The 57,671-nt window shown below is 39.6% G+C and carries 47 protein-coding genes and 1 pseudogene (1 of these 48 running past the window's edge); 12 read left to right on the top strand and 36 right to left on the bottom strand.

The window, feature by feature from the left end; translation table 11 throughout:
* The 3 genes in view from T501_RS06645 to T501_RS06635 are tightly spaced (at most 22 nt apart) and all read right to left on the bottom strand, a layout consistent with a single transcriptional unit that may run on beyond the window.
* Positions 1–568, bottom strand: the 5' portion of a protein-coding gene (locus T501_RS06645) for a carbohydrate ABC transporter permease (RefSeq protein ID WP_044913930.1). It extends 320 nt beyond the left edge of the window; the window shows 568 of its 888 coding nt (coding positions 1–568); it begins with the start codon at positions 566–568; its stop codon lies beyond the left edge, outside the window.
* Positions 569–582: 14 nt separating this feature from the next.
* Positions 583–1,494 carry an ABC transporter permease gene (locus T501_RS06640; RefSeq protein ID WP_081675348.1) on the bottom strand — a complete coding sequence of 304 codons (912 nt, stop codon included), beginning with the start codon at positions 1,492–1,494 and terminating at the stop codon, positions 583–585.
* Positions 1,495–1,516: 22 nt separating this feature from the next.
* Positions 1,517–3,268 carry an extracellular solute-binding protein gene (locus T501_RS06635; RefSeq protein WP_044913929.1) on the bottom strand — a complete coding sequence of 584 codons (1,752 nt, stop codon included), beginning with the start codon at positions 3,266–3,268 and terminating at the stop codon, positions 1,517–1,519.
* Between the two features lie 206 nt (positions 3,269–3,474).
* On the opposite strand from T501_RS06635, the gene T501_RS06630 reads away from it, so the two are divergent.
* Together T501_RS06630 and T501_RS06625 are read left to right on the top strand one after the other, a co-directional pair.
* Positions 3,475–4,227: a response regulator transcription factor gene (locus T501_RS06630; protein WP_044913928.1), complete on the top strand. Its 753-nt coding sequence runs from the start codon at positions 3,475–3,477 to the stop codon at positions 4,225–4,227.
* A complete protein-coding gene (locus T501_RS06625) occupies positions 4,214–5,929 on the top strand; it encodes a sensor histidine kinase (RefSeq protein WP_155994800.1) in 1,716 nt (571 codons plus the stop codon). Before T501_RS06630 ends, T501_RS06625 begins: the two co-directional genes overlap by 14 nt.
* Before the next feature lie 45 nt (positions 5,930–5,974).
* Here T501_RS06625 and T501_RS06620 read toward each other — a convergent pair whose 3' ends face one another.
* Both T501_RS06620 and T501_RS06615 read right to left on the bottom strand, forming a co-directional pair.
* Positions 5,975–7,324: an MATE family efflux transporter gene (locus T501_RS06620; RefSeq protein ID WP_044913926.1), complete on the bottom strand. Its 1,350-nt coding sequence runs from the start codon at positions 7,322–7,324 to the stop codon at positions 5,975–5,977.
* 115 nt (positions 7,325–7,439) lie between these two features.
* Positions 7,440–7,712, bottom strand: a complete 273-nt coding sequence (locus T501_RS06615) for a hypothetical protein (protein ID WP_044913925.1) — start codon at positions 7,710–7,712, stop codon at positions 7,440–7,442.
* 881 nt (positions 7,713–8,593) lie between these two features.
* On the opposite strand from T501_RS06615, the gene T501_RS06610 reads away from it, so the two are divergent.
* Genes T501_RS06610 through mobA form a run of 3 tightly spaced genes read left to right on the top strand, consistent with a single transcriptional unit; the run spans position 8,594 to position 10,238 of the window.
* Positions 8,594–9,148 (top strand): hypothetical protein, encoded by a 555-nt coding sequence (locus T501_RS06610; RefSeq protein WP_044913924.1) that lies wholly within the window; start codon positions 8,594–8,596, stop codon positions 9,146–9,148.
* Positions 9,145–9,612 carry a hypothetical protein gene (locus tag T501_RS06605; protein WP_044913923.1) on the top strand — a complete coding sequence of 156 codons (468 nt, stop codon included), beginning with the start codon at positions 9,145–9,147 and terminating at the stop codon, positions 9,610–9,612. Before T501_RS06610 ends, T501_RS06605 begins: the two co-directional genes overlap by 4 nt.
* Positions 9,609–10,238 carry a molybdenum cofactor guanylyltransferase gene (gene mobA, locus T501_RS06600; protein ID WP_044913922.1) on the top strand — a complete coding sequence of 210 codons (630 nt, stop codon included), beginning with the start codon at positions 9,609–9,611 and terminating at the stop codon, positions 10,236–10,238. Before T501_RS06605 ends, mobA begins: the two co-directional genes overlap by 4 nt.
* 36 nt (positions 10,239–10,274) lie before the next feature.
* Here mobA and fdhF read toward each other — a convergent pair whose 3' ends face one another.
* The 9 genes from fdhF to T501_RS06555 all read right to left on the bottom strand — a co-directional run bounded on the left by fdhF (position 10,275) and on the right by T501_RS06555 (position 21,720).
* Positions 10,275–12,974, bottom strand: coding sequence for a formate dehydrogenase subunit alpha (gene fdhF, locus T501_RS06595; protein ID WP_044913921.1), 2,700 nt, complete (start codon positions 12,972–12,974; stop codon positions 10,275–10,277).
* Positions 12,971–14,803, bottom strand: coding sequence for an NAD(P)-binding protein (locus tag T501_RS06590; RefSeq protein WP_044913920.1), 1,833 nt, complete (start codon positions 14,801–14,803; stop codon positions 12,971–12,973). The genes fdhF and T501_RS06590 overlap by 4 nt, the downstream gene beginning before the upstream one ends.
* 138 nt (positions 14,804–14,941) lie before the next feature.
* Positions 14,942–16,309, bottom strand: coding sequence for a sodium-dependent transporter (locus T501_RS06585; RefSeq protein ID WP_044913919.1), 1,368 nt, complete (start codon positions 16,307–16,309; stop codon positions 14,942–14,944).
* A 178-nt stretch (positions 16,310–16,487) separates the two neighbouring features.
* On the bottom strand, positions 16,488–16,847 hold the full coding sequence (locus tag T501_RS06580; protein ID WP_026511363.1) for a hypothetical protein: 360 nt from the start codon (positions 16,845–16,847) through the stop codon (positions 16,488–16,490).
* 255 nt (positions 16,848–17,102) lie between these two features.
* The gene (locus T501_RS06575; protein WP_197027929.1) at positions 17,103–17,864 is read right to left on the bottom strand and encodes an acetolactate decarboxylase; all 762 of its coding nucleotides are present in this window, start codon (positions 17,862–17,864) and stop codon (positions 17,103–17,105) included.
* 155 nt (positions 17,865–18,019) lie between these two features.
* A complete protein-coding gene (locus tag T501_RS06570) occupies positions 18,020–18,493 on the bottom strand; it encodes a methylglyoxal synthase (RefSeq protein ID WP_026511361.1) in 474 nt (157 codons plus the stop codon).
* A 196-nt stretch (positions 18,494–18,689) separates the two neighbouring features.
* The gene (locus T501_RS06565) at positions 18,690–19,895 is read right to left on the bottom strand and encodes a CaiB/BaiF CoA transferase family protein (protein WP_044913918.1); all 1,206 of its coding nucleotides are present in this window, start codon (positions 19,893–19,895) and stop codon (positions 18,690–18,692) included.
* Between the two features lie 4 nt (positions 19,896–19,899).
* Positions 19,900–20,289 carry an AtuA-related protein gene (locus tag T501_RS06560; protein WP_026511359.1) on the bottom strand — a complete coding sequence of 130 codons (390 nt, stop codon included), beginning with the start codon at positions 20,287–20,289 and terminating at the stop codon, positions 19,900–19,902.
* A gap of 42 nt (positions 20,290–20,331) precedes the next feature.
* Positions 20,332–21,720: an acyclic terpene utilization AtuA family protein gene (locus tag T501_RS06555; protein ID WP_044913917.1), complete on the bottom strand. Its 1,389-nt coding sequence runs from the start codon at positions 21,718–21,720 to the stop codon at positions 20,332–20,334.
* A 202-nt stretch (positions 21,721–21,922) separates the two neighbouring features.
* Between T501_RS06555 and T501_RS06550 the strand changes: the two genes are divergently transcribed.
* Positions 21,923–22,930: a LacI family DNA-binding transcriptional regulator gene (locus T501_RS06550; protein WP_044913916.1), complete on the top strand. Its 1,008-nt coding sequence runs from the start codon at positions 21,923–21,925 to the stop codon at positions 22,928–22,930.
* A 55-nt stretch (positions 22,931–22,985) separates the two neighbouring features.
* On the opposite strand, the gene T501_RS06545 is transcribed toward T501_RS06550, so the two are convergent.
* The 11 genes from T501_RS06545 to T501_RS06495 all read right to left on the bottom strand — a co-directional run bounded on the left by T501_RS06545 (position 22,986) and on the right by T501_RS06495 (position 37,626).
* Positions 22,986–23,978, bottom strand: a complete 993-nt coding sequence (locus T501_RS06545) for a DMT family transporter (RefSeq protein WP_044913915.1) — start codon at positions 23,976–23,978, stop codon at positions 22,986–22,988.
* Positions 23,979–24,275: 297 nt separating this feature from the next.
* A complete protein-coding gene (locus T501_RS06540) occupies positions 24,276–25,736 on the bottom strand; it encodes a response regulator transcription factor (RefSeq protein WP_044913914.1) in 1,461 nt (486 codons plus the stop codon).
* Positions 25,736–27,385, bottom strand: coding sequence for a sensor histidine kinase (locus T501_RS06535; RefSeq protein WP_026511352.1), 1,650 nt, complete (start codon positions 27,383–27,385; stop codon positions 25,736–25,738). The genes T501_RS06540 and T501_RS06535 overlap by 1 nt, the downstream gene beginning before the upstream one ends.
* Positions 27,386–27,409: 24 nt before the next feature.
* A complete protein-coding gene (locus tag T501_RS06530; protein WP_044913913.1) occupies positions 27,410–28,987 on the bottom strand; it encodes an extracellular solute-binding protein in 1,578 nt (525 codons plus the stop codon).
* 224 nt (positions 28,988–29,211) lie between these two features.
* Positions 29,212–30,039 carry a carbohydrate ABC transporter permease gene (locus T501_RS06525; protein ID WP_026511350.1) on the bottom strand — a complete coding sequence of 276 codons (828 nt, stop codon included), beginning with the start codon at positions 30,037–30,039 and terminating at the stop codon, positions 29,212–29,214.
* Between the two features lies 1 nt (position 30,040).
* Positions 30,041–30,967 carry a carbohydrate ABC transporter permease gene (locus T501_RS06520; protein ID WP_049945890.1) on the bottom strand — a complete coding sequence of 309 codons (927 nt, stop codon included), beginning with the start codon at positions 30,965–30,967 and terminating at the stop codon, positions 30,041–30,043.
* A gap of 110 nt (positions 30,968–31,077) precedes the next feature.
* Positions 31,078–32,508, bottom strand: coding sequence for an extracellular solute-binding protein (locus T501_RS06515; RefSeq protein WP_044913911.1), 1,431 nt, complete (start codon positions 32,506–32,508; stop codon positions 31,078–31,080).
* A 165-nt stretch (positions 32,509–32,673) separates the two neighbouring features.
* Complete coding sequence (locus T501_RS06510) at positions 32,674–33,381, bottom strand: histidine phosphatase family protein (protein WP_044913910.1); 708 nt, start codon at positions 33,379–33,381, stop codon at positions 32,674–32,676.
* A gap of 68 nt (positions 33,382–33,449) precedes the next feature.
* Positions 33,450–35,633: an alpha-galactosidase gene (locus T501_RS06505; protein WP_044913909.1), complete on the bottom strand. Its 2,184-nt coding sequence runs from the start codon at positions 35,631–35,633 to the stop codon at positions 33,450–33,452.
* Between the two features lie 334 nt (positions 35,634–35,967).
* Positions 35,968–36,786 carry a nitroreductase family protein gene (locus T501_RS06500; protein WP_044913908.1) on the bottom strand — a complete coding sequence of 273 codons (819 nt, stop codon included), beginning with the start codon at positions 36,784–36,786 and terminating at the stop codon, positions 35,968–35,970.
* 153 nt (positions 36,787–36,939) lie between these two features.
* On the bottom strand, positions 36,940–37,626 hold the full coding sequence (locus tag T501_RS06495) for a hypothetical protein (protein WP_044913907.1): 687 nt from the start codon (positions 37,624–37,626) through the stop codon (positions 36,940–36,942).
* A gap of 478 nt (positions 37,627–38,104) precedes the next feature.
* On the opposite strand from T501_RS06495, the gene trxA reads away from it, so the two are divergent.
* On the top strand, positions 38,105–38,422 hold the full coding sequence (trxA, locus tag T501_RS06490) for a thioredoxin (RefSeq protein WP_026511343.1): 318 nt from the start codon (positions 38,105–38,107) through the stop codon (positions 38,420–38,422).
* A gap of 103 nt (positions 38,423–38,525) precedes the next feature.
* Here the strand turns inward: trxA and T501_RS06485 are convergent, their stop codons facing one another.
* The 6 genes from T501_RS06485 to T501_RS06465 all read right to left on the bottom strand — a co-directional run bounded on the left by T501_RS06485 (position 38,526) and on the right by T501_RS06465 (position 45,864).
* Positions 38,526–39,239: a response regulator transcription factor gene (locus T501_RS06485; protein ID WP_026511342.1), complete on the bottom strand. Its 714-nt coding sequence runs from the start codon at positions 39,237–39,239 to the stop codon at positions 38,526–38,528.
* Entirely contained in the window at positions 39,232–41,247 is a 2,016-nt protein-coding gene (locus T501_RS06480; RefSeq protein ID WP_081843061.1) for an ATP-binding protein, read from the bottom strand. Before T501_RS06480 ends, T501_RS06485 begins: the two co-directional genes overlap by 8 nt.
* Positions 41,195–41,350, bottom strand: coding sequence for a hypothetical protein (locus T501_RS21240; protein ID WP_155994799.1), 156 nt, complete (start codon positions 41,348–41,350; stop codon positions 41,195–41,197). Before T501_RS21240 ends, T501_RS06480 begins: the two co-directional genes overlap by 53 nt.
* 78 nt (positions 41,351–41,428) lie before the next feature.
* Positions 41,429–42,076: a potassium channel family protein gene (locus tag T501_RS06475; RefSeq protein WP_044913906.1), complete on the bottom strand. Its 648-nt coding sequence runs from the start codon at positions 42,074–42,076 to the stop codon at positions 41,429–41,431.
* A gap of 8 nt (positions 42,077–42,084) precedes the next feature.
* A complete protein-coding gene (locus T501_RS06470) occupies positions 42,085–43,422 on the bottom strand; it encodes a TrkH family potassium uptake protein (protein WP_044913905.1) in 1,338 nt (445 codons plus the stop codon).
* Between the two features lie 189 nt (positions 43,423–43,611).
* A complete protein-coding gene (locus T501_RS06465; RefSeq protein WP_044914019.1) occupies positions 43,612–45,864 on the bottom strand; it encodes a glycoside hydrolase family 31 protein in 2,253 nt (750 codons plus the stop codon).
* A 335-nt stretch (positions 45,865–46,199) separates the two neighbouring features.
* On the opposite strand from T501_RS06465, the gene T501_RS06460 reads away from it, so the two are divergent.
* From T501_RS06460 to T501_RS06450, 3 genes are all read left to right on the top strand, one after another.
* Positions 46,200–47,000: a PfkB family carbohydrate kinase gene (locus T501_RS06460; RefSeq protein WP_044913904.1), complete on the top strand. Its 801-nt coding sequence runs from the start codon at positions 46,200–46,202 to the stop codon at positions 46,998–47,000.
* Between the two features lie 5 nt (positions 47,001–47,005).
* On the top strand, positions 47,006–47,527 hold the full coding sequence (locus tag T501_RS06455) for a TIGR04002 family protein (RefSeq protein WP_044913903.1): 522 nt from the start codon (positions 47,006–47,008) through the stop codon (positions 47,525–47,527).
* A 92-nt stretch (positions 47,528–47,619) separates the two neighbouring features.
* Positions 47,620–48,216: a TIGR04100 family radical SAM protein gene (locus tag T501_RS06450; RefSeq protein WP_044913902.1), complete on the top strand. Its 597-nt coding sequence runs from the start codon at positions 47,620–47,622 to the stop codon at positions 48,214–48,216.
* A 107-nt stretch (positions 48,217–48,323) separates the two neighbouring features.
* On the opposite strand, the gene T501_RS06445 is transcribed toward T501_RS06450, so the two are convergent.
* The 4 genes from T501_RS06445 to T501_RS06430 form a co-directional block, all read right to left on the bottom strand.
* The gene (locus tag T501_RS06445) at positions 48,324–49,124 is read right to left on the bottom strand and encodes an FRG domain-containing protein (protein ID WP_044913901.1); all 801 of its coding nucleotides are present in this window, start codon (positions 49,122–49,124) and stop codon (positions 48,324–48,326) included.
* A 132-nt stretch (positions 49,125–49,256) separates the two neighbouring features.
* Positions 49,257–50,087 (bottom strand): HAD family hydrolase, encoded by an 831-nt coding sequence (locus T501_RS06440; protein WP_044913900.1) that lies wholly within the window; start codon positions 50,085–50,087, stop codon positions 49,257–49,259.
* A gap of 121 nt (positions 50,088–50,208) precedes the next feature.
* On the bottom strand, positions 50,209–51,933 hold the full coding sequence (locus T501_RS06435; RefSeq protein WP_044913899.1) for a glycoside hydrolase family 3 protein: 1,725 nt from the start codon (positions 51,931–51,933) through the stop codon (positions 50,209–50,211).
* Positions 51,934–51,938: 5 nt separating this feature from the next.
* Positions 51,939–53,444: an MFS transporter gene (locus T501_RS06430; RefSeq protein ID WP_044913898.1), complete on the bottom strand. Its 1,506-nt coding sequence runs from the start codon at positions 53,442–53,444 to the stop codon at positions 51,939–51,941.
* 268 nt (positions 53,445–53,712) lie between these two features.
* Here T501_RS06430 and T501_RS06425 point away from each other — a divergent pair, with 268 nt between their 5' ends.
* Together T501_RS06425 and T501_RS06420 are read left to right on the top strand one after the other, a co-directional pair.
* Entirely contained in the window at positions 53,713–54,933 is a 1,221-nt protein-coding gene (locus tag T501_RS06425) for a helix-turn-helix domain-containing protein (RefSeq protein ID WP_026511331.1), read from the top strand.
* 583 nt (positions 54,934–55,516) lie between these two features.
* Positions 55,517–57,193, top strand: coding sequence for a M3 family metallopeptidase (locus tag T501_RS06420; protein WP_044913897.1), 1,677 nt, complete (start codon positions 55,517–55,519; stop codon positions 57,191–57,193).
* 145 nt (positions 57,194–57,338) lie between these two features.
* Here T501_RS06420 and T501_RS06415 read toward each other — a convergent pair.
* A pseudogene (locus T501_RS06415) lies at positions 57,339–57,671 on the bottom strand (hypothetical protein); the annotation flags it as partial.

Genomic DNA, 57,671 nt, shown 5'->3' with positions numbered 1-57,671 from the left:
TATATACCCTGGTGAGAACCTGCAGCGGATTTGCACCGTCAAGGACTGCTGCTTCCTCCAGAGACTTTGGTATTCCGAGGAAGAAATTCATCAGCAGTATTACATTAAAAATCGGAACAGCTCCCGGAAGTACCAATGCCCATATAGTATTTAGCAGATGATACTTTTTTATCGCCAAAAATGTCGGAATCATTCCGCCATTAAAGAGCATGGCAAAAATAAGAATGTTCATATAAATATCTCTTCCGTGGAACTGTTTATTGTTCTTGGTAAGCGCGTAAGCCATGCTGACTGTCAGGGAAAGGTTAATGATGACCGCCAGAATTACGCGCAGAATAGATATTAAAAAGGATCTCCAATATTGAGCATCTGTAAGAATTTCCTCGTAGGCCACTGTATTAAATCCTATTGGTATCAGTGATACCATATTTCCTTCTACAGCAGAGGCTTTTGAAAATGATATTGCCACGATATACCACAACGGCAAAAGACAGCAAAGCCCCAGGAAAACTACAATTCCATAGATGCAGATAATACCGGTTTTTCCAGCTATTTTCTTTGTATTCATATGTATTTTCCTTCTCAGAATATTTTACTGTCTGTATATTTCTTAGCCAGATGATTAGCAAGCATCATAAGCACAAAGGCTATAACTGATTTCAAAAGTCCTATAGCCGTTGCAAAACTATATTGCATTGAAGTAAGACCTACCCTGTACACATAGGTGTCAATAATATCACCTGTCTCATAAACCGGCGCAGTATAAAGGTTATAAACCTGATCAAAGCCGGCATTTAGTATACTTCCAAGGCTCATGGCGCACATAAGTATTATGACAGAGCGCATTCCGGGCAGGGTTACGTGAATCACTCTGTCCCACCAGTTTGCACCATCGATTTTTGCAGCTTCATGGAGACCCGGATCTATTGCAGTAAGAGCCGCCAGATAGACTACGGAATTATAGCCAAATTCCTTCCAAACATCACTTCCTATCAGCAGAGGTTGGAAAAAGGAATTGCTGCCTAAAAAGTTGACTCCTGTTCCGAGTACTGCATTTACAAATCCATCAAGCCTGAAGAGATTTTTAATGGCTGTTGCAAGAATTACCCAGGACAGGAAGTGAGGTAGATAAACAACTGTCTGAACACCTTTTTTCAGCCATACATGTTTTATTTCGTTTAACAAAATTGAAAAAGCTATTGCCATAAGCGTTCCTATCACAATCTTGCCGACTGCGATAACCAGCGTATTTCTGAATATGTTAAATCCATCGGGAATTTGAAAAAGATAGATGTAATGCTTAAGACCGACGAACTTGGATCCCAGAAATCCCTTCGCGGGCTTAAAATCCTGAAATGCCATGATGATACCAAGCATAGGCACGAGGTTAAATAATATAACGAATACCATGCCCGGTAACATCATGCACTGATAGAACACTTCTGAGGCAATATTTTTAGTTTTAATCTTACTAGCAGTATTATTCTTTGCCATATTGCACTCACCCGTATTTTATTTATTTGTTAGCGTAGTACTCTTCCATTTCTGCAATGATATCAGCACCACCGTAATCCATCCAATCCTGCTTATACTGTTCGAAGTATTCGATAGGCTGCTCACCTGTTACAATCTGGATATATGCCTTAAGCTCAAGAGTATCCAGAGCAGCTTTTTTCTGCTCCATTGCTTCAAGTGTCGGTGGATAAAGGGGTGATACCCAGTTGGCATTACCATTTTTATTAAGTCCGTCGATGGCTGCACCAAGACCTACGATTCTTGAATTATAGAATGACCATCCTGTACGTGTTTCTTCTGTTACATTTTCAGGATCCTTCAAGTACTCAAGCATGATAGATGAGCTGTTCTTGTTCTCTGCTGTCGATGTATCCTCGGGCTTAAGCTCTCCCTTGAGAACAGCCTGATGCTCATTAAAGTAAACATCTTTGGTTGTAGAAGGCAGACATTCGATCTGTACAGGCTTTGTGAAGTTATCACCGCCGTTCTGGACAAATGACATTACTTCCGGTGCTGTATCAAGAGTTTCATGTACAAGCTCATCAAAAAGTACATTTTGGATCTTTACTGCAGCTTCAGGATGCTCGTAGTCTTTTCTTACAACAATGAAGTTATTGGTCGGATTTTCATGCGCAAGATTTACCTTGCCTGTTGAATCCTTAATTGTGTAAGCAATGTACTCAGCCTCCGGATTGGCATCCTTAACATGTGAAAATCTCCAGTCAGGCATATGCCATGCGCCAAATGCGATACCGCACTTATTATCAATCAAAAGAGCTGTAACATCCTCATAGGTTCTTGTACCAAACTGAGGATCAAGAATTCCCTCTTCAAACCACTGGTGTAAGATTTCCCAACTCTTCTTGTTTGCATCTGATAATGTAGACCATGAGATTGTTCCATCACCGTTATCAAGCCATTTTCCTACAAATCCGCCATTTGCATTGGCAATCCACTCAGCATCACCGATGCCATCACTCATAGCGATACCGATTGTTCCCTTACCAGAAACATCTTCCTTTACGAAAGCTCTTGCTACATCTGCAATTTCTTCATAGCTAACGCACAGATCCCCGTCCTCATCAGGGTTGATATTCAGCTTGTCAAGCCAGTCTTTTCTTATCCAGCAAAGTGTAGGAACACCATTATCAGCATTGGTTCCCGGAAGAGCCATCAGCTTACCGTCAAAGGTAACCATATCAAGACCTCTTCCCTCGAAGGAATCGTAGATCTTCTTTATATAATCACTGGCGTATTCATTGTATACATCTGTTAAATCGCAAAGCAGATCGCTTTCTACAAGATCAACCAGAGTGTCATAGCTTGTAACCGTAAACATCTCCGGGATATCTCCACTTGATGTTGCAAGCGCTATATTGTTCTTATAATCCTCATCTGCTGCTTCAATCTCATCTGTAAATGTAATGTTGAGATTATCTGTCACATATCTGGTATAAGGATTATCCTCAAGAGTATCTCCCGGAAGAAGTGTGGATACTGTGTGCTGTGAAGCCAGTCTTCCGATATGAATATTTAGCTCATCCTCATATGGCTCAAATCCTTTAAATGCTGCCTCATCCCCATTTGAAGAAGCATTTTCCTTATTGTCATTACTTTGTGTATTATCCTGAGCTACCTGTGTTTCCGAAGCAGAATTTGTGTCCCCACCTGTGTTTCCGCAAGCAGTCATTGTAAGTACTGCTGTTGAGAGTACGGCACAGGATATTATTCTTTTTGCCCTTCTCATTAACATAACATTCTCCCTTTTACTTGTTTTTTGTTCCCCATTAGCTAATGTATCGACACAGATATAGTAGCATTCGATTTTTATGGATTATATATAAAATTTTTTGGATTTGTATCATTTTTTTAGGACATTTTATTTTACAGATTGTGCTTCCTTTTTTTATTGATATAATGAATTTTGTAAAATCGTTTTAATTTCGGAGGAATGCACATATGTCCTATAATATGCTGATTGCTGAGGATGAAAAAAATGAATATGATCTTGTAATTTTCCTGCTGCAAAAGCTGGGACTTATGGAAACTTTTAATGTACTCCACGCATCAAATGGCAAGCAGGCTCTTGATATACTTGGCGGCACTCCGATTGATGTTCTTCTTACAGATATAGAAATGCCATTCGTAAGTGGTATTGACCTTGCTAAAAAGGCGCGTGAAGGCAATGACGAACTGCCGATACTTTTTTTTAGCTGCTACGATAATTTTTCATATGCAAAAGCTGCTCTGTCTGTTCATGCATGTAATTATATGTTAAAACCATTAGATCCAAAAGAGTTCGAGGCAACCATGGACAGCACCTTGAAACTCCTTGATAACGCAAGCCAAAAGAAAGAGCTGCCGGAAACAAAAATAAGCGGAACTGACGGCGGCAAGCATTCCGTTGAGCTTGTAAAAAAATATATTAAAGCCAATTACTATAAAGATATATCACTAAACAGCCTTGCTGAAATGGTCTACTTAAACACAAGCTATCTGAGCACAATATTTAAAGCAGAGACCGGCTGCGGAATCAACAAATATATCAAAAATGTCCGCATGGAAAAAGCCAGAGAGATGCTTCTGACCACCAATATGAAAATTGCTGATATTGGAATCAGTGTAGGCTTTAAAAATGACTCCTATTTTGTAAAAAGCTTCCGTGATCATTTTGGGAAAACACCTGAAAAAGTAAGAAGTGGAGAAAACTGAGATTATGATAAGCGGTATGTCCTGGTATCAAAACCTTAAATTCAGAAATAAAATTCAGATAATATGTTTTGTGGTTAGTCTGATTCCTGTAATACTATTAGGAGCCTTCTGTACTATACAGTCCAGAAGGCTTCTGGTTTCTCAGGAAAAGAATAATATCAATAATGTTCTGGATCAGGCATCATCTTCTTTAAGTCATTATCTGTCTCTTCAGGAAAGTATCATAACTACCCTTGCCTGGGATGAAGCCATTCAATCAGCTGTGGACAAAAAATATGGCAGTAACTATGAGATGTTCCTTGCAAATACTGAGGTTTTTGACTCTAAATTTCTTATGATACAGGCCATGCATCCTGAGATTGAGGGGATAACTCTTTATACAGAGACCAACCTGTATCCCCACGGGACCACACTTAAACAACTGTCAGACCTCCAGGAGTATAGCTGGTATTCTGATGCTCTCTCAGCCCAAAAACCCTTCTACATATTCGATAAAAACAGCAGCAAATTCTTATTGGTATATCTTGTTCCCTGCCGTTTTTATAATAATATCATGACTATCACGTTGTCCTACGACTATGCGTTTTCTTCCTATAAAACATTATTTGAGGATGATTATGCGATTGGCATATATGACAGTGTGGGACAGCTTATTTTTGACTATTCCACTTTTTCTAATGCTCCCTCCGAATTATTCTTTGAACAGAATTTGGAGCAGACACTTGGTAAAAATGCAGGTTCCGGATATTTTAGAGAAATCTCTACAGAAGATTCCCACGGCTGGAATATCATTGTTTTCAGACCGCAGAAATTTATAACAAGTACCGCCAATTCATTTATTCTTGTCATCATGGGAATGATTGCTTTATGTATAGTTTCCATGATCTACCTTGGTGTGGTTCTATCCAAGCATCTGGTAGAGCCTCTTGAAAAGCTCGCAAACAATATGGATCAGATTCAGGCTGATAACTTCACAGTAACCGTAAAAAGCAAAAACAATGATGAAATAGCCAAACTCATAAGCGCTTTTGATAACATGGCAAGACGTCTCGAAAACACCATTCACGAGCTATATATTAATAAACTTGCGAAGCAGGAATATAGGCTTCAAATGCTACAATCTCAGATAAATCCTCATTTTCTGTACAACTGTCTGTCCATGATAAACAGTAAAGCTATACAGGCGGATCAGTCTGAGATCAGCAGCATTGCGCTTCAACTGTCCACTTTTTACAGAACTACCCTGAATAAAGGGCACAATACAACCAAATTGGCAGATGAATGGAGAAATACTTTATCATATCTGGAGATACAGAGGATGCTCCACTCAGACTCCTTCGTATTCAGTTATGATGTCGATGAATCCTTGTTTGGCTGCAGAGTCATCAACCTGATAATTCAGCCTCTTGTTGAAAATTCCATTGTTCACGGCATAAGATACAACGATAAAGAAGACTATATTGGAAAGCTTTATATCAGCATAAAAAGGGATGATGAAAATATACTCATTACCGTGAAAGACAATGGCTGTGGTATGGACAAAAATACGCTGGACAACATTCTGACAGCAGAAACAAAGGGCTACGGTATCAGAAACGTTGACCAGCGTATAAAGCTCTATTTTGGTCAGGAATATGGCATTTCCTATGAAAGCGAGATGGGGATTGGCACAACAGCTACCATAAAGCTGCCTTTAAACTAAATACTTTCATTCTCAAGCTAACCTAATATCAGGTCATACTAATTGTTATCTTGTCAGATCCTTCACCCACTTGTATTTTCTAAAGTGCAGCATAACCCACGGGATTTTGCCCACTTCATCAAGACATGTGCAGGCGTAGACAGCAACCACAGGCCAGTGGAATACAAAGGCACCAAGAAATGCCACAGGAATGGCTATTCCCCACATGCAAACCGCAAGACTGTAAACATCAAACATCGTGTCTCCTCCTGCGCTGAAAATCCCGTTTATTATTATTGTGTTTACGCAGCGACCAATCATGTATATCGCCATAACCACCATCATTCCGATCAGATAATTCCTGGCTGTATCTGTAAGTATCATGAATTTTACAACCGGAGCAGTTACAAGCAGTACAAGTGCGGTACTAAGAAATCCAATAACAAATGAGATTTTTGCAAGACGAATACCGTACTCTTTTCCCTTATCCAGTTTTCCTGCACCCAGCTCATTTCCAACCATAATGCCGCCGGCGCTGCTGATTCCGTTACACATACAGCAGAACAGATCTCTTACTACGGCAGCAATGGAATTGGCTGCAGCTGCGTCGCTTCCAAGATGTCCCATTATTGCTGTATAGGATGTAAATCCAACTCCCCAGAAAAGTCCACCACCAAGAAGTGGCAGAGCCACTTTGATAAAATCCATCCTCAATCCCGGGAAGGTCCTGAACAGATAGCTATATTTGGGTTTGAGGAAACCACGCTGATATGTTGATCCAATTGCCCAAATAATCTCGATTATTCTTGCAATAAGTGTCGCAAGTGCAGCACCCTGTGCTCCCATCGCCGGAAGTCCGAACAATCCAAAAATAAATACCGAGTTTAATATTACATTTATCACCACTGTAACGGTGCTGATAAGAGCACTTCTAAATACATGGTCTGTAACCTTCATAATTGTAAGATAGCACTCTGCTATTCCTGTAATGAAGTATGACCAACCTGCAATTCTGAGGTATGAAGCACCGATATTTATCAGATTCTGGTCACTGGCAAAGATTTTCATTAGAAGCTCAGGTATGCAAAGGCATGCCACCGCAAATGCTATCGATACAACGCCCACAGTTCTTATCATCATGGCGAAGATTTTGTTTATGGTGTCTTTATCACTTTTGCCGTAATACTGTGCTCCCAGTATGGAGCCTGCAACTGTGGCTGCAGTCAGTATCATGTTCTGAATAAACTGAACCTGCGTAGCCAGCGATACTGCCGCCATCTGGTCCTGTTCTATCCTTCCAAGCATAATAGCATCCGCAGCTGCCACCGCTGCCAGCATAAGACTCTGAAATGCTATCGGTAATGTCAGTCGCACAAGTTTCTCATAGAATACTTTATCCTTAAAAAATCTTCCCATAAGTCCTCCCGTGAATTGTTATTATTTTATCCCTCTGTCTGTCCTACCTCTTTTTCCCGCAAACGCTTGAAACTCATAACGATTGAATTTATGCAAGTATCCCCAAACAGCCCAATTATCGGTTTTCATTCAATATATTACATTTTAATAGAATAAACGCTATAACGGTAGTCAATAAATCAGAAATAAATTGGGTTGCAATTATTCCGTTTAATCCAAGGAAGCTTGAAAGCAGAATTATCATCGGCAGGAATACCACACCCTGTCTGCATAAGGTTTGTAATGCTTGAGGGTAAACCAAAGTTATTACCATTCCCATTACCACAGGAAGCGCCATTTTCATATAAGCCTTGGGGATTGATTCATTTTCAAATAATTCGTTGTGCATTTTCACTTTCCTTTTAAAAAAAATCCATAACCCGAATGGATTATGGATTTCCTTACCGTGACCAATTGCTCAGTCCTACTAATATTTAATATGCTTCATGCTAACACAGTTGTTTTCTCTCGTCAACATCACTGACACAACCTATATCAGGAATACAATGAGCTGGCTTCTGTTCTTTTACATCATGCTTCTTCATTGTTCCCATAAAAGATACCATCCTATCGTAATTTAAATAATAGCATGTAATTTATTGCATTTCGTAATCAAGGAATTAAATTTCAATAAAATTCTAATAATATGCGCGTGATGGCATTTATCGATTATATGAAACACAAAATGAAAAAGGACAATAATATAAATGACTGATATAATATGTTATAGAAAGTATTCTGTTTTACCGTTTTTTGCAGGTCCAAATGACATAAGGAGTTACGCTTGTCAACTACCACGCACCTAAAGGTACGTGGCTTGCGACTACCCAGTAGTACGTCTACGACTCCTACCTTTAATACGGTGTAACTTCCGTGGTGTCGCATTAACAGGGTGATTGACAACACCCTTTGTATAAGAGATATGCTCTTATACAACTGTATCAGGTACTCTGTACGCAGACCTCACGGACTGCATATTCCCATGCCGTACAGTAAACGCGGATGCTTGAGTATATTTTACGCCGTCGCAAGACTTTGGGCGGCAACCTCATATATACTTACCAATGTACAAAGAGTGCCTTTGGCGAGCAACACACCTAACGGTTTTCTCTTGGAACCTGTTGCTAAGTATATTATAGCACATATGTTTGTGTATAACAATTTACAAGGCTCCTCCCACCTGCTAAAGCAAGTGGGTTTCCGCCTACAACAACTGAAAGGATTTTATTTATGAAAACAGAAATCCGGTCAAAACTGAGAGTCTATATTTTTATGGCGCTATGCTGCGATCTTGGTCTTTTTGCCAAAAAACTCATATCACCGGCAGCCAATGTGATCACAGAGTTCCTGCATATACCGGGTGGTATCGCCACCAGTTGTTCTCTTATGTTCCTTATTATTGCCGCATCCATGATACCTGCTTTTGGCTGCGGAACCCTCATGGCGATAGTGCAAAGCGTTTTGGCACTATGCTTTGGGATGACAGGAAGCATGGGACTACTGGCGCCTGTGGGATATATTCTGCCGGGGCTTACAGTCGATATGGTCCTTTTTATCACGAGAAAAACTGCAAAAGATATGTCTTTGGGCATCATGATTTCATCCATCGCAGCTTCAATCACTGCAAGTCTGACCGCCAATTTTCTGGTATTCCGGCTGACCGGAATTGTACTTATATTATATGCATGTGTTTCAGGTACAAGCGGCTCCATCTGCGGACTTCTGGCTGCCCAGCTGGTGAAACGCCTTAAACCTGTCATATTATCAGAAAAGGAAATCCAATGAAAAAAAGTAATCTCATTATCGTCATTGTACTTTTGCTAATAACTACAGTTTTCACAGTCATTTATCTGCCCAGTCGAACTGCGTCCGCCCCCGGATCTCTTACCATTACATACGAAGGAAAAGATATTTCGGTAGACCCGTTTAAGGCCCCGGCCGTTGATGTTCAGGGCACAACCATTAACGGAAAAGGCAAAGAAAACGTAATATCAGATACCGGAGTGACGCTTCTTAGCGTCCTTAATCTTGCTGATATTACGTTAGATGATTTTTCTGTGGCAAAAATCGTTTCCACTGATGAATACTCTGCTGAATTAACAGCAGCTGAGATTTCTTCAGACGGAGTCGCATATCTTACAAGTTCTACAGATGATGCAGGTGCATTAAAAATCAAACTGGTTGTTTTTGGTGACAGTAATTCTAAACGCCAGGTTAAGGATGTTGCGAGGATAGAGTTAAAAAAATGAATTTCAGCGGAATAATACTTGCAGGCGGCAAAAGCAGCCGCATGAAAACTGATAAGTCAAAGCTCCTCCTTGGCGGGAGGATTCTGCTTGAAATTCAGATAGAGAAGCTTGAAAACCTTGGATGCGATGACATCATTGTATCTGGAAAAAATTTCCACTCTGCTAACGCCTTGACACCGCCCGGCTCAGATTCCCTTGCTGACCCCCACCAGAGTCCATACGTCAGTCAGGTTTCTGACCTTATCCCGGACCTTGGTCCAATGGGCGGGCTATATTCCTGTTTCCTCAAATGCAAACATAGCTGCGCCCTGGTTATGAGTGTTGATATACCCCTTCTCTCAGAAGATACCTTAAACATGCTACTTGCTGCACATCTGGACAATAATCCCGATGCCACCGTTTTGACATATAATGGTCACCCTGAGCCTCTTATCGGTGTTTATAACACCTCCCATGCAGATTTGTGCAAAGAGCTTATAGACAATAAAAAACTGGCAATCAGAGCCCTCCTTGAAAGACTTGATTGCCAGTATTATGATTTTCATGGTAATCCTTACGAACTGCTAAACTGCAATACTCCTGAGGACTATGAGCAGATTTTGCATATTTTTCCTAATGAAAAATAAATATGCAGCCTACTTTCTGTCATTATCAGATTATGCTCATCTCTTCTCCAGCTTAACTGCGCATACCTTGTACTCCGGAATCCTTGCGTACTCGTCAAGAGCTGCGTTGGTTATCATATTTACAGGAGAATCCGGGAAATGGAAAGGCATCCAGGTTTCACCCTGTGATACTTTTCTTCCTACTCTCGCCTTCGCTTCAATCGTTCCTCTTCTGCTGCTTACAGCTACCATGTCTCCGGTTTTAACTCCAAGCTTATCAGCATCCTTATAATTTAGTTCAATATAGCCCTCTCCCTCTATTTCCATAAGCCCCTTTGAACGGGAAGTCATACTGAACGCATTATAATGATAAAGAATTCGTCCAGTCATAAGAATGAACGGATACTCCTCGTCAGGAAGTTCCTTGGCTCCCTTAAATTCCGCAGGATATAACAACGCCTTTCCACGCACAGGATGTCCCACATGCATAATTGGCGTACCCGGATGATCTTTTTCAGGGCAAGGCCATTGAAGATTCTCACCCGCATCCAGCCGTTCATAGCTTACTCCGTGATAACTGGGGGTTAGCTCTGCAATCTCATCCATTATCTGTGAGGGCGTAAGGTATGGCTGCTTGTAACCCATGGCGTTCATAAGGTCGATTATGATATCAGTATCAGCCCTCATTTCTCCTTCCAAAGTGACGGCCTTCCTTACTCTCTGTATTCTTCTTTCTGTGTTTGTAAAAGTTCCTTCCTTTTCTGCAAAGCTTTTAGCCGGCAATATTACATCCGCATACCTTGCCGTTTTTGTCATAAAAAGATCCTGAACAACAATAAACTCCATACTCTCAAGAGCTTTAATAATATGCGTGGTATCAGGGTCAGAAACCATCGGATCCTCGCCACATATGAATAAACCTTTTATTTTTCCTTCAATTGCAGCAGGGAAAACCTCTGTTGCACGAAGTCCCTGATTAGGATTGAGACTTACTCCCCAGGCCTTTTCAAATTTCAGGCGGGCCTGTTCATTATCGACCTTCTGATATCCCGGATAATCTGTGGACATGGCTCCCATATCACAGGCACCCTGTACATTGTTCTGACCACGCAGAGGATTAACACCGCATCCCTCGCGTCCGATTTTTCCGCACAGAACCGCCATGTTCGACATGCTCATAACACCTTCTGTCCCTGTTGAATGTTCGGTCACACCCAGACAGTAGATTATAGGTGCCTTCCCGGCAGTGGCATACATTCTGGCAGCCTCGATGAGCATATCCTTATCAATGTGACAAATCTCTGCAACCTTTTCCGGTGTATATTTCATTACAAGAGCTTTCAGCTCTTCGAAACCTTCCACATTTTTATCTATGTAATCATGATCTATGAGGTCTTCATTTATCATTACATTCATCATTCCATTGGCAAATGCAACGTTTGTTCCCGGTCGGAGCTTTATATGAATGTCAGCCTGTCTGGCAAGTCCTATTTCTCTTGGATCTACCACAATGAGCTTCGTTCCGCGCTTTACCGCCTGCCTTATCTGCATTCCCACAACAGGGTGCGCCTCCTCAGGATTAGAACCCACCAGCATAATAACATCCACATCGTGGGTTATATCATGGATGGGATTAGTCATGGCACCCGACCCCAGAGTCTTGGCAAGTCCTGTAACTGATGCTGAATGGCAGACTCTTGCGCAATTATCCGTGGTGTTAGTACCAAAGCAGCACCTCACCATCTTCTGAAGCATATATACATCTTCATTTGTAGATCTGGAGCAGGCAAAACCGGCAAGGCTCTCACTTCCATACTTATCCCGTATTTCCATGAAACGCCTGGCAGTATAAGAAATAGCCTCATCCCAGCTTACTTCTCTAAAACTTCCGGTATTTTTGTCTTTAATCAGTGGCTTTTTCAAACGATCTTCAGCTTGAACAAAATCGAAGCTTGCATTTCTTCCCTTAACACAAAGTCTCTTATGATTAGCCGAGCCGTCCGCAGATCCCACATTTACTATCCTGTTATCCTTAACCACAAGGTATAACTGGCATCCTGTTGCGCAGTGAGGACAGGTAGTCAGTACCTTTTTTACCTCCCACTCCCTGTAGTCTTTTTCTCTTTTCAGAATCAAAGCTCCGGTTGGGCATACCGATGCACAATTGCCACAGCTCTCACATCCGGTATATTTGTAATCATCTCCAAAAGGAGCTTCAACAATATGGTAATTACCAAGTCTTCCGCTCTTAATTGATCCATTGCAGACGATTCTGTGGCATATACTGATGCATCTCTGACAATGAATGCATTTACTGGGATCATAACTGATGTAAGGATTGGCATCCATGTAAGGAAGCTTCTTTTCTATGTTCACGCGACTTCCTTCGTGATCAGCCCGCTCTACTCCGTATTCATTACACAACTTCTGCAGCTCACATTTTCCATTGGCAGCGCAGCTCATACAATCAAGATTGTGATTGGAAAGAAGAAGCTTTAGCATTCTCCTTCTGTAATCTGTCAGCTTGGGTGAATCCGTGATGATGACCATCCCTTCCCTGACTCTGGTGTTACAGGCAGCAAGAAGTCTCTCGTACCCCTCCACTTCAACCACACACATACGACATGACCCTATGCCATTTATCCCTTTCAGGTAACATAAGGTAGGAATATGAAAACCATTTTCTCCGGCAGCTTCCAGAATTGTTCGTCCTTCTTTAGTCCGGCATGTCTGCCCGTTGATAATAAGACTAATCATTCTCCCCTGCCTCCTTCCATAGCGCCGCAGCCGTAGTGATCGCATCTAAGGCATCTTCCTGACTCACGCATAGCCTCTTCATAGGTCATAGGAAGCTCCACATGATCAAAATTCTCCCGCCTCTCAAAGGGATCCTTCTCCTCAATCTCTGCCCGGCCTGTTGGTATACATGGATTCGGCAAAGCAGGAGGAATACTTGCTTCCAGTCTTACCGTGTGATGATATCCAAGATATTCATCTATGTTGAATGCCGCCACCTGTCCTGCCGCAATGGCATTTATTGCAGTAGATGGACCTGTGACGCAGTCTCCGCCTGAAAAGACTCCGGGCGTATCCTTTATCATGCACATTTCATCGGCCTTTAGCCTTCCTCTTTCAACAGGGATGCCAGCCTTCTCGAAGCACTCTGCATCACTTCTCTGTCCTACTCCAAGTATCAGATAATCGCACAAAAAGCGGTAAGGATAATTACTCGAATGTTCTGTAGTCATCATCCCCAAATTATCATACTCTGCCACTATCTCAGGCTGGAGCCATACCGCTTTGACCTGATTTGTCTCTTTATCTGCTTCTATATTCAAGAAGCTAAGCAGCGTTCTAAACCGCACTCCTTCCTGCATTGCAGCTTCAATCTCACTTTGAAGGGCTGTATAGTCATCTCTTTTTCTTGTAAAAACGTGTATGCTTTCAGCATTAAGACGCGCTGCGGTTCGGGCAGCATCCATGGCCACATTTCCGCCACCGATAAGAACAACCTTTTTCCCTGTAAGATCTATCTTTTCTCCCAATGCCACCTTCTGTAAAAAATCAGCAGCCGGGATCACATTCTCGGCATCAGCCCCGTCCACAGGCATCCTGTTTCCAATCTGTGCTCCGATACCTATGTATAAAGCGTCATGCCTCTCTCTTAGTTCTTCAAATGAAATATCCTTTCCAATTTTAGTATTGTTGGAAACCTTGATATTTCCAGCATTTATAATCGCATTTATATCCTGATCGAGCCTCTCCTTGGGAAGTCTGTACTCAGGAATTCCATATCTGAGCATTCCACCGAGCTTTTCGTGCTCCTCATATATATGCACTTCATGACCCATTAGCGACAAAAAATAAGCCGCAGTAAGTCCCGAAGGTCCACCACCGACAATTCCGATTGTTTTGCCTGTAGCTGCACCCGGCTCAGGTGTGGGAACTTTATCTGCAGCTACGCTGTCTACCGCATATTTTTTTAAACCTCTTATATTAATGGGATCATCGATGAGCGATCTGCGACATTTCCTCTCACATGGATGTTCACAGATCATTGCGCAGGCTGTTGGCAGAGGATTCCTGTCACGGATCACCTTGATGGCTCCCTCGTAATCCTCTTCCTTAATCATGGCAATATACCCCGGCACGTCCACATGGGCAGGGCACAAAGTCACACAGGGAATAGTCTGACTTGTGTTTTCAATACATCTTCTTCTCTCAATATGACTCCTGTACTCATCCTCAAATTCCGAAAGTGACTCAAGAATCATATTTGCACCGACAACACCTACCGCGCAGTCGGATGTCTCCGCGATCATTTTGCACTTATCTTCAATTTCGTCTAAAGTTGCAAATGTCGCATCACCGTTTATTATCTGATTTAAAAGGTCATATACCTCAACAAGGCCATCCCTGCAGGGCACACATTTTCCGCAGGACTGGTTCATGGATATCTGAAGTATCGATCTGTAAAGCGTAAGAGGACACATACCCGGTGGATAGGATGTCATCCTTCCCCTGACTTTACGCAGAACAGTATCAATTCTGTCATTCATGTTACCCTTTTTACTCAGTTTTCGCATAATGCCCCCTCAGACACTTAATTTTATAAAACTATTTTACCCCTCAGTCTCAAAATTAATCTATTAACTAATCATAAACATTTAAAAAGGACATATCGAATGATTTACTCACCATTCTGATACGTCCCCTTGAGTTTTTTACGCCTTAAGACCATTTATTATAATTATAACAATTAATATAGGAAGAACTATTCTGTAAAAATGCTTTAGTGAAGCAGGCATTTTCATGCCCTCACCCGTATTAACCTCTTCCAGGTAATTATCGAATCCCCATCCGAACCTGGTCACGCAGAATAACAAAATTATAAGCGCACCTGTTGGAAGAATAAGATTACTAACTAGAAAATCCTCGAAATCCAGCACATTTCTGCCGCCAATGAATGTTACATCTTTTATCACATTAAACCCAAGTACGCAGGGAATTGATGTAATCAAAAGAAAAATGCAGTTCACCACAATAGATGTCACTCTTTTTATTCCCAAAATATCAACTACACTTATTACTATATTTTCAAATACAGCTGTAACTGTTGAAAAACTGGCAAATGTCATAAGTACGAAAAAGAGTGTTCCCCAGAATCTTCCAAGCGGCATATTGATAAAGATCTCAGGAAGTGTGGCAAAAATAAGTGACGGTCCCTGCGCCGGTTCAACTCCATATGCAAAGCAGGCAGGAAAAATAATTATTCCGGACATGATAGCAACTAATGTATCAAGCGTTGCTATGGTGATGGCCTCACCTATCAGTCTTTTTTCTCTATCCATGTAACTTCCGAAAACTTCTATCGATCCCATTCCTATACTAAGCGTGAAAAAGGCCTGATTCATAGCAGAAGAGATTACCTTTGCAAGCCCGACTTCCATTGCTCTTTCCCAATTTGGATAAAGAAAAAACTTAAGTCCTTCCATACCGCCTTCAAGCCTTAAGCTGTTTATTGCAAGTACGCCCAGAAGCAGCAATAGTCCTATCATCATAAATTTATTGGCTTTTTCAAGACCATTTTTAACACCAAAGCTTAAAACACAAAATCCTATCAAAACCGTAAGTACGGTAAATAGTCCCATTTCAATCGGATCAGCTAAAAGGTAGTCAAAAGCTGCCGATACATCCACTACAGATTCCCTGGTAATAAACTTTCCTGTTGCAAATCTGGCAAAATAATCCATCATCCAACCTGAAACCGTAGTGTAATACATCATTAAAATATAACATCCGGCAAGACATATCCATCCGTGAAGATGCCACTTTTGTCCTGCTTTCTCAAGTTTTTCATACCCTCTGACCATCGTAAGCCCGCTTCGTCTCCCCATTGCAAGCTCCATAGTCATTACCGGAATCCCCATTATTATCAGGAACAGTAAATAAAATAATACGAAAACTCCACCGCCATTCTGCCCTGCCACATACGGAAATTTCCACACATTACCTATTCCGATTGCGCATCCTGCACTAACCAGAATAAATCCAAGCCGGGATCCAAAACTCTCCCTTTTTTCTTCATTCATAAATAATAACCTCCCAAATATCGCAAAGGTTTATTATATCATTTATCTCTTCGGGAGGAAACTTAATAATAAGTATGCAGATAATGCAATTAACAGCGCTGTCAGTACATTTAATGACAGCTACACTAGTCAAAAGAGGTTCCGGATATTTAACTCCGGAACCTCTTTTTAAATGAATTTATTTATTTTTAGCAAATTCTTTAGCGTCTCCGCTGAATAGTTTTTTAACCTTTTCTGTCTGCATCATCTTGATTGCTTCTATAGCACATCTATAAATCATTTTTAACTCTCGTCCGTCAGGATCATCAGAGTTGAATTTCTTCTCAACAGATTCAAAATATCTTACTGCCTTATCTGCTGTAACTTTTGATATAGCCATACCATTACAATATAGCGTACCTGTCTTTGGATCATATCTTGATGCCGTGTACTTTGTTTCATCAAATTGTACCACTCCCATTGATGCTGCGAGTGCGTTTATTAGATTCTCCCTGTCTACCATATTTGCTGTCACCTCATATTTTGTCAGGATAATCATATCCTTCAAACTAGTAAATCATCAATTTATTCTGCCATGTACCACTAAATCTGATTTCGAGGCTGTAATCCTTAAAAAAGACTCACAAAATACTTACTAACGTCCTCGTAGTCATATCATATGGCACACAAGAAGAAACTATAGCAGATACATTCCGTGTTGTAAATAGATGAATTAATTTACATAAAAAAGGCTGATTTTTGAAAGTTACTTGCATTTTTAATTTGTGTGCAATCTTTTCTATTTCTGAAGTTCTTACCCTTTTCCCTGCTCTACCGCCTTTACTTCCTCCTCCGATGCCTGTTTTAACGAATAAGTATCAAAAATCGGCTCATCAGGAAGCTTAAGTTCTACTGAATTTATCTTAGAGATAAGTCCCTTACCGGATTTCATGACTATTTCGAAAACATGTCCGCCATGCTTTCTGTCATCGGAGATAAAATGCAGATGCCAGCCGGATGCATTAATCCCATCCATATAATCAGGGAAATACACGCAGACAAGCGTTCCTTTGATATTCTCAAATTTAAATGATTTCTGGGTTTTTCCGAGTATAGTTTTAAGATCAACATGCACAGATTCATAGCCCGATTCTGATCTTGCATCGATAAGCTCAAATTCACCATCGATACGGGCCATATGCATGCTGTTAAGACCAAAATGCTCATCAATGATATTATTGAGAGCTATTTTCAGATCCCCAATGTTATCTGTGTAACCAAATTCCATGGGAGTAGTATCATCCATAGTACATACAGTAGAAAATGGAACACCTCTCTCCGGCTCCGCCAGCACCACATCTCCATTCTCCATAGCTCTGTAGCACGAACCATCAAGTACGATCATTTCTCCATCTACATCTGTGAATGTTCCCAATCCAAAATTACCATGTTTAAGTAATTCCTCCACCGAGATTACCGCCCGGGAGTATCCGAGCATCAGAGCCTGTAAAGTAGATACCTGAAAGATTTTCATATCAACCTCGCTATTCTTTGCATCATGGGTTGCCTGTTTCATGTCTTCATACTTTGATTTTATTCCTACAAATATTAGCTTGCAAATTAAGAAAACCTAAAATATTCCCATATCCTTGGCCGCTATTATGCTCTGTTTAAAGGGGCAGTGAAAAAATGATTTCTCATTTTTTCACTGCCCCCATAGCTTACAGTTTTTCACTTATTCAGGTGCTCAGCCCTATATGCAATGTTTTTACTAAAATTTATTACTTCATGGTCATACTCAGAATCCATAAATGTAGAATGTATAAGAAAATCTGCTGTTGCCTTGTTATTGGCAAACGGAATGTCGTATACCTGGGCAATTCTCATAAGTGCCTTAACATCAGGATCGTGTGGCGCCGCTGTTAAAGGATCTGAGAAGAAAATCACAAAATCCACTTTCCCTTCAACAATTTTTGCACCTATCTGCTGGTCTCCACCAAGAGGCCCGGAATTGTAGCCTTTTACAGGAAGCCCTGTAGCATCAGTAATCATTCTTGCTGTCGTTCCTGTTCCACACAAAAAATGACGTTTTAGTGTTTCAGCATTATCCTGGCACCATTTTATCAGCTCAGCCTTCTTACCGTCATGAGCTATAAGCGCTATATTTTTTTGTTTTCCAATCGTTAAAGTAATTGTCTCTGACATGAGAATTAAACCTCCATAGAAAGCTTTTAATAAAACAAAATAATGTTTTGGGTAATATACTAACAACATCCCTTACTTTATTCAAGCAATTAATTGCTAATGTTCACACCCTACGGTGCTCACATAATCATCCTAAAATATTCTTAATCCGGCAATGCATCATACTCTTCTACAAAGGCAGCACTCTGAAAACATATTAAATTACTCCGGTTTCTGTGAATGAATTTATATCTTCATCTGTGTAATCTAAAAGTTCCTTTAATACATATTGATTATCCTGTCCCAAAGTCGGGGCACATCTGTTAATCCGGGGCATCATATCCATAAGCTTTATGGGATTGCCGTTTACTTTCATTTTTCCGATAACAGGATGATCCGTCTCAATGAACATCTCCCTGTCACCTGCGATATGATTGTTCTCGACAATCTGTTTTACATTATAGATAGGACCTGCAGGTATCCCTGCCCCAAGTATAATGCTTACTATTTCATCAACTGTTTTGTTAATCGTCCACTTCTCAATTTCAGCTTTCTGAATGAGATTGTTCTTTACTCTGAGAGGTACCGTCAGAAATCGCTCATCTGTGATCATATCCTCACGGTCTATTAATTTACAGAATTTCTCATATAGTTTCTGGTTCCCGCATGCAATTATTACATGACCATCCTTTGCATGATATGTATCATAAGGTGCAATTGATGCATAGGCATTACCGCTTCTTACAGGTATTTCACCACTTTCAAAAAATCTGATATAAGCATTTTCAAGACTTGCCACTACTGAGTCCACAAGAGACACATCTACCCTCTGCCCGACTCCGGTCCTTTCTCTGGCATGTAATGCCAAAAGCACGCCCATTATCATATTCATTCCGCCAAGTATATCTCCCATGGCATTACCCGATCTTGTTGGATCTCCACCGGGAGCTCCCGTCACTGACATAAGACCACCCATGCCCTGCGAAATAATATCATATCCGGGCCTCTGACTGTATTCGCCATAGCTCCCAAAACCTGAACAGGCAGCATATATAAGTCTCGGATTTATTTTCTTCAGTTCACCATAGCCAAGCCCCAGTTTATCCATAACTCCGGGTCTGTAGTTTTCAAGAAGTACATCTGCTTTTGAAACAAGCTTTTTAAAAATATCTTTCCCTTCGTCAGTTTTAAGATTAAGCGTCATCCCTCTTTTGTTGCGATTCAGATTAGCAAAATACATGCTCTCACCATTTCGGTAAGGTCCGTACCCTCTTGCATCATCACCTCTGCCAGGCACTTCTATCTTTATAATCTCTGCACCAAAATCCCCCAAAATACTACCACCATATGGTCCTGCAACAACCCTTGTAAGGTCAAGCACCCTTACCCCCTCAAGTGCCTGGGGCTGATTATTATTACCCATGTTATCAATCCTCCTCATAAGGGTCTTCAAATGGCATAAGCTTCATTCCATTCGCCAGAATACCTTTAAGCTCATCATCCGACACTTTTATCTTCATTCTCATCACTGCAGATCCCATCGATTTGCCAAGTGAATCCAATCTGAGACTCATAGTAGCTCCACCGCCAAGAGCATGATGCATTACAAAATTCATCCCGCTAAGGCTTTCCACTTCGTATCTGGTTATGTCACCTCTGACCATATCGCCAAAATAGCTCTTTAGTTTCTCTGGAGTCACCTCCCTAAGAATAATCTTGTATACTTCCGGTTTTCTGGCAAAAACGCAGACATTACTTGTATCTCCTTTATCCCCACTTCTTCCGTGGGCAATATCGTATAAAAAAATCCTGGGCATATTTTTCACCTTTCACCATTTTCATAATTTGTTTTACATTACTCAGACCGTTAAAATGTGACTTTCCACTTTTAATGCTTCTCTTGGAATTACAGTAGGATATAATGCCATTACTTCCTGAACATGTGCTCTGCCTCCAAAGAATGAAGCTCCCTGTGGACCATTTAACTGCATGGGACTGATCTCCGGAATAATCTTTGCACATTCATTTTTGTCCTCAGAAAATACTGCAATTCTCATTACACATTCATTGAGCCTTGCAATAGTTTCAGGACTTTTATCTGCTACCCCAAGGTGCAATGCATCAAGTCCTATGAAGCTGATATGGACATCATCTGCCTTCATACCCCGCTCTTTCATCTTTTTCATGATGACCTCTGAGCAGTACTGCGCCTTCTCATAGGCATCAGGCCAGGCAAAGGAAAGCATTGATACTGTTTTCCATCCCTTGTGATAACCAACGCAAAGCTTTATGGTATCCGGACGTTTTTTTCCTCTGATTCCCGCCACAGAAACTCGGTTTTCTCCTTTTTGAGTAATTGTTGCATGACTTAAATCCACATTAACGTCGGGTGTATAATAATTAGAAGGATCCAGTACTTCATATAAAAACTGCTCTTTTACACTTTGCTCAGTTATGAGGCCTCCACAATCAGGTGCCTTAGTTATTTCGAAACTGTCTTCAGTAAGCTCCGCGATAGGAAAACCAAGATGCACCATATCCGGAACCGATCTCCAGTCATACATGAAGTTTCCACCTGCTCCTTGTCCTCCGCACTCAAGAAGATGCCCTGCCATTATTCCTCTTGCGAGATTATCCCAATCATCATCTGCCCAGCCAAATTCATGTGCAAAGGGTGCCAGGAAAAGTGCTGAGTCAGCAGCCCTTCCCGTGATGACTGTATCCGCACCATCCGCTATACATTTCTGTATCTGCTCGTGTCCTATATAAGCATTGCAGTTGTATATTTTGTCCTTTATTTTTTCGAAAGATACACCGTTTGTATCATCACTACCTGCCGTGTCCATTGAAGGGAATTCCCATCCATCTGAAATCAGCTTAGGGATTTTCTCCTTTATATCATCACCTGTTACATATCCGATTTTATATCCGCTAAGTTTTTCCCCTTCTGCCCAGGATTTAATGCTGTCCACACATCCCTGCACATTCATTCCTCCGGCATTTGTAATAAGTCTTATCTTCTTTTCAAATGCCTCACGTCCGACTTCCTTCAAAAGTCTTGTCACAAAATCCGGTGCAAAGCCTTTTGAGGGATCCTTTATCTTTTGTCTCGCCATTATCGATAACGTGAGCTCTGCCAGATAATCACATGCCAAATACTGAATATCAGCTTTTCGTATCATATGTATAGCAGCATCAGGAGAATCTCCCCAAAAACCCTGACCTCCACCGATTGCTATTTTCTTCATCTGTCTATTCCTCCATACATTTAGTACAACGTTGTAATTATTAATTGAATTTTATAACTCTAGTAGTAAAATGTAAATAGTATAACGTTGTATCTAATTAATTTTATTACTTTCTACATCATTATTTTGAATTTCTGTAGAAAATTTACTTTTGCCCCGTACTGATGATACAATCAAGAAAAATCTAAAGAGGTTTTGGAAAATGGTAACTATCAAAGACATAGCTAAATATACATCCCTATCCCCAAGTACAGTTTCCATCGTACTGCGCGGCATGGGTGAAAAGAGAAAAATATCTGAAGCTACAATAGAGAAAGTAATGTCCGCTGCCCAGAAATTAGGATATACTCCGAATATGCAATCGAAGCTGTTAAGAAGCAATCTCAAAGGTTATCCTGTCATCACTCTTTTATGGGATTCATCCATCCGCCAGTATAATCTTTTAAGATTCCTTGATGGTTTACATAATTCCATACTGAAAAATGACTATCATTTCGAATTACAGATAAAGCCTTACTCCATCAATCACCTGGATGAGGCCATAACAGAAAGAACCCTGCTTGGAACCAACGGTCTGATAATCTGTAATGCCTCGGAAAGCGATATAGCATTTCTGGAAAATAACGATTTCAATATTCCAATTGTTTTATATAACAGATATTCAGCAAAATACCCTACTATCACTATGAACGACAAAGACATCGGTCGTATTCCTGCAGAAGTATTTATTCGCCATGGCAACAAACGTCCTGCTATCTTAACTTCAGAAACCAACTTTAAAGGAATGAACATCAGAGAGAATACCTTCAGTTCTGTTTTGAACGAACATGGAATTAACGATATATCAAAAGTAATCGTAAGTGACACTTTGGCAGGCGGCTATGAGGGAGGGACTCGTCTCGCTGGATTGTCATCTCTTCCGGATTGCCTTTTCTGTACATCAGACACACTCGCCATTGGTGCGCTTAAGGCATTCCACGAAAAGAATATTTCTATTCCTGATCAGATTGAAATCATAAGCATCGGAAGCGGCCCCAGAGACCTTGAAGAATATTCAATCCCATCTCTATCCGTAGTAAGCCTTCCTATGGAAGCCATGGCAGATGCCTGCCTGGCACGTATTTCAAGCGCCATAGCTACATTTAATTACTCACCTGATACCAAAGAATTTTCATCAGAATATTTAGTAAGGGAGAGCTGTCCATATTAAAGCTGACACTCTTGAAAATAAAGCCCGCGTAGATTCGCGGGCTTTATTTTCAAGATCAAGTTTCATTATTACCCATAAACTGAGACAGGACTATCGCACCAAACATTAACATACAGCCTGCCGCTTCGCGGAGCGATAGTTTCTGTCCAAGCACTATCCAGCCTGAAAGCGTACCAAATACGCTTTCAAGGCACATAGCGATGGAAGCAATTGCCGGATTTAAGTTCTTTTGGCCCAAAGACTGAAGCGTGTAAGCTATACCGCTGCTAAAAACTCCTGCGTACAGAATTGCAGGTAAAGCACTTTGGACAGAACTTATATCCGGTTTTTCCATCGCAAACATTACTATTGTTGCAAGAAAAGCTTCAACTATGAATTGAGCCAGCGTCAGCTTAACTGGATCGATTTTCCTGGAATACCTTGAAACTGCAAGTATCTGAATTGAGAAGCCCAGGGCAGAAAGAACCATAAGGGCATCTCCTTTTTCCAAATAGAAGCTGCCCTTCATGCATAACAGATACATTCCCATTACAGACAAGGCGATACATATCCATAACTTGTTGTCAAATCTGCGCCCAAATGCAACCGAAATAACAGGCACAAACACCACATAGAGCGTGGTAAGAAAGCCTGCTTTTGCTACAGATGTATAAGCTATGCCGTATTGCTGGGCAAAACTTGCTAAAAATATAAATAATCCCGCAAGTACACCGCCCTTAATAAAGGCGTCTATCTCCAAGCGTCGCTTTTTCCTGAGTGCTAGGGAATGTTCGCTATTATGTGTTCTCTGCTTATCATTGTTTTTTTTACCTGATATAACGCTACCTGAAAGCGCTTCGGCGAATCGTTTGTATTCTTCTCTGTCCCTGTATAATACGAATGGAAGCAAAAAGACAATTCCTATATACGTTCTCAGGGCCAGATAAGTTCCGGCACCAACGTATTCTGCTCCAAGACTTTGGGCTACAAAGGTCGTCCCCCAGAAAAATGATGCAACCAGCAGCATTAACGTGTGTGAAAGTGTATAGAATTTGTCCTTTTGATTCATAATTAAATTAATAGCCTCAATTTCGTTTTTCTAATATTTTCCTGTACGATCAGGGGAATTTAATCCTGGGCATGAACCTGGTTTTTATGTCAGATACTTTGTATTCGATGCCTTCACCCTTTAGTACATCCAAAAGAACCATCTTTGTTGTGGTGCTTCCGGCGTCGATTCCAAGATAGGCATTTACAACCTCGCCATTCCCTGGAATATAACTTTTGACTTCTTTTATTGCATGTCTTTTTTTGAATTCATAACTAGCATTGTACCAGCTTATTCAATTAAATTGTGAAAAAAAATTCAGGCCATATTTTTTCTGTATTCTCCCGGAGAAACTCCGCACATGGCTTTAAATGTCTTCATAAAATGTTTTTCATTCTCATATCCTACCATCCGGCTTATCTCCAATATCTTGTAATCGGTGCGGGCAAGCAGTTCTTTGGCTTTATCTATGCGGATTTCCTTCAGATAATTTACAAAATTACTGCCTGTATACTGCTTAAAGGAATATGAAAACAGTGAGTAATTCATTGAGACATAATTTGAAACTACTGCCATGTTCAGATCGCTTCTGTAATTCTCTTTTACATAATCCTGTGCAAGTAGTATTTTCTGTCTGATATTGGTGTCATCAGGCCTATTGCCAAGCCGTGTACTAAGGTCCAGTAACCACTCCATAAAACAGGTCTGATAGTCGGTTAAATTCTCAAAATCATTGAGCGTTTTAAGCTTTTCTACCATAACTGCGTCATTGTCAGTAATGTACTCTCTATAGATATCAGGTATCTGAGATATACTTTCCCCTATTTCATTTGAAAATTCGTCTGCATCGAGCTGGCGGTCTTTAAAAGCCTTGAAGATTTTTTTCCATTTATCTATGGCATCATCAGTCTTATCTGTTCCTATGATCTGAAGTCTTTTGGTTCGCTCGGTATCAGATAATAATTCTCTGCTTTTTTCCTTGAGATTATCGTTAACAACACTCCATTCATCCTTGCCATAGATGCAGGTTTTGTCACTGATAAAGGATAATTTTCGCATGGAAACTGCTTCTTTATAGGCATCCCCAAGTTCTATCAGTCCCTTATGAAGTCCACCTATCCCTACACATTTCTCATACATTTCGTTTTCAATAAAATCATTAACATATTTGTCCTTTAGTATGATCACACAGCCATTTTCATCCGGAGACAGCACCATGCCTTCATATTGTTCTGTGTCCGGCTCGCTGTTACAAATGCATATCCTATACTCATCATCAAAGAAAATAGGCTCACATTTACTGATGATAATATTTCTCATGGATTCATCCATGGCTTTATTGTCGATCAATTCTCTTATATGACGTATCCCAAGCTCTTTTTCAGTGATATCTTCATATTTCATCTGTTCCAGTTCTTCATTTAATTTCTTAAGAACTTCTGTGATTTTTTCTCTCTCGACAGGTTTTAACAGATATTCTTTTACTCCGTTTCTTAACATTTCAACTGCATAGGTGAAATCATCATAACCGCTTATCGCTACAACGAGAGGTTTATCCTCCATTTCGTTGACACGTCTTACCAGTTCTATTCCGTCCATCTTCTGCATTCTTATGTCAGTAAGCATTACATCGATATGCCTTTCCGCCAGAAGATTCAGTGCATCTATTCCGTTTGAGCAGTCAAATATAGTATCAACAGGCACACCACTTCTCTGAACCATCGCTTTTATGCCCTGTCTGATCATTTTTTCATCTTCTACAATAAGTAATGTCTCCATTATGTAATACTCTTTCTGTTTGATGATTTTCTTGGAAGAACCATTGAAACCTTAGTAAATTTGAAGGATTCTGAATATACACTGAGTCCATATTCATCTCCATAGAACAACTTTATTCTGTCTTCCACATTTTTAAGTCCGATTCCGTTTCCGCTTCCTCCGGTCTCTTCTATTTCGCCATGGATATGACGCATCAGATTATCAAGCGTGTTTTTGTCCATTCCCCTGCCGGAATCAGTTATTTCGATTTTAAAATTGTTATCCTCTTCCCATGCCTTAATATAAACTGTCGTGTCTTCAGCAACCGGCTCTATTCCATGCAATACAGCATTCTCAACTATAGGCTGCAGAGACATCTTAAGAATCTCCTGATCCATAAGTTCCTCTGGAATATTGAAGGATAAGATTACTTCGAAATCATATCTGAGATTTATCAAAAGAACATAGTTTTTAATGTACTCCAGCTCCTCACTTAGCCTCACATTTCCCAAAGCGGACTTTATACTGTATCTCATAAGTTTTCCAAGGGATGTTATGGCATCTGATATCTCATATTTTTCATCAATTTCAGCCATCATCTTGATTGCTTCAAGGATGTTATAGATAAAGTGAGCATTTATCTGATTCTGTAAAAATCTTATCTCGGAATTTTTTTCAAGAACCTGTTTTTGGAAATTGCGGACCATACGGTCTATGAGCACGGCAGTTAACAGCAGCACAATCGTCATAATGAATACAAACATGTTGCGCCGTCTGTACACAGCCACAATATTGTCTGTTATGTCCTGAACAGAATACACAACACCATTCATGGCTTTTACCGGATATCTTCCAATTGTTACGTATTTTCCGCCTTTCTTATAATAGACAATCTGACTTTTGTTATCCTCAAGAGGTGTCTTGAATGCATTTACTATTTTTTGTTCATCTTCATTTGTTTTGCCAAAGATAACATTTCCTTCATAGTCGGTAAAAAAACTCCATTCACCCTCTATATCCTCATAAATTCCAGGAAACATGGATTCCATTGTCATGACAGCCTCAACGTATCCGATGGCTTCCTTGTTATATCCTTCAACCTTAGTCACAAGTGAAGCCAGCTCATTTTTCTGGTCTGATATAAGGGATGAGAATATCGTGTCATAATATCCGAAATGCCAGCCGGTAGGATCCTTTGAGCCAGCCCACTCCAGCTTATGCATTCTTGAATTACTATATAAAATGGGCATCATCTCCTGCACATTATCGGTGACAGAGAATACGCGGACAGAGTATAAAAGTGGGTTATTATTTACAAGCCTCTCCAGATCAGCAATCTCTGAATTATAGAATTCCAAAATGGATCTGGTATCTACGTCCACATCGTTGTAGGAATCTGTAAGGATACTTACAAGTCCCTCATCTGAAAGGAAAAATCTTGTGGACATATTTATAGATTCAATATTGGTCTCTATTCGTCCAAGATCCCTTAGAATCTTTGATTCCATGTAGTTGTGACTTTCCTTTATGGCATCGTGTTCAAGATTATAGAAAAGCACCCCGGAAAAAATCGCAATCGGCACAAATGTAAGCGCAAGTATTATGAAAGTGAATTTGCTATTAATCCTGAATAGATTCACAAATTTTATAAGATATTTTTTTATCTTCATAAGGTAATAATGACTTTCTATTGTTTATTCAATCCCAAGCTTCTCTTTGTTGATCTTAATCTGCCTCGTTTCTTCTTCCGCCAGTTTGTCATACCCAAGCTTCTGCCTCTGTTCAAGGTAGTCTTTAAGCACATTGTCGAATTCTATATCTGACCTTGCAAGCAACAGCATAGGAAGTGTTTTACCCCATAAACTTCTTGTGGATGCATATATTCTTCCAAGCTCTGAATCTTCGTTTATATACACCTCGTATTGCCCTACATAAGCAGCATATTGGCATGCCCATTCAGACATCTGCTTTAATGGTTCATCTAGCTCAGTCTGCCATTTCAGCTGCATTACATTATTCTGCAGCATCCAGTAGGTATTATCGGCACCATAGAGCGCGTTGTAGGCTTCTCTGTCTGACGACAGAAGCTCTTTTACTTCCGGCTTTAAGACCGGTTTCCCCTGAATCATGTCATAGGTTTTACCTTCTATTCCAAGATATGTTAGTTTCTGCCCCTTTTCACTCATAAGATAGTCCATAAGTTTTATAGCACGCTCCGGATCTTTGCAGTTCTTTGATATAAATGTAAGAGTCCATCCGGCTATTCCGTTTACCGGTAAAACAGGATCATCACCTTTACTGTTTCTGGGGCCATCCACAGCTATGTATATTTTGTCAGGATTTTTGTCATAGAGAATCTTTTCCTGATCTGCCATATCCGTCCTCTGATACAGCATGCAAAAATATCTGCCCTCCTCTATCTTTTCACTTGTCTGTGTCCTTTGATCCACAAAAACATCATCCGGAATATACCCTTCACTTGTGAGTTTTCTAAACATCCTGAGCCATGTTAAATATTCAGGATCGGTATATCTGTCATACTTTTTACCGTCTTTTTCATATGGAACAGCCAGAAAACACTGCAGATACTGATCAAAGGATACACATCCATCCGAGTTGAACTCATGGCCTCCGACAGGAATTAAAGGCTTGCCGTCAACCTCGGGGAACATCTCTTTTGCCTTAACCACTGCATTATAGAAATTCTCCGGTGTACTCATATCCGGACTTCCAATAGCTTCATAAATATCCTTTCTCACAAGAAAAGTCGGGTTGGGTGCGATATTGTCATTATTTAAAACATCCTCCGGCGTATAACTGGAATTAGGATAGCCATATATATTGCCGTCGCTTAATGTGTACCAGTCACGAACCTTACTGCTCGTGACATCATAAAAAGACGGATCGTACTTATCAGCCAGTTCATTAAGTGAATACACAAGTCCGCTATCTATCATTTCCTTAATCTGAGGCTCCCACCATCCGACAGTCACAATATCTGGAAGGGTGTTGGAATCTATAAGCGTATTTAATTTGTTGGTTTCGTTTCCGATAGGTGTTATGAAATTCACATCTACACCTGTTTGATCAGTGATCTCTTTTGAAACCATATTTTCGCCCCAGTCTGTCACGAACCATGAGTAATTCACATACCAGTCCATTGTGATAGTATCATCAGTTTTTTCCGGAATTACATTAGTCTCAGAACATCCCGAAAGCATCATGGATGACAGTAATAATGCGGCTGAAATTTGTACTAATCTATGTTTCATTTTTGAACTTTATCCTTTCAGGAATACAAATGATTGTGCGTGAATCAATTCTTTTTAACATAATAGTACAGATTACCTACATCTTCTATATGGAGTACCAGGATTTCGAACGATTTTTCCTTATCGGTTTAAAGAAATTACAGAAAAATCCGGAACCCTGTTAAATCCAAGAGTTTCCGGATTATCTGAATTATTGTGTCGGATTCACAACAGTAGATATGTTTTTATTCCTTTACAGCACCTGCTGAAATACTGCTGATAATGTACCTTGAAAAGAAGCAGAATACCAAAAGAATAGGAATAACTGAAATACTTACAGCCAGATAGGTTGCACCCTGGTTTTTAGCTGCATCTATTGATGCACGAAGTGTTGCCATCATAACAGGAAGTGTGAATTTATCATTTTTATTCAAAATGATCATGGGTAAAAGATAACTGTTCCAGTTTCCAATAAATCCCATAATTCCCATTGTTGCCATTGCGGGAGATATAATAGGCAGAGCTATTCTGTGAAATGTGTAAAGTTCAGGTGCTCCGTCAATTCTCGCAGCCTCAACAAGTGAAGGAGGAAGTGCTGAAAGTATGTACTGTCTTAAGAAAAATACTGTTCCGGGCGCTGCAATAGCAGGAACGATAAGGGGTATATATGAATTTACCAGATGAAGTTTAGTACACAGCTGATAAAAACCTATAAGTGAAAGCTGTCCGGGAATCATCATAAATGTAAGGATTGCTCCGAATATCACCTTGTTACCCTTAAACTTATACATAGCAAGTCCATATGCAGTAATAGCTGAAAAGTATGCACCAAGCAAAGTTGCAGGCACTGCCACGATTACACTGTTAAGCATACCTCTGAACAGATTGAAGTATCCGAACAGTATGTCCCAGTTCTCCTTTAAATGTGTACCCGGTATAAATGTAAATGAACTGGAAATCTCAGCACCGCTTCTTGTTGAGTTGACTATCATCAGAACGAAAGGAAGTAGACATGCTACTGCAAGTATTATAAGTAATACATAAAGAATACCCTTTTTAATTTTAGAGCCCATCTCATTTCTCCTTTCTATTAAATAGTCTTATCTGTAAAACTGATACCGACAGAATAATAAGGAACAAAACATATGCAATTGCAGATGCATAACCTGTCTGTACTGTACCAGAAGTAAATCCAAATTTATAAAGGTACATCATAACTGTCTGAACAGAACCATATGATGCAGATGCAGTTTCTGACATAAGAAATGGCAGATCGAACATCTGAAGTCCTCCGATAAGAGATGTGATCGCAACGTACATCATGATCGGCTTTATAAGAGGAAGAGTTATCTTGCCAAATATTGTCCATCTTCCTGCTCCGTCAATGGCTGCAGCTTCAAAGTAATCCTTTGAAATACCCTGAACACCTGCCATCAGCATGATAAATGAATTACCAAACCACATCCAGGACTGAATAACAGCTATTGTATGACCTGCTGTAGCATTTGTGCCAAGCCAGTCTATCGGTGAATAACGTGCACCGAACGCTTTGAAAACAGAATTGAGAAGGATATTGAAAGTACCAAATCTCCAGTCAAGAAGTGTCTTAAAAAGGAACGCTACAGATGTAGCTGCTATAAGATTGGGCAGGTAGTATAACACTCTGAATACCGGCAGTCCTGCCATTTTATACTTAATATCACTAAATACCATCATTAACAGGAATGCTAATCCCAACTGAAGAACGATATTAACAGTCCATATGCGAACTGTATTCCATAAAGCTTTCCAGAAAAATTTATCCGTAACTACTCTTATATAGTTGGCTAAACCGATAAAATGCGCATCTCCCATTACCTTAAGATCCGTGAAGCTAAGATAGAGAGTTCGCAGTACAGGATACACACTGAAAATGAGGAAAACTATTACAAATGGAGCCACAAACGCATATCCCCAGTTATTATATGCAGTTAATTTACTGTTTCTTTTTATAGTTTTCATAATACCTCGATTTCGCATTGCTTTTATGAAATTACGATAAGTGCTCTGTTAAATTCAGAGAGAAAGAGCCTATTAAGACAATTTCTCTCTGATTAGGAAGAAAAAATATGTTATCTTGTTACTGTAATTTCAGGATATGTTGATTCAATAGTGTCATAGAAAGTTCCAAGTGCCTCTTCCTTTTCTGCCTGGCCTGTCTTAATGGAACCAATTGCTGCTCCCCATGCATCGCCGATTACCTTGTCGTACTTTGTAACCTTTGAATAATCAATACCTTCAGCCTGCTTAAGCCAGAAGCTATAGAGCTTTTCACCACCATAAATTGAATTTTCATCGTCCTTGTGCTTATCAAGTGCAGAGATAAGTGATACTGTGTCACCTTCTGATTTCTCAATCCACCAGTCAGCTGTATCTTCATTAAGTGTGCAGAACTTTATGAAATCCCATGCAAGATCTTTTCTCTCTGAAAGTGATGAGATACCGATATAAGTACCACCACCGAAGCCATATGCAGGACCTGAGCATACGCCCCATTTACCTGATGTCTCGCCTACATTGTCTCTCATTGTAAGAACACCCCATGAAGGAAGACCAAATGCGAATACTGTTGTCTTTTCAAGGTCAGCTGTTGCCTCTTCGAAAGCTTCTGCATCCCATACATTTACTGAATCATCTTCATAGTTCTGAATCTCAGCTGTAAGGATCGGAACTTCGCCGCTCATAGCCTGATACCAGGGAGTTGACCACTGGTTTGCATAAGCTGTAAGGTCATTCTGATAAAGGTCAATTACAAGATCCATATAATCAAATCTTGCATCTGATACGTTGAGTGCTCCATCTACAACCCATGCACTGTCGCCTGAGAAATAGTTGATCTCTGAATCGGAAGCAAAGATTCTGTAGCCTGCATCCTTAAGTGTCTTTGCAGTATCAAGGATTGTGCTATAGTCTGCAAAAAGCTTGCCGATTTCTTCCGGATCATCTGTTCCGAATACTTCAGAAGCGATGTCTCTTCTATAATAGATACCTGCAGGTGTGATCTGATAGGAAATAGCTCTCTGTACACCATCAGCATCCTGTCCTACCTTCCAGACATAATCTACAATCTGTCCTTCGTAATCCTTTGCTCCAAGTTCATCAAGATCAGCAAAAAATCCATTGTCGTAGAAATCCTGAAGCATCTGAGGTTCACCAACGATAATATCAGGTTCTATCTCCCCACCCATAAGAGCAGTCTGTACTTTTGTAGGATAGTCTGCAGGCTCTATAACCACTGTCTCTACTTCGTTACCTGTTTCTTCTGTATACTTATCTGCGAACTGCTGTAAGTCAGAAGCAAGTGTCCACACAACAAGTTTTTCTCCATTTGATGCAACAGTTTCGCTGCCTTCTGCTTTCTCTTCAGATGAAGACTCACTGCCGCTTGTAGTCTGATCAGAAGTCTTTGTCTCAGAAGTAGAAGCACCGGAACTTCCGCATCCAATCATAGATGCTGCCATTACACCTACAAGTGTAAGGCTCAATAACTTTTTCATTTTCATAAAGAAAACCCTCCTTAAATATAAAGTTCTTCGTTGCCTGTGCTTCATATTATAGGAGGGTGGTTTTTTGTATTAAATTATCCAAATTTTAAAAAGGTGTCATTTTTTTAGTATGCAAAAATTTTGGAACTAAAGATCTTTTTCATTTCTTCCCGGAACATTCTGTTATTTTTCAAAATGTAGCTTTTCTTCCTTGAATGACTCTATATGTCCCATATCATTGAAAAGCTCCAGCCTTGGAATAACTGGCTTACCTCTTTCAGCTGAAAACTCAACAATTGAAACAGAACATACTCCATACGGCATGGTAGTTAAAACAAAAGGAAATGGTAGCGACAATATATGTGAAAACATGATAGCACCAGATCCCCCATGTGCAAAAAGTGCAATGGTGTCATCATTTTCCTCTACACATTTATAGATATTGCCCGTTCTGACAAGTCCATATTTTTCAAGCAATGCATCAAACTCACGGGATATCATTTCATAATATTCCATACAAATATTATTTTTGAAAAATGGATGTTCAGACCACTTGTCATTGCCATCATTTTCGGGTGAATCTGTTAAGACCCTATATGCCAGCGTCCAGGGATGTCCATCATATGGAATTTTATCCTTTTCTGATACCTTTTCCCTATTATCTCCCCAATCTATTTCATGCATAAATTCAAGCACATTTATATCAAGATTGTGATCCTTTGCTGTATACGATGCAGTCTCCTTTGCCCGTCCCATTGGTGAGGAATATATAGTTTTTATCTGTTCATCACTTAATCTCTTTGCTGCACTTTCTGCCTGCTTTTTCCCATTCTCTGTCAGGCAATCATTTTGATAATCAGGTTCTCCATGTCTTACAAATATTAATCTCATTATTTACCGGTCCTTATCTTTAATATTTCCACATCATTCTGAATTTATGAGCCATACTGCTCCTGCCATCAGATAAGATGAATAAGTTTTGACTGAAAATCTCCCCAGGGTCTTTCTATAAGAAGTCCTGCATGCTTTAAGGTACTTCCACGGAACGTTTTATCTGTCCCCTCTATTCTGTACACCCTCTCATCATCCAGCCCTTCAATCTTAATCCTGCGGCTGTGACTGTTGGCCTGATTAAGCACCTGTACAAAAGTGATCAGTGCCTCAGATTTATCTTTGCTTACAACCTCATAACAGTCATAGAAATGATTCTCTCTATAGGAAGCAAGTCTGTAATAATCCCCGTTTCGTATAAGCTCGCTATATTTATGATATGTATCAATCTGGTTTGGAATGGCAGCTTTGTCCTCATCAGAAAGCTTTGTAACATCAAGCTCATAGCCAAATGTACCTGCAAGTGCAACATTTCCTCTCGTCTCAAATGGTGTCACTCTCCCAACTGTATGATTAGGGCAAACAGACACATGTGCTCCCATGGTTGACAGAGGATAAATCAGCGCTGTGCCTTCCTGAATTGTCAGGCGTTCGATTGCATCCGTATCATCAGAACACCATATCTGCGGGCTATAGTACAGCATTCCGGGATCAAATCTGGCACCGCCGCCTGAGCAGTTTTCCAAAAGCAGATCAGGGAAATCTGTGATAAGTCTCTCCTGCATCTCATACATTCCAAGAACATATCTGTGCATAAGCTCGCCCTGTCTGTCCGCATCCAGACATGAACTGCATATATCTGTGAGCTGCCTGTTCATATCCCATTTTACATATTCGATATTGGCAGATTTTAATATAGAAGCTACGCAGTTGTAGGCATAATCTCTAACCTCAGGTCTTGTCAGATCAAGAACATACTGATTTCGGCTTCTGCAGGGAGTCCTGTCAGGTATAGCAATCGCCCAGTCAGGATGTGCACGGTACAGATCTGAATCCGGAGATATCATCTCAGGCTCAAACCATATGCCGAACTTAAGACCTATGGCATTTACATCGTCTACCAGTTTTTTCAGACCGCCCTTAAGCTTATTTTCATTTACCTGCCAATCTCCAAGGGATGAGTTATCATCATTTCTATAGCCGAACCAACCATCATCCATGACCAGCATCTCTATTCCGCATTTTTTAGCTGTACGCGCTATATCAAGCAGCTTTTCATTATCAAAATCAAAATAGGTAGCTTCCCAGTTATTTATCAAAACAGGACGAGGTTTTCTAAGATAAGGACTTCTTATAAGGTGATTACGGTAAAGGTCATGATAAGTCCTGGTCATCTGACCAAGTCCTTTATCTGAATATACCATCACTACTTCCGGTGAGAAGAATTCATCACCTGGTTCAAGCTTAAATCTGAAATTATCAGGATGAATTCCCATTACAACCCGAAGTGAATCAAACTGATTTTTCTCCACCTGTGCCAGAAAATTCCCTGAATAAACAAAATTGAAACCGTAAGCCTCCCCTTTTGACTGGGTAATACCATCTGAAACAAGAGCTATAAACGGATGCTCCTGATGGGAGGACTCTCCCCTTACTGAGCCGCAGCTTTGCTTGCCATAGCCTATTTTTCTATACTCAATATTTCGTTCCCTTGCCCATGATCCATGAAGAACCAGCATCCTGTAATCTTCATCATCCATATCAAGGCACATGGACATAAGCTTATCCAAATATAAAGAATTCTCTGATACATTTTTTATCTTTATACTTCTGGTAATGGCATCAGAATCCTTGAAAATACTATACGAAAGAATGCCCTGAAGTCCGATATTAGTATCTTCTACCTCTATTTCAAGAGTCATGGCATCCTCGTCATCTGCAAATGTCGCGGGAAGCCCTTCTATTTTGGACTTGCCCTTTATAATTCTGTGATTTTTATAAAGAAGCTGAACTCCGTGAGTTCCGTTTTTGTCTTCTATATCTATAGAGCTTTCCCTGAAATCTCCTACATTATTCCCGGAAAACTCAGTAGGAAAAGTATCTAAAAATGCGCTTCTGTCACGGCCGTTAACTGATGGCACCATAGGATTTTCATTGATTCGCATCAGATAGGACAGGTCATCATCAAATAGCTTTGCCCCATAATATGCATGCCCGATAAAGCCTTCTTCATCCACAATACATATAACATAGCTTGTATTTGTGGTATCAATCTTTATGCTTCTACTGTCTTTTAAATAAGTAATATTCATAACCCTCTCTCCTCATCTATAAAATATCGTTTTTATCCGACTCAGACCGGTCTGTTGCCAGTACACCCGGCACTGCCTGAGTCTATTCCCATTTTCCTAAGAAAGAACATAGCAACCTAAAGATGAGTATATCACTTTAACGTTTTAAATAATTCAAATATTCAGTTTTTTCGTCCTTTCTTTTTCTGTGCGCATCGTGATGCGTGAACATTAACAGGACACACAAGCCTCACTAAATTCATTACATAAAAATTCCCATCGTCAAGTAACATTTATAAATGCCGCTTGGCGATGGGATTTTTATTTTATATATTAAATATATTTCTAATTTACATTATTCAAAGCAGTATGTAGCGATATAATCTGTATCATCAGGTACTGCTATGCTCAGAGCTTCTGTAGTAAGCTCAGCCTTCTTTCCTTCAGAAATGAGCTGACTCTCAAAATGATATAATGCAATTCCTACATCAATTCTCTGAAGGTCATAGTTCTCATTAACAAAGCCTTTGTCATGCTTTTCAAAGAAGTGAGCCTTATTTCCTTCAATCACTACTCTCCAGGGCTGCTTATTAACTGCAGAGGGTGCAAGTCTTACTGCCTCAAGCGCTTCGTAAAGACCATGCTCCTTAGCATATTCTTCTGTTAATCCTGTATTAAAATCATTTACAAAAAATAACTTGTCAAAATCATAACGACTGTCAGCCTTAACGCCCTTTCTCATAAGAGACTCTTTTACTGACATCTTTGCAGCAGTTTTTCCTAAAGGACTCATGCAGGGCATGAACTCGCCTTCTTCAAGCTTGGAAGCAGCTTCAAATTTCTCTCTTGGCATTGTTCCGCCAATCCATACTGTTCCAAGACCCATTCTATGTGCCTCAATAAGGAGCTTTTCAAAGCTATATCCATAAGCTTCATCTGCATGAGGCTCTTTCTTTACCATTGCACTTACATAGCACTTCTCTCCTGAAAGAACAGGGCTTGAAAGATTATTTTCCTTCGCATCAAGAAATGCAAATCTTATCTTCACACCGAAAGGATTTGTTGCTTCATCAGCAAACTTCTTCATATCGTTGAATGTCTGCTCATCAAGTCCATTTCCATCGAATGTTCTTACGCTTCTTCTTGACTTAACTTCATCTAAAAAATTACCCATAATTATCTCCATTTCACGATTTTAGCCATTCTTGCCAATGATATATCTGGCGAAGCATGCTAACCAGATTCCATTTAATTGTTTGCAATGTATTTGTATTATAATATAACTCGCAAAAAAATCAATACGTTCATTGGAGATATTATTTGGACGTTATTCTGCTTTCTTTAAAAGGCTTTTTGTAATACAGATTGTAGCGGAAAAGATTTTTTCTTCAAAATCATCAAAATCCACTGTAATTCTGCCGTCAGATATATTTGTAACTGTTCCTTCACCATATTTGCCATGCAGAACCCTTGATTCAAGAGGAAATATCTCACTGATCTTTTCAGCTTCTATCTCAGGCTCTTTTTCCTTCTTGGGAACGAAAGTATACACCTTCTGAGAACCTGTCTTCTTTCTGCTCTTCTCGTTTTCAGCGATGATATCAAGTACAAATTCAAGATTCTCATTAGTAAAGAAAACGATCTTGTGTGAAATAGAACATTCAACCGGACTTGGCTGCATTATTCTGTTTCCGTTTCTTATAAATAGAATAGCCTTACTCTTAACATTCTCATACTCATTTATAACAGTATCGAGAAGATCAGCTGATTTCTCTGTTAATATCAAAGCCAGACCTTCTTCGTCAGCTTTTTTTCTAATAGCATTATAATCAGATTCCGTAGCATATAATACGTATCTGTCAAAGACTGTTGTGTGAGCCTGAAGACATGAACGCTTTGGTCCAAACTGCCAAATAGAATTTAAATCGGCATTATCACGCTCAAACCTGTTCAAACCTTTCTCTTCAATAAGGGAACAAACCTCTTCAAATGAGTAAAATCCTGTTTCTGTCATAGTTACTTCCTCTTCTTAAATATTTAATTTGCCCCATCTAAGAAACCAACTCCACAAGGCAATTTACTGTGGATCTGCACATGATTCGACATTAGCCGGTGAAAACCTGACTATTTGCTCTATCAATAACAAGGCTGCTTGGAAATCTAATTCCAGGCAGCTCGATTATTTTAATAAAAAAGTCATCCATAGTCTATATGAAATCTAGCCAAAAAAAATTAAGTCTGAATTTGCCAAATAGTACAAATTTCATGCGGTTCCAGTCATAAAATTTCAAAGAGGAAAGCTATATATGAAAAGATTTTTCGGCGCTTAACTCTTTTACAATTTAATTGTTGACAATCTTTAATCCATGTGCGATGATTACATCATCAAAACCGCAAACCCATAGCTAGTGTAAAGCAGATTATGGAAACTATGAAACGTCCTAAACCCTCGCAAGCGGTAGCTCTTAGGACCATAATTGGAGGATATTTTAATGGAATACATTTTCACAGAAGAGAATTTTGAAAGCGAAGTAATAAATAGTGACATTCCCGTACTTGTAGATTTTTATGCAGACTGGTGTGGTCCTTGCAAAATGATGATGCCTATAGTAGAAAGTCTTGCTGAAAAGTATGATGGCAAGGTTAAGGTAGGTAAGTTAAATTCAGACGATAACAGTGCTATCGCAGCAAAGTACAATATCATGTCAATTCCTAACTTCCTTGTCTTTAAAGACGGTAATGTTGTAAATAACATTACAGGAGCAGTTCCCGCTGCTACACTTGCAAAAGCACTTGACGATACCCTTTAAATAGCTTGAAGCCTCAGATATTTTTGTCTGAGGCTTCTATATTTTTAAAGACACACAAGATTCTACGACTTCTTACAGGTAAAGTAGAAATAGCCCTCAAGAATCATTCCTTATTGTCTGCTCTAAGCATTCTATAGCCGATCCCAACATGAGTCTGAATATATGATACGGAATCATTTTCATCCTCCAGTTTTTTGCGCAGAGTTGCCATAAAAACGCGGAGAGAAGCTACATTGCTGTCCCAGGCACTTCCCCATATTTTCTGAGTTATATATTTGTGGGTCAGAACCTTTCCTGTATTTTTTGCCAAAAGACAAAGAAGTTTATATTCAATTGGCGTAAGCTTTAATTCCTCGCCGTTCTTATAAGCACATCCGGCAGCAAAATCTATCTCCAGCTTACCGTTTTCATACACTGAACTTTCTGACATGCCATTATCTGAAAGAAGAAGAGCAAGTCTCCTCTGCATTACACGCAGTCTCGCCAGAAGTTCCTCCACAGAAAAGGGCTTTGTGAGATAATCATCTGCTCCCGCATCCAGAGCTTCTATCTTATCCTCATCCTCACTCCTTGCGCTGATTACGATTATCGGCATATTTGACCATTCTCTTATGCGTTTTATCACCTCAATCCCATCCACATCCGGAAGACCAAGATCAAGGAAAACCACATCCGGTCCATTGGTAGAAGCCTGTAAAATAGCCTCCTCCCCGTTCTTTGCAAGCAGATATTTATAATCATGTGTCTTAAGTGTCGTGGCTATCAGATTTCTGATGGGCGGATCATCTTCAACTACCAAAACCTGAAATTTATTCATCTATATATATGTCTCCTTTTTTCAGATAAAAAGTTATTATACACCCGGAAGGAATATTATCGAGTATTTCAATTTTTCCTCCATGAGCCTCCACAACCGATTTACATAGGGCAAGTCCAAGTCCCATGCTTCGCTTTCCATCTGCAACCTTATTAGGTCCCGTGTAAAACATATCAAAAGCATGCTCCTTCATATTTTCATCCATACCGGGACCATAATCCGAAACACTCAGATATACCAGATCATTTTGCACCCCGTAAGATATCTTTATCTCAGATCCTTTCTGAGTATATTTGATCGCATTATTAACAAGATTGATAATGACCTGGGTTATAAGCTTTGCGTCCATATCTGCAACCACCAGATCATCAGAGCGGACTACCTTTACCACATGCTCATCCTTATTCCGGTCAATATGCTTTACGGCCTCATCAACCACATCATCCAGGACCTCCAGCGACTTACTTATCTGCATCTCGCCATTTTCAAATCGTGTTACAGACAACAGATTCTCCACCAGCTGTATAAGCCACTCAGAGTCATCATATATATCTGAAAAAATCTGTTCTCTTGTCTCATCATCAAGGACTTTGTAATGGCTGCATAGATTGCTTGCATTTCCTGAAATAGAAGTAAGCGGTGTACGCAGGTCATGTGATATTGTCCTTAGGATATTGGCTCTTAGCTTCTCATTTTGAGCAACTATAGATGCCTCTTCCTTAGCCTTCTCATTATCAAGATTTTCCAGCGCAAGTGAACACTCTCCCAGAATTGACAGCAAAATACTGTACTCAAAAGAATTAAGCACTTTTTTTTCCACTCTTATTCCCATGATACCAAAAATAGTTCCGTTTATCCTTATGGCCAGATACAAGCACTTCGCCTTGGGGAAGACCTTGGTTGTAGCTCCTGCTCTCTTTTTATTCTCAAGTACCCATCTTACAACATCATCTTCTTCGTGGTCCGTATAAATCGTCCGCGCACCGTCTTTGTCGTGTGCATATATGTATCCATCGCCCAGTGCACCATCCTCGACTGAGTAAATAATTACATCCTTATCAAGAAGCAGAATTACCTGATTTGCCATTACATTCAGGATTTCCTCAGCGGTTCTCTTCTTTTGCAGAAGCTGGTTTGTATCAAACAGTACCTTTGTGTGATACGCTGATTTAGCGGATTCTCTGGCGATATCCTTTAGTCTGTATGCCAGTGACCCTGTGAGCAGTGCGGCTATCATCATAATAATGAATGTGAATGAATACCCCGGTTCAAATACATGAAAAGTAAGACGTGGCTCTGTAAAGAAGAAATTAAACAGCATAACGCTTCCAAAAGAGCTTATAAGACTGCAAAAATGACTCTGTGTAAGGATTGCATTAAGAAGTGTCCCTAAAATATAAACCGTTATTATGTTTGATTCAGTAAATCCCAGCATACTAAAACAAATACCTACCACTGTCATACTGATAAGTATTACAACAGTAATAAGCAGATCCTTCCATGTGGGAATAATCTGCTCTGCAAATCTACTGTTTCTCTCTATTTTATTATTAGTTTTAGAATCAGGAATGATGTAAATATCTATATTTGGTGCTATGGAAATCAGCTGCTCAGTCACAGTCTGTTTTTCCCAGAAATGATATCTTTTTGTATTACTTCTACCGATAACTATTTTGGTAACACCTGAAACCCTTGCAAATTCAGCGATCGCGAAAGGTATGTTCTCAGCAACCACTGTTGTTATGGCTGCCCCTTTATCCTCGGCATAACGAATATTGCTCTGGAGCCTTGCCTTATCTTCTGCAGGAATATTATCCTCCTGCGATTTTGCAACATACAGAGCGGTAAAGCTGGCATGAAAAGCCTTGGCCAGCTCAGCGGCCTCTTCAATAATTTTCCGGTTCGTGGGCGACGAAGAAATACACACCAGAACATGCTCAGAGATATTAGTGTTTTCAAGGCTGGTCTCGAAGGTCATGTACGCTTCCTTCCTTTGCGTTTTTCTCATTCTCTCTCTTGTTTTCTTTAATAAAGATAACTATTTTATTCACAATAAAATAGCCTGCAAGCACAAATAAGATAAGTCCCAATAATAATACTATATTCAACATAAATATACCCTCTTTTGATGTCATAATAAAACATTTTCGCTTATCATTATGACTGTCCATATTTATCAGCTGCCTTCTTTAGATATGAAAACACTTCTGTATTGCCTTATGTTCACCCAGTACCAGGAATGTCTGACCTTCCCTTATTATTTCATCCGGTGAAAAATTGAGATTCATATCACCGTTTTCCTTGATAGCCATAATGTTGATGCCGAATTTCTGACGTAAATCCAATTCTCTTACGCTTTTCCCTATCCAGTCTTTTGGCAGCTTCACCTCAAAAATGGCATGACTATCATCAAGTTTCACGTAATCCAGTATATGCTTGGCTGTGTATCTTATAGCGGTCCAGATGGCTATCTCCTTTTCAGGATTAACCACTTCATCTGCACCGTTTCGCAGTAAAAACTTCGCCTGAACCTCTCTGTTTGCGCGGGATACTACCTTCTTTCCACCAAGCTCCTTTAATAATGAAGTAGTTTCCAGCGAGTTCTGAAAGTCATTTCCTATTGTCTCAATACATACGTCAAAATTGTTTATACCTATAGATGCCAAAAAGTTCGCATTTGTGCTGTCTCCAATGAGAGCATTTGTCACATAGGGCAAAACTTCATTAATACGTTCCTCATTCTTGTCTATTGCCATAACCTGATGACCAAGCTCATGTATCTGCTTTGCGATCATCATTCCAAAATTTCCAACTCCGATTAATAAAATAGATTTCATATTTTTCCTCAACCAACGATAATATTCTCTGTGGGATATTTAAGTATACTCTTATCCTTGTGTGAAAAGGCTGCATAAATAATAGTCAGTCCGCCAACCCTTCCGAAAAACATAAGCATAACAAGCATTATCCTTGAAAGTAACGATAGCGTTGGCGTTATCCCCAGTGTAAGTCCAACTGTTCCAATCGCCGAAAATGTCTCAAACAGACAATCACCTATAGGCAGTCCTTCCACAAGACTCATGACAGATGCAGACATAAGCGCACAGGTCACATACATAAACAAAATAGTAGAAGCATTCTTAACTATACTGTCCTCGATTCTTCTTCCGAAGAAGTTTGCGTTTGGTCTGCTTCCGAAAACCGCAACGGCGTTTGCAAATAAAATCGCCAATGTTGTTGTTTTCATTCCTCCTGCTGTCGATCCCGGAGATCCGCCTATAAGCATTAGGATCATGATAATCCCTTTACCAGTACCAGACATTTTTGAAAAATCAGCAGTATTAAAGCCTGCCGTTCTGGGAGTTACTGCCTGAAATAATGACACCCAGAACCTCTCTTTTGCAGGAATATCCTGAAATTCCGTAAAATAGAAAATGATAACAGGGACAACTATAAGAATCGCGGTGGTAGCAAGAATCACCTTTGTTTGCATCTTATATTCCCTTATCACCAGTTTCCTGGATATCACATCACTCCAGGTGACAAAGCCTATTCCGCCTATTACAATCAGCAGGGCTATCACCACCGTCAGATATCCACTGCTTGAAAATGAAGTAAGTGATGAGAATTCTCCAGTCTTATTTCCCATAAGGTCAAAGCCTGCGTTACAGAAGGCAGATACTGCATGAAATAATGACATCCACACTCCCGCAAGTTTGTATTTAGGTACAAAAACCGGCAACAGCAATAAAGTACCTATAGCTTCTACCAAAAAGGAAATTTTAAAGATAAACCTTGTAAGCTTAACGATGCCCCCCACCTGAGGCGCCGAAATAGCATTCTGCATGGTCTGTCGCTGCATCAGGCTTATTTTCCTGCCTGCCAGCATTACCACCAGAGATGCCACGGTAATAACTCCAAGCCCTCCAATCTGAATAAGAATCAGTATCACAAGCTGTCCCCAGAATGACCAGTAACTTGCAGTATCTACTACCACCAGACCTGTCACGCACACAGCGGATACTGATGTAAAAAGAGCATCCATAAAGGATGTAGCCACCCCTGCCTTCGATGAAAAGGGCAGCATAAGCAGAATAGTTCCGAGAATAATAACACTCGCAAAACCTAAAATAATAATCTGAAAAGAAGTTAATTTCTCCTTCACACTCAGAATAATTGACATAAAAAACTCCTATCAATCCTTGTTTATCTGAATTTTATACCCAAATAAAATAAGACAATATTAAGCCTTGCGCTCTCGTATTAAGATTGTATAAAGATTGAATTGGAGTTGAGCTTTATTGCATGACACATAAATGACAAAAAAGAGGCTACTGAGCATCATAGCCCGGTAGCCTCATAACTTTTAACTTTATGCAAGAGAATTAACATTTATCTGATCATATTTTTCATAGCCTTCATGGAGCATTTTTGTGCTAAGCTTTCCATTTTCATCAGTTTCAAATTCATAAAGATTATACTCACCTTCAAGATATTTATAATCTTCACCATTGTCCTGATAATGAACATATTTACCGGCACCCGGAGTTACCAGTAATTCAAGCTTATCATAAGGCTTTTCGCCTACATACTGAACAGTTTCATAAGTAGGAATTATACTTCCGCCCTTGATATAGATAGGGCATACTCCAAGCGGTGCATCCTTAATGATATACTGCTTTCCTTCGTGCTTTTCTCCTGTCCAATAATCATACCAAGTGCCCTCAGGCAGATATACCATTTTCTTTGTAGCGCCCTGAACCACAACAGGTGATACAAGTATGTTCTCACCAACAAGGAACTCGTCATTAAGGTTGAAGACATTTTCATCATCTTCATAATGAAGAACCAATGGACGCATGATCGGAAGTCCTGTTTCCTGGCACTGGTAGAACAAATCATAAATATACGGCAGGAACTTGTATCTAAGCTCAACATACTTTCTGTAAATATCTGTAGTCTCATCATTGAACTTCCAGGGTTCCTGTGCTCTGGTTGCTTTAGCTGTGTGATTTCTGAAAAATGGTGAAAATACAGCAGCTTCTATCCATCTGCATAAAAGCTCGGAATTAGTATTTCCTCCAAAGCCACCAATATCAGTTCCGGCAAGAGCAAAACCGCTCATTCCCAGATTGCAAAGCTGCGGTATCAGCATCTGCAGATGAGGCCAGATACTCTGATTATCTCCGGTCCATACTGCTGCATATTTCTGTGTTCCCGAGTAACATGCTCTTGTAATTACAAGAGGTCTTCTTCCAGTAAACTTCTTCATTCCATTAAAGGTTCCAATATCCATAAAGTGAGCATATACATTGTGAACTTCTCTGTGGTCTGTCTTACGATCACCAATATGGAAAACCACATCATCCGGCAAAGGTCCCTCGAAGCTGGCAGGTTCGTTCATGTCATTCCATATCGCCATAACCCCCATATCCGTCAGGTTTTTATGACTCTCTGCCCACCATTTTCTTACTTCTTCTCTGCCGAAATCAGGGAATGTGGAATCCCCGGGCCAAACCTTGTTTACGTATATGCTGCCATCAGGATTTGTAGCAAAATAGCTGTTTTCCACACCTTCATCATACATGAAGTAGCCATCTTCCTTCTTGGTTCCGGGATCTATGATCACAACCGGCTTAAATCCTTTTCCGGAGAGTTCCTTTATAAGCTTACCCTTCTCCTCATAGTAATCTTCATCCCAGGTAAATACCTTGAATTTATCCATGTAATCAATGTCGTACTGAACAGATTCGCAGGGTATTCTTCTTTCTCTCATTCCATAAGCCACATCTCTGATATCTTTTGCTGATTCATAGCCCCATCTGCACTGATGATATCCAAGTGTCCACAGCTGCGGAAGCGGAGTTCTGCCTGTAAGATATGTATAATTTTTGATGACCTCTGCCATGCTTTCCCCATAAAGGAAATAATAATTCAGATTGCCATCATCTGCTCCATATACGAAATATTCGCTGTTTTCTTTACCGAAATCAAAATATCCATGATAAGTATTATCATAGAATAAGCCATATACACTGTCCTTTTTCTTACATATGAAAAATGGTATGGACTTGTATAAAGAAGGCATATTTTCAGTATGAGCCTGCGGAATATCTGAATTCCAGTTTTCGAAATAATACTCTCTCTTATTTAAATAACCGGTTTTATCACCAAGACCATAGAAACAATCATCCTTATCAATCTTCTTCAGATCCTGAACCTTGTGATTCTTGCCTATAGCACCGAAAACCTCATGACCTTCATCGCCGAGCTGTTTTAGAGATTTCTCGCTAATGGTTACCGGTATGGTTCTCTCACCCTGATAATCACTTACGATTACTTTACCTGTCTTATCAAGGATTGTTATGCTGAAATCACTACTAACCTTGATATCAATCTTCTTACCTGTTATATGAAGATCATCTGCATCTTTTTTAACTTCATAATCACATGAAACAGCCTTATCACCCTCTACGGCAACAGACTCGTAATTCTCTGACTTGCAGGGAATCTCAAATCTTACGATTTCATCACTTATAAAGTTAATATTTGCCTTTCCTCCTGCATATTCGATTCCGAGCTTGTTCCCTTCCACATTGAAATTCTTTATTTTCCCTAATTTCATTTCATCCTTCTCCATAAAAATTTTATCTTTTGTAATGCGGATTCATAAGAATAGTTTAACTTCACAAAATCAGAAAAATATGATTCCACCATTCAATTATCATCTACCGCTTTTCCTTCGTCAATACTTCAATACTCCATAAACAGGCCTTTTTCAGGTATTGATAACCCTTTAATTATTAAATTATGAAATCATATATTCAGAAATAACCGTGTTCATCTGAATAATGGCTTTCGAAAAATCTGGTTATATAAAAAGTATCAAAACTGAGTATATTTATATAATCAAAAATACCGTATAGTTTCACATAACAAATTTCTTAGGGAGCCTGGTGTATGAAAGTTGCTGCGATAAATGATTTATCTGGATTTGGGAAATGCTCACTTGTGGCAGACATTGCTGTTTTGTCATCTATGGGGATAGAAGTTAATCCTGTACCCACCGCTGTGCTTACAGCTCAGACCGGTTTTTCATCATACTACCTTCACGATATGGACGATATGGTGAAGCGTTGTAATGTGGAATGGAAAAAAAGCGGTGAAGGATTTGACGGAATTATCACAGGTTATATACCGTCTTTAAATCTGGCTGATCAGATTCTTGATTTTACTGATTCCTTCAAAAAAGAGAATACCCTTCTTTTAGTAGACCCTGTTATGGGTGATAACGGGAAGTGCTATTCTAATTTCTCTGAAGGCATGTTGGAAAAGATAAAAGAACTGACGATGAAGGCAGATATTATAACCCCTAACTTAACTGAATTGTGCCTGCTTACAGGAACCGAATTTAGCAAGTTCAGCATTGAAGAAATTATTTCAATTGCAAAAAGTGTAAAAGCTCATGACCTCCAAAGCGTTGTGGTAACCGGAATCCTGGAAAATACAAATACTGTATGCAACGTAGTGATTCATAAGGATGATGCTACTGTACTAAGATCCTCAACCAATGGCAGAAGCTATTCAGGGACCGGCGATCTGTTTGCAGCATCCCTTATGGGCAATCTGCTTAACGGCAAATGTATTACTGATGCCGTTTCAAAAGCAGCGGATTTCATCAGTAGAGCAATTTCAAAAACAGACTCTGCAGACAGAAACTACGGCATAGATTTTGAAAAAATATTAAAAACGGAGGAGTAAAAAGTATGAAAGAAGTAAACACAAACTCAAAGACAAGACTTATCACATTAACCGGTGTCATGGCAGCATTAACCGTGATTTTCACTGCTTATATCTTCCATATACCTGTTGGTATAAACGGCGGATATGTTCATTTTGGCGATACCATAATTTACCTTGCAGCGGTACTTCTTCCTACGCCCTATGCTATGGCAGTAGGTGCTATTGGCGGAGGAATTGCTGATCTTCTTACAGCTCCCATGTGGACCGTTGCAACAGTTATAATAAAGATGCTTATAGTGCTGCCCTTTACAAGTAAAAAATCATCTCTTCTCTCAAAGAGAAACATTGTGGCTCCAATAATATCATTTTTCATTTCAGCCACCGGTTACTACATCGCAGAAGCAATTCTGTTTGGAACAAAAACAGCTATATTTTCAGCCTTTACCGGAAGCCTTGTTCAATCCGGCGGAAGCGCACTGTTTTTCTACATTGCGGCTATTGCATTTGAAGGCGCCAGCATCAAAAAGACTATTTTTCAGGTTTAAAAGATCTGAGTATCATAAGAGTAAGATTTTGACTATTAAAAATCAGAATCTGACTATGTAAGTCAGAAATAGAGTTTTCGAGGTAAATAGAAATGGCAGATATTTTATATACATACAAAACTTCAGTGTATGCGAACATCACAAATAAGTGTAATTGCAGATGTACTTTCTGCATAAGATTCTTAAAAGACGGTATAGGTGATGCAGATACTCTGTGGCATCAAGTAAATCCTACAAAAGAAGAGGTTATTGAAGCGATAAGAAATTATGACTTCACAGGCTTTGATGAGCTTGTCTTCTGCGGATACGGCGAGCCAACCTGTGAGCTTGATATTCTTCTCGCCGCAGCCAAGGTTGCAAAGGAAGAAAAACATCTGAAAATCCGACTCAATACCAATGGTCTTGGCAACGAAGAAAACGGCAGAAACATCGTTCCCGAGCTTGCCGATATGATCGACAGCGTTTCAATTAGCCTAAATGCTCCCGGCAGCGAGGAGTATGAAAAGGTGACAAGACCTCAGGTGCCGGATGCATTTAATAAAATGGTAGATTTTGCTGTGGAATGCAAAAAACGTATTAAAAATGTAAAATGGTCGATCGTAGACGTTCTTCCTGAGGATGAAATCACAAGATGCAAAGAGCTATCCAGTAAAACAGGTATCGATCTTCGCATAAGACACTACACTTAAAATCTCATAAAATAAAAGGCTGCCAGACACATAATTGTTTAGCAGCCTTGTTTTTATTATGTTTTAAAAGTTTAAAGCTGTTAAATCACCTTCACTATTACCAAAAATCATCTGACATAGTAATGGCGTCCAAGCCATTTAGAAAGCCCATCCAGCCCCGGATATACGATGCGTTCTGAGATATTTTGATGATCCAGCATATCTCTTATCTGCCATCTGATCTTCTTACTTATAATGTAGCGAACCGTGTTTTCCGTATGTGAATCAAGAAATCCTTCAATATCATTCATCTTGCTTGGAATTACCGAGAAAAAAGAATACTGATTGACAATTCTCACATCTACAGACGGAGGTTCTATCATAAGCATAGCCGAATCTCCCATGTCTGAATCATACATAGCAAGACTCTCACAAGCCTCCGCCAACATATCTACTGAGAAAACTGTTGTACTGTATTTTTCAGATATAGCCCTATATTTTTCCGGAAGAAGATCATGAAGCTCATGGATATCCGTGCGCCAGACAGCACTGTCTCTGCTTTCCATATCTTCGAGATCACTTTCCGTCACTGAAAAGTGCAGCGCAATAAGCGGTGAAAATGACCAATCAAGAAGTCTTGTGGGAAGCCCATGATGCTGTCCAAAAATCATTTGCCGCCACACAGATTTCTCAATTGAGGGTTCTTCAAGAACTGCATATTTCGTGAAATTTCTGAGCATACATGGTTCAAGCTCTTTTTTCTTTTCCTTACAGTTCCTTGCAAGGCTGGTTGTCAGCACGAATGAAGCATCCGGCTGTCCCCTGTAGACATAGAGATTTCTGTTTCTCTTGATATCAGAACGATATGCCTGCTCATTTAAAAGCTCATAAAGATGGTTCATATCCTCGATAACTACTGTCTTTACCATAGATTCATCTCCACTTTGCAAAATAACCTGTCTGGTTATTTAAGAAACTATGTACAAATATCTGCTTGATATTGGCTCATCAATAATGTGGCAAACTTCTACTTATCTTTAATTCAATAATATCATTTTTTCCTAGAAGTTATCCATAAACTTATCTATAAGTTCTTTTTGATACTCCATATCAAAATTTCCTTCAAGAAATCTCGGCATTGTCTCAGCCAAAAGTTCTTTCCAGGATTCCTCTTCATGCCTTACGCGGATGGGATAATAGTGTACCCCTACTGAATTTGCAGCATTAAGATCTCCAACTGCATCACCGCACATAAGGATATTTGATAATGTATATCCCTTCTTTGCCAGTTCACCAATACAAAATGCCTTACTTCCCATATCCTGAGTGCACACAACATCCACATAGGGTAAAAGTCCAAATCTGTCCCATTCGGCTTTAACTGCTTCCGGATTAGCACTTGAAACTACAGCAATATCACAATGCTTGTGTATTTCCTCAAGGGCTTCCTTAACTCCTCCAAAAGGCTTAATCTCCTCCTTTGGTAACGCATCTATTCCTTTATTAACAGCTATGCTCCAATTTAGTGCCTTAGCAAAAATCTCATTTGCTTTAATCATTTTTTCCATTGCATCATTTGATAACTCAGGTGCATCCTCAGTCCAGGTGCATAAAGCCTTTATACCATCTATCTCACAGTATTTATCATTCACTTCAGACAGCATCATCGCAAGGCCTTTGAATCTGTTTATTCCTCTTGTTTTTGAAAACAGATTAATCTCATTCCATCTGTTTAAAATGTCATCTCTCCACTGATCAAGGTCCCACTCATCCACCATACAGGGGCCAAAGCATCTAATGTGCTTAATATTCATTGTATCCATGGCACAGCCATCAGAATCTATACATACTATGAAATTATTCTTTTTAACAAAGTTATCAAAAACTGACATATTTCTCTTCCTTCTATAAATATTGCCATTCATTGCATATAAACCTGCAATGAATGGCTTTATTATCATTTTTTAGATTTTTAAACTTTTTTGCTTATTGCGGACAAAATCGACCTCAAAATCACAATTTTGTATCCCAGCGCCCGCACCATACCAAATCATTTGCAGTACCCTTAAACTCTGATTTTCCAACGATTTTTTCAACCAAAGCATGAAGATATTCCTTAGAATCAGCATATGCATTTATAAAGGTTTTCATCATAGGCACATCTATAAGATGATTCGTATAATTCAGCGAAATAGCTATTGTAGGAACTTCTCCGACAAACCATGGATTCTGTGATGAGTGTGATGCATCATAACATAATCTGACATTGTTAGTCTGAGCATATCCCTTCATGTTTATGACAAACAGAACCAGATCTGTGTTTTTCTTGAATTTCTCACGTGACTCATGACTCATTACCTTAAACTTATTAAAAGGACTTGGTCCTTCCATTTCATATTCATAATAGTCTTTTGGCGCAGTTACATTAAATCCAGCAGCTTCCAGCTCTTTAATAAGGTTTGCCTTTGCTTTGTCAGCACCATTTGCCATGGATACTGGTGCACTCTCAATAAAATATAATCTAAGTTTTTTCTTATCTGCAGGATTTACCGGAAGTACGCCCTGGGTATCCTTTACAAGAGTTATACTTTCATCTGCAGCTTTAGCAGCAAGTTCATGATGAGCATCACATCCAACTGTTTTAAGACCTTCTTTCCCAGGGAATTTAAGCTCATTTAAGCCAAGAATAGCCTTAAGTCCAAGAATTCTAAGGAGTGCATCTTCGAATCTTTCCTTTGAGATTACCCCGCTCTCAAGACCCTCTTTCACATATCCGATGTCTTCTTTTGGATCATTGAAAAACAGAATCATGTCACATCCGGCTGCTATAACGCCCGGAATATAGTCTTTTCTTGACATTGATGCAGTAAGTCCAACCATATGAGACGCATCAGTTACAATGAGTCCGTTGAATCCAAGCTGGTCCCTAAGTAAATTCTGAAGCAGTTCAGGCGAAAGGGTTGCCGGCTTTATTTCACCGTCTTTGATTCCAGGAATAAATTTTTTCGAATATGCAGGCTGGCATATATGTCCAACCATGATACTTGCAAGACCTTCATCAATAAGAGTTTTGTACACATAACCGAAACTTTCATCCCACTCTTCTACTGACAGATCGTTGCATCCCATAACCAGGTGCTGATCTCTTTCTTCAGAACCATCGCCCGGAAAGTGCTTGGCAGCACAGGCAATACCCCTTTTCATGTTCTCTTTCATATATACAAGCGAACGCTCGGCAACAAGTTTAGGATCATTTCCGAAAGCTCTGGTATTTACTATTGTATTTCTCCAGTTTGAAACCACATCGCAAACAGGTGCAAATACCCAGTTACAGCCTACTGCTTTTGCTTCCTCAGCTCCAACTGCAGCCATATCTCTGACTGTTTCATCGCTTTTTGAAGCTCCGCAGGCAGCTCCTGATGCAACCAGCGTTCCCTCAGAAACAGCACCGTTTCCTCCAGCCTCCGTATTGGCTGCTATAAGCACCGGAACCTTGCTATTTTCCTGGAAATATTTATTCTGCTCATAGACCTCTTCAAGTGTACCGCCCTGCCAACGAACACCACCAATGTGGTATTCGTTCACAAGCTTTGACAGTGTCTCTTTATCCCTCTGTACTGTGAGATTTATGAAAAGCTGTCCTATTTTCTCCTCTTCACTCAAAGATTCTAATGTATTATGTACCCAACTTATTTGTTCGCTATTAAGGTTAAAGGGCTTTGCCTTAAGATCTACCATTTATATCATGCTCCCTTTTTTTTTAATTCAATTTTACTTTCATTTGTTGATTCTCTCTTTATTCTCGCAATGTCTGCTGAAATAGATTCCATTTTTTCCTTAGTAAGCGGATAGAAATGCATTGCAATTATATTGCAGAGATATCCAAAAATAATAATTCCAAACATGCAGAACAGGCCAACTGCTGCAAGTCCTGCAGAATATGGTGTCTCAGCTGTAGGAAGCTCAGATGAAGAGCTTACTGCTGCGCAAAGAACGCCAATGATAAGTGGTGCCAATGATGAGATGAGCTTATCAATAAAGCTGAAAACTGTTCCGATAAGTCCCGGTACGTATTTTCCACTTCTATATACTTCATAATCCGTGCAATCTGCTGTCATAGGATAAACCAGGCTTCCGGCTATCTGCTTAAATCCTGTATAAAGAACCATTAGTACTACAAATGCCAGTGAAAATGTATTCCATCCTGCAAACTTTCCATCTCCTGGAAGTGAAAGCTGAGTGGGATCACCAAAAATAAACATAGCTATAAGAGCAATCATAGTAAAGAGTGCTGCATAGCTTGAATACTTGAATCCCTTCATCTGTCCAAACTTTCTTGCCACATAACCGATTCCAAGGAAAAGAATTATTATGCTGGGAACAAGAGTATAAGTACCAACCAGTCCTGCTGCTCCTGCGTTTTTGCAGATAATTGCATATACGATAATTGCTACTGTCGCATTTCCGTTCATTGAAGTTGCAAGCTTATCTGTAGAAGCTGAAATTACAAGCATCTGTAATGCGCGATTTTTCTTAAGAACCTCAATGTAATCCTTAATGCTGACTTTCTGTTCCTGGCCATTGCCAATTCCGTAAAATTCAGGCTTATCTTTTCCTCTGATAGCGATATATGCTATTGCTGTAAGAACGAAAGAAAGAACAGCTACAACTACCCACATTTCCTGGAAGTATTCCATTCCGAACTGATACTGATGCTTTCCTAAAAGATATGTGTATGAATACAGAGGAGCTACTGTGAAGAATATGGAGCCAAAAATTCCGGCATAAATTCCAAATGTAGGTCTCTGCTTCGGATCATTAGTAAGACATGTCTGAGCTGATTTTGTAACTACGCACTGGCATGTGTAACCTATGATGTATAAAGCATAGAATATTACAAATACTGCAAACTGTGCTGCCTTTGGAAATTTAGGTGTTACAAAGAACATAAATGCTGACATCACAAGCATTATGAGCTGACCAATTACAAGAAAAGGTCTGTTCTTTCCGAACTTTCCACCAGTCTTATCAAGAATGATTCCTATAATAGGATCCGTGATTCCATCCCACAGTCTCATTACTGTCGCAAGAGAAGATGCGATTACCACCCCGGCACCAACAATACCATTCAGATAATATGAGATAAAAATCATCTCCCACATATATAAATTGGTTGCAACATCATTAACTGCAAGTCCTGCTATTTGCCACCATTTGGCCCTGTTAACACCGCTAATGTTCTGTTCCATAATTACCCTCCTAATTTATGTTGTCCCCAATACAACATGTTCTTTGTGAGGTTATAATAATCTTATTTTTGAAAAGCAAAAAGAACTATATTTATTCATTTTAGTATTATATTTACTCTTTATCTCATAAACAAAATATAATACAATGTCATCAAAATATAGTTCTATTTACACTGGAAAATATAATATAATTTCTTTTTAGATATATTTCAGTTCTATATTCTAGGGAGCGCCCAACTAGAGATTACTATGGAGGTTTTGTTATATTATGCAAAATCAGTTTTTAAATTATGCAGTGTCTTTTTTTAATAAATTAAATTTAGGTAACCACGTTGTTAACATAAATGAGCCTTTATCAGATGAAATTGACCTGGGACTTAGGAGAGCTATTCTGCAACCAACATCTGTATCCGTAACACAGTTTGAAGGAATAGATCCCCATTTTACCGATAATCACATAATCTATATGTTGAGTGATATGTACGAATGTCACTATATATTAATTCCGGTTCCAAACCAGGAGCTTGAAACTTCACTATATATAGGTCCATACCTTACAGAAATTTCCGGAGTATATCGTACCACTGAGATCTGCGATAAGCTTGGAATTCCTTCATCACTGCACTCTTTTATAAATCAGTATTTAGCAACCATTCCCTGTCTTCGTGACAGTTCCGTAATTGAGGCTTTCCTTGAAACCCTTGGCGAAAATGTCTATGGAATCGGGAATTTCAGAATAGAATATCTTAAGCAGCCTGTTAAAGGCGATACCGATTATCTGACTGCCATGGATAATAACAATTATGAAGATATTATGCAGAGACTCGAATACCGCTATGGATTAGAAGAAAAAGTTATTGATTCCATTTCAAGAGGAGACTTCAACTCTGCCATGAAATACAGCACCGATCAGGCTCTCAGCAATATCGACAACCGCTCCACAAGCACACTTAGAAGTAAAAAGAATAATCTCCTTGCCTTCAACACCATCTGCCGCAAAGGCGCTGAAAGGGGTAATGTCCATCCCATCCATCTTGATGAGATGTCCAGACGTATGGCTATAAAAATTGAGAATATGACATCTCCTAACCAGGATAAGGATATTCACAGAGAAATACTTAAAAAATACTGCACAATGGTTCAGCACAATTCCACAACAGGCTATTCAGCTACAATGCAAAAAGTCCTAAACCACATTATGCAAAATTTGACAAACACAGAACTCACATTACAAAGTACAGCCGCTAGCCTTGGACTTAATAAAAGCTATCTGGCTACATTATTTAAAAAAGAAACATCCAAAACTTTCACCGGCTATGTTAATTTTAAACGCCTTGAACATGCAATATTCCTTTTAAATGCCACTGATCTTCAGATTCAGGAAGTGGCTAATTCATGCGGAATTCCTGATGTTACTTATTTCACCAGAATATTCAGGCAGGAAAAAGGAATGACTCCAACACAATACAGAAAGATGATAAATCAGTGATTCCTCCGGATGCTCGAGGTCAATTCTATTGTTTACAAAATTTTCCAATAGAAAGTATCAAAGATTATGCAGGGCCTGTTTCAAGTAGTATATTTGAAACAGGCTCTGTTTCGGTTGAAAATATAGCAACGTTGTTGCTTCTTATGACGTAGAGCAAATCGGAACTACCGGAGTAAAACTGTCTGACGCTGATATTATGGAAAGAATGCCTGATCTCAAGTGCCTTTTTTATTTATTGTCTGATGATCCGGATTAATTGGCGAAGCCAGACAACACCGTGGGTATTCCCATAGCACTGCCTGGCCTCTATTATCTGAAGAATCTTCGAATCTCTTCAAGTAAACATATTTTAGCTTTTAAAATTATCTTTGACCATTAGTAAAACTGCCGAAAACAGTTGTTATCGAAAGGAACTTTCAAAAGCACTTTCGTGTCCAAATCAAAGACTTGAACCTGCATAAAATCCTTCTCTTATTTGCGGCATATATTCCTTGTTGCAGTACGCTACCCTCTGATATAATGAGTATTCTGAGGGTAGTTGTGTTTTTGCAGTATGAAAAAAGTTAGGAGAATTATTTGGGGTATGACAAATTTTGATCAGATTAAGTACGAGAGACCTGATTTTGAGGCTCTCAGAGAAAAAATTAATAAAGTTGTTAATAGTATTAAGGCTGAGGCGGATACCGACACCATTGATGCACTTTTACAGGAATATTATGATGCATTAAATCACGCAGTATCTATGTCTACATATATCTACATTCAGAGCTATCTTGATGGAACTGACGAGAAGGTCAGCGAGGAGGTTGCTAATGTCATGGGTCAGCTTTCCATGATAGATACGACTGTTATTTATGATGTAATCGCATCTTGCAGTTACAGGGCACACTTCGAAGAAAAGAATGGCTCTTTTTTGTTGGAATCACAGCTTAAGGATAAAACTCTCGTTTCAGCAGGACATGAGTATCTTGCTAAAGAACAGGAGATAATGGCTCAGATTCACGAATTTGCGTCTAAGATAGAATTTGATTACGAAGGTAAGAAAGTATCCGCATCTTATCTCGAAACTGTAGAAAACTCTGAAAATCCTGTCATCAGGCATAACGCCCGCTATGCAAAAGATAAGGGTTTTGCTGATAACGGAGAGAAAATGGGAAAATTCCTTAGCGAATTGGTTGATGTCCGTCATAAGATTGCTGTTGCCAACGGATACAAAAATTATCTTGAGTATGCCAATGTCCAAAAAAACAGATATACATATGGCGAAAAAGAACTGCAGCAGTTTTGCGATAACGTAAAGAAATACATTTTACCTCTTGTTCGAAGGAATAATGAGGCTCTGCAAAAGAGATTAAACCTTGAAGCATATACCTCTGATGACACTGAGATTTACTTTGCTGATGGAAATGCTAAGCCTCTAGGCGATTCCAAATTTATTATAGAAAAAATCCAGGAAATGTACGATAACATGGATCCAAGGCTCGGGGCTATTTTCAAAAGAATACGGGAAAATGGCTATATAAACATTGAAGCTTCTGACAAAAAAGTAACCGGTTTGGCATTTTGTGTAAAAATGCCGGAACAAAAAATACCATTCATATATGCGAATTATCTGGGTGAAGCTAATAATGTGACAACTGTCTGTCACGAATCCGGTCATGCCATGCAGAATCAGCTGTCCATAGATAAATATGAGGATAATGAACTTTGGGGGCAGGTTCAGGATCTATCTGAAGTGCCTTCAAAGACCATGGAACTTATAGCTATGGAATATGCGGATTTATTTTTCGGCCAAGAAGCTGATAAGTATATCAAGGGAAATCTTGCGTTATTTTTGGAAGATATAACAGATTACTGCAGATTACACGAGTTTGAGACCTTCCTCTACGGATGCCCCGATGTAACACCGAAAGAGCGAATTGATAAATTCAACGAGCTGACAGAAATATATCATCCTGAGGTAACTCAGCTGCATCCGGAACTGTTGGAAAAAGGAGCTACACTTTACAAGACCTTCAATATCTATTTGCACCCCAGATACTCAATTACTTATTCTATATGTACAATGGCAGCGATTTTTCTTGCTAATGAGTTCAAAAAGGATAAGAAGAAAGGTGCCTCCATGTTCATTAAGCTTGGTGAGATTGGCGGTTCAAGGGATTTCATGGATGCACTTTCCTACATGGGATTTGGTTCCCCATTTTCGGAAGAGACCATACGGGAGGCTGCAGACTACCTCAAAGCAGCACTAGAACTTTGATTTCCACTATGCAGAATATCGGCATAGGTTTTATTCATCCTCAGATTAAGCGATCCCGTTTTTTGTGAATCCATAGCAACAAACAAAATCATTATGCATGCAAAGCAATAAACACTTTACATGCATAATGCTGTTTACTATCCGCTTACGCCGGTTTCTTCGCAAGATACAGCACATAGGTATCCCGGAACTCTACTTTATCTCCGCCCGCAAGCACCGCACTCCGCAGTCCTTCGAAAAACTTTGTTTTATACGGCTCGGGAATCAAAATGTGATCGCTATGCGTACCGCAATACATCACGTATTCATCTGCGGAAAACGTGCGTTTTCCATAAAAATCATGTCGTGTAAGATTATCATAACCATAGTCAGTAGCATGAAGATAGTCAAAAGGCTCCTTCATGTTCTTGTATTCCGTCACAGGCTTATGAACTACCTCCACCGACTCTGCGTCGGAAGAGGTTTCTGTTATGCCGCA

The sequence above is a fragment of the Butyrivibrio sp. WCE2006 genome (assembly GCF_000701985.1).
Lineage (GTDB): Bacteria > Bacillota > Clostridia > Lachnospirales > Lachnospiraceae > Butyrivibrio.
This window is presented reverse-complemented; position numbering and strand designations above follow the sequence as displayed.

Bases quoted from the DNA above. Each gene is read 5' to 3' on its own strand.
- T501_RS06450 (WP_044913902.1), top strand. From the start codon at position 47,620: ATGGCAGATATTTTATATACATACAAAACTTCAGTGTATGCGAACATC.
- T501_RS06635 (WP_044913929.1), bottom strand. From the start codon at position 3,268: ATGTTAATGAGAAGGGCAAAAAGAATAATATCCTGTGCCGTACTCTCA.
- fdhF (WP_044913921.1), bottom strand. From the start codon at position 12,974: ATGATTAGTCTTATTATCAACGGGCAGACATGCCGGACTAAAGAAGGA.
- T501_RS06580 (WP_026511363.1), bottom strand. From the start codon at position 16,847: ATGATTATCCTGACAAAATATGAGGTGACAGCAAATATGGTAGACAGG.
- T501_RS06455 (WP_044913903.1), top strand. From the start codon at position 47,006: ATGAAAGAAGTAAACACAAACTCAAAGACAAGACTTATCACATTAACC.
- T501_RS06470 (WP_044913905.1), bottom strand. From the start codon at position 43,422: ATGTCAATTATTCTGAGTGTGAAGGAGAAATTAACTTCTTTTCAGATT.
- mobA (WP_044913922.1), top strand. From the start codon at position 9,609: ATGAATTTCAGCGGAATAATACTTGCAGGCGGCAAAAGCAGCCGCATG.
- T501_RS06565 (WP_044913918.1), bottom strand. From the start codon at position 19,895: ATGGGTAATAATAATCAGCCCCAGGCACTTGAGGGGGTAAGGGTGCTT.
- T501_RS06540 (WP_044913914.1), bottom strand. From the start codon at position 25,736: ATGGAGACATTACTTATTGTAGAAGATGAAAAAATGATCAGACAGGGC.
- T501_RS06615 (WP_044913925.1), bottom strand. From the start codon at position 7,712: ATGCACAACGAATTATTTGAAAATGAATCAATCCCCAAGGCTTATATG.
- T501_RS06475 (WP_044913906.1), bottom strand. From the start codon at position 42,076: ATGAAATCTATTTTATTAATCGGAGTTGGAAATTTTGGAATGATGATC.
- T501_RS06620 (WP_044913926.1), bottom strand. From the start codon at position 7,324: ATGGGAAGATTTTTTAAGGATAAAGTATTCTATGAGAAACTTGTGCGA.
- T501_RS06545 (WP_044913915.1), bottom strand. From the start codon at position 23,978: ATGAATCAAAAGGACAAATTCTATACACTTTCACACACGTTAATGCTG.
- T501_RS06465 (WP_044914019.1), bottom strand. From the start codon at position 45,864: ATGAAATTAGGGAAAATAAAGAATTTCAATGTGGAAGGGAACAAGCTC.
- T501_RS06425 (WP_026511331.1), top strand. From the start codon at position 53,713: ATGCAAAATCAGTTTTTAAATTATGCAGTGTCTTTTTTTAATAAATTA.
- T501_RS21240 (WP_155994799.1), bottom strand. From the start codon at position 41,350: ATGTTGAATATAGTATTATTATTGGGACTTATCTTATTTGTGCTTGCA.
- T501_RS06605 (WP_044913923.1), top strand. From the start codon at position 9,145: ATGAAAAAAAGTAATCTCATTATCGTCATTGTACTTTTGCTAATAACT.
- T501_RS06445 (WP_044913901.1), bottom strand. From the start codon at position 49,124: ATGGTAAAGACAGTAGTTATCGAGGATATGAACCATCTTTATGAGCTT.
- T501_RS06640 (WP_081675348.1), bottom strand. From the start codon at position 1,494: ATGGCAAAGAATAATACTGCTAGTAAGATTAAAACTAAAAATATTGCC.
- T501_RS06530 (WP_044913913.1), bottom strand. From the start codon at position 28,987: ATGAAACATAGATTAGTACAAATTTCAGCCGCATTATTACTGTCATCC.
- T501_RS06535 (WP_026511352.1), bottom strand. From the start codon at position 27,385: ATGAAGATAAAAAAATATCTTATAAAATTTGTGAATCTATTCAGGATT.
- T501_RS06440 (WP_044913900.1), bottom strand. From the start codon at position 50,087: ATGTCAGTTTTTGATAACTTTGTTAAAAAGAATAATTTCATAGTATGT.
- T501_RS06420 (WP_044913897.1), top strand. From the start codon at position 55,517: ATGACAAATTTTGATCAGATTAAGTACGAGAGACCTGATTTTGAGGCT.
- T501_RS06555 (WP_044913917.1), bottom strand. From the start codon at position 21,720: ATGAAGAAAATAGCAATCGGTGGAGGTCAGGGTTTTTGGGGAGATTCT.
- T501_RS06495 (WP_044913907.1), bottom strand. From the start codon at position 37,626: ATGACAGAAACAGGATTTTACTCATTTGAAGAGGTTTGTTCCCTTATT.
- T501_RS06630 (WP_044913928.1), top strand. From the start codon at position 3,475: ATGTCCTATAATATGCTGATTGCTGAGGATGAAAAAAATGAATATGAT.
- T501_RS06510 (WP_044913910.1), bottom strand. From the start codon at position 33,381: ATGAGATTAATATTTGTAAGACATGGAGAACCTGATTATCAAAATGAT.
- T501_RS06460 (WP_044913904.1), top strand. From the start codon at position 46,200: ATGAAAGTTGCTGCGATAAATGATTTATCTGGATTTGGGAAATGCTCA.
- T501_RS06435 (WP_044913899.1), bottom strand. From the start codon at position 51,933: ATGGTAGATCTTAAGGCAAAGCCCTTTAACCTTAATAGCGAACAAATA.
- T501_RS06520 (WP_049945890.1), bottom strand. From the start codon at position 30,967: ATGAAAACTATAAAAAGAAACAGTAAATTAACTGCATATAATAACTGG.
- T501_RS06610 (WP_044913924.1), top strand. From the start codon at position 8,594: ATGAAAACAGAAATCCGGTCAAAACTGAGAGTCTATATTTTTATGGCG.
- T501_RS06480 (WP_081843061.1), bottom strand. From the start codon at position 41,247: ATGAGAAAAACGCAAAGGAAGGAAGCGTACATGACCTTCGAGACCAGC.
- T501_RS06590 (WP_044913920.1), bottom strand. From the start codon at position 14,803: ATGCGAAAACTGAGTAAAAAGGGTAACATGAATGACAGAATTGATACT.
- T501_RS06485 (WP_026511342.1), bottom strand. From the start codon at position 39,239: ATGAATAAATTTCAGGTTTTGGTAGTTGAAGATGATCCGCCCATCAGA.
- T501_RS06430 (WP_044913898.1), bottom strand. From the start codon at position 53,444: ATGGAACAGAACATTAGCGGTGTTAACAGGGCCAAATGGTGGCAAATA.
- T501_RS06575 (WP_197027929.1), bottom strand. From the start codon at position 17,864: ATGAAACAGGCAACCCATGATGCAAAGAATAGCGAGGTTGATATGAAA.
- T501_RS06560 (WP_026511359.1), bottom strand. From the start codon at position 20,289: ATGCCCAGGATTTTTTTATACGATATTGCCCACGGAAGAAGTGGGGAT.
- T501_RS06505 (WP_044913909.1), bottom strand. From the start codon at position 35,633: ATGAATATTACTTATTTAAAAGACAGTAGAAGCATAAAGATTGATACC.
- T501_RS06585 (WP_044913919.1), bottom strand. From the start codon at position 16,309: ATGAATGAAGAAAAAAGGGAGAGTTTTGGATCCCGGCTTGGATTTATT.
- T501_RS06550 (WP_044913916.1), top strand. From the start codon at position 21,923: ATGGTAACTATCAAAGACATAGCTAAATATACATCCCTATCCCCAAGT.
- T501_RS06500 (WP_044913908.1), bottom strand. From the start codon at position 36,786: ATGGGTAATTTTTTAGATGAAGTTAAGTCAAGAAGAAGCGTAAGAACA.
- T501_RS06525 (WP_026511350.1), bottom strand. From the start codon at position 30,039: ATGGGCTCTAAAATTAAAAAGGGTATTCTTTATGTATTACTTATAATA.
- trxA (WP_026511343.1), top strand. From the start codon at position 38,105: ATGGAATACATTTTCACAGAAGAGAATTTTGAAAGCGAAGTAATAAAT.
- T501_RS06515 (WP_044913911.1), bottom strand. From the start codon at position 32,508: ATGAAAATGAAAAAGTTATTGAGCCTTACACTTGTAGGTGTAATGGCA.
- T501_RS06570 (WP_026511361.1), bottom strand. From the start codon at position 18,493: ATGTCAGAGACAATTACTTTAACGATTGGAAAACAAAAAAATATAGCG.